Source organism: Streptomyces aurantiaciflavus (assembly GCF_049808595.1).
GTDB lineage: Bacteria > Actinomycetota > Actinomycetes > Streptomycetales > Streptomycetaceae > Streptomyces.
Genome location: NZ_JBNCAQ010000024.1, coordinates 52,323 through 109,993 on the forward strand (window position 1 = coordinate 52,323; position 57,671 = coordinate 109,993).

Here is a 57,671-nt window from a genome sequence, read left to right on the forward strand (position 1 = left end):
CCCCGGCGGCCGGCCCCGCCCGGGCCCCCCCCCCCCCGCCCGGCGCCCCCCCCCCCCCCCCCCCCCCCCCCCCCCCCCCCCCCCCCCCCCGCCGTGGTGATCGGGCTGCGTCAGCCGTCGGACTCCGACGCCGGGATGTAGGCGCCCGGCACGTCGTCGGGTGCGTAGATCTTGCTGTCACCGGGGTACGGCTTGGCCCAGTTGTGCGTCTCGTACCAGGTGAGCCGGTTCATCTGCTCGGGGTTGGCGAAGTCGGGCACCGCCTTGGTACCGGTCAGCCGCTGGTGCGACTGCCAGGCCTTCCACTGCGCCGCGACCTTCTGCTCGGCCGTCGGCACCGTCACGGACGTCTGCGCGGGCGCCGCGCCCGGGTCCTGCGGTGCCGGGGTGTCCGAGCCGCAGGAGGGCTGGCTGCTCAGGCCGAGGGTCAGCGAGGTCCGGTTGGGCTGCGCCTTGAACGGCGTGTAGTTGGGCTTCCGGGTGAACGCGCCGAACATCGGGGTGGCCGCGCTGTCCATCTGGTTCATCGGGTGGATCCCGAGGATCTGCTCGATGGTGCGGATCATGGTGATCTGCGAGTAGTAGTGGCTGTCGACGGTGCCGTGCTGGGCGTAGGGGCTGATGACCTGGACCGGGGCGCGGTGGCCGTCGACGTGGTCAAGGCCGGCCTGGGAGTCGTCCTCGACGACGAAGATCGCCGAGTCCTTCCAGTACTTGCTGTGCGTGATCTCGTCGACCATCCTGCCGACCGCGAGGTCGTTGTCCGCGACCTCGGCGGCCGGGCTCGGCGGACCGCCGGTGTGGTCGTTGGAGAACCAGAACATGTTCAGGTTCGCCGGACCGTTCTTCTCGAAGTCCTGCTTCCAGATCTGTTCCTTGTAGACGTCCGGAACGCTGAGGTCGAACAGCGGGAAGCCGGGCACCGACACCTTGTTGAGGGACGGGATCGCCGAGCCCGTTCGAATGGGGTAGGCGGTCTGCTGCCCGGTCGACTCCATGTTCTTGGCGTCGCAGTACAGGTTCTGCCAGGTCGCGTCGGACGGTTTGGTCTCGATCGACTGGAACTCGCCGTAGTCCTTGACGGACTTGCCGGCCGCCTGCGCGCCGGTCCAGATGAAGCCGGTCTTCTGGTGGCCGAGAACGTCGTCCTCGGTGTCGTAACTGCGGGTGTACTCACCGGCCGAGGACTCGGTGTACTCCGGGTTGTCGGCCTGCATCAGCCAGTTGTGGCCCTCGGCGGAGTTGGTGCCGACGTCGTAGAAGTTGTCGTACAGCCCGAACTGCTGAGCCAGCGCGTGCTGGTTCGGCGTCACGTTCTCGCCGAACTGGGTGAGCGACGGGTCGCCGTTGCCCTTCGGTATGTCGCCGTAGACCTGGTCGTAGGTCCGGTTCTCCTTGACGAGCAGGAAGACGTGCTTGATCGTCGAGGGGTCGCCGAGCCGCGTCGGGACCGGTACCGGCTTCGTGTGGCTCTTGCCCTGGGCCAGCTTGACCGAGCCCGGGGTCCAGCCGTTCTGCTGGAAGACCTTGGCCGTCTCGGACCTGATGACGGTGTCGTCCGGCAGCGTGAACTGCGTCAGGCTGGACGTCGTGTCGTGGGTGCCGCGACCGGCGTTGGTGGTGGGGCGGCGGGCGTCGACGCCACGGGTGTTGGAGACGACGACGGTCTTGCCGACGGTGGTGATCTCCGAGGGGAAGTAGTCCGTCGGGAGCAGGCCGACGTAGGCGGCCGGCTGCTGCGGGGAGGTGTAGCGGTAGACGGCGACCGCGTTGGCGCGGCCGAGCGTCACCAGCAGGTGGCCGTCGTCGGTGAGCGTCACCGCGTTGGGCTCGTAGCCGACCGACGCCTCCGGCCACGGCTGGGTGGCTATGGTCTGGACGACCTTGTCGTTCGCGGTGTTGATGACCGACACGTTGTCGTCGGCGGTGTTGGTGACGAACACCGCGCCCTTCTTGGCGTACACGGCGGTCGGGTGCACACCGACGTCGATGCTGCCGACGGCGGCGGACGGGTTCGCCACGTTGATGACGCTGACGGTGCCGGTGGTGGCGGCGCCGGTGTCCGGGTTGGCCGGCACCTGGGTGCCGTAGGAGTTCATCGTGGTGTCGCCGGCCTTGGCCGGACGGCCGCCCTCGTTGCTGACGTAGAGCTTGTCGCCGACCAGGGCGATGCCACGGGGGGCGTTGCCCACGGCCCAGGTCTGCTTGACGGTGCCGGTCGCCGCGTCGATGGCGACCACCTTGTTCTGGCCGTTGACCGCGGAGTACACGGTGGAGCCGTCGGCCGAGAACACCGCCGCGCCCACGAGCGCGTGCTTCGAGCCGTCGGCCGGGATCGAGACCGCCGTCGGGTTGGCGAGGGTGCCGTCGGCGTTGACGGTGAACTTGGTGTAGCCGTCGCTCTGGCCCAGCCACAGCTGCTTGCCGTCGGGCGAGTACGTCGGGCCCTCCTGGCCGACGGAGCCGCTGCCGATGCGCAGGTCGTCCGCCGCGTTGGTGCCGACCTTCTGCTTCACCTTCCCGGTCTTGAGGTCCATGACGACCAGCGCCGCGTCACCGTCGGTGACCGCAGCGGCGAGATGGGTGCCGTCCGGGCTGACCGAGGACGACATGATCTTGCCGTCGTTGATGACGGTCCGGCTGCCGTACGGGGCGATGTACTGGTCGGCGGAGACGACCTGGCCGTCAGTCGTGTCCTGGCCGACCTGCTGGGTGCCGAACTGGTACGTCTGGGCAGCGGCGGTGCCCGTGACGGCGAGGGCGACAGCGATGCCCGCCGTTACCAGCAGAGTCCGGCGACCGACGCGTCTGCCGAACAGGCTGACCTGCTCCTTCTCGTTCACCCGACGCCGGCGTGTTACCTGCATGGTGCTATCCCTTCGGGGTGGTGTCGAGCAGTTCGACGTTGCCGTCGAACTGCCAAAGGGGGTTCGGGGCGTCCCCGGTGGGGGTGCGGACCAGGAAGTAGCCGTTCACTTCCTTCGGTCCGTCGCCGTCGGCCACGAACCGACCGTCTGAGGCGACGTCAAGTTGGTAGACGGCCGTCCCCGCGGCCGCGGCGCCGGGAAGATGCCAGGTGACGACGCAACGCCAGTCGTTGCCCGCCCCTTGGGGGGCGACCTGGCCGTCGCCCTTGTTGCACGCCGCCGTGGCCTTCAGTTGCGTCTCGGTGACGGCCGGGCGGTGGAGTTGCTCGGTCTGCATGCGGTAGAGGTGGGCGAACGCCGTGGCGACCGACCGCTGGACCTTGTCCTGTGCGATTCCGGAGCCCGTCGACGGGGTCGCCACGGCGACCACCGCGACGGTGAGGGCGGTCAGTCCGACCAGCGGCAGGAGCCCGGTGGTGACGGCCCGGCGCCCGGAACCGTCGTAGGCCGGGTTGGTGAAATCGCGCCGGAGGAAGAGCAGGTGGGCCAGCGCTGTCGCGAGGACGGCCCACACCAGGCTGACAACGATGCCGATGAGCAGCGGGGCCAGCTGTGCCGGGCTGGTGAACAGACCGTTCCAGGAGATGAAGGCGTAGCCGGGCAGGGCGAGGCGCACCGCGACGGGCAGTGGCAGCATCTGGGCGACCGACATCGCGAGCGCGACGAGCGGGGGCAGCAGCAGCCCCATCGGGGACCGCCCCAGCGCGACCGACCCGAGCAGTCCGATCGCGGCGAGGGCCAGCGTCGGGGCGAGGGCGCAGACCCAGGCGAGCAGGATCTTCTCCGCGGCGTCCCCCGGCGTCAGCAGGTGGCCGTCGAGGCCGACCAGCGGCTGGTCGCCGACCGCCGCGATCCCGCCGACCGTGCTGGAGCAGGCCAGCCCGGCCACCAGCAGCAGGATGACGGTGAGGCTGGCCAGTGCCTTGGCCGCGAAGATCCGGCGCGGCGACCGGACCGCCACGAGCAGATGGCGCCAGGTGCCGAGCCGGTCCTCGGAGGCGAACACGTCGCCGGCGACCACCGAGGTCAGCAGCGGGAGCGCCCAGGTGCCCGCGAAGCCGAGCATCACCAGCGGCCCGGCCCACCCCGTGGCGTGCATCCAGCGGCCGAAGAGGGTGTCGGAGGGGAGTGTGCTCTGCCCGCCCACCGCGGCGACGAAGAGCGCCGGCGCGATCCAGCAGGCGAGGACGAGCAGGCGGATCCGCCATTGCGAGACCAGTTTGACCAGCTCGAAGCGGTATCCGCGCGGCACCGAGACGCGAGGAGCGGGTGCGGCGGGCTCGGCTGCGACGGTCGCGGTCATCGGCCGTCCTCCTCCTGCTCGGTGAGGGCGAGGAACGCGGCTTCGAGCGGCGACACCACGGGGGTGAGCTCGCGCACCGCGATGCCCGCGTGGACGAGCCTCTTCACCAGTTCGTCGAGCGCGGGCTCCAGTGCGCGTACGACGAGCCCCTCGCGGGCGCCGGGCCGGGCCCCGGCGCCGTCGACGACGTGGACCCCGGCCGTGTCGACAGCCTCCCGGCGGGCGGCCTGCGCGTCGGAGGTGAGCAGCCGGTAGTCGAGTTCACGGTTCTCGGCGGCCAGCTTGCTCAACGGTCCGGAGAAGACGACCCGTCCGGTCGCGAGGATGGTGACCTCGGAGCACAGTGCCTCGAGGTCGTCCATGCGGTGACTCGAGAGCACCACGCTGGTGCCGTCCTCCGCGAGCCGGTCGAGGACACCGTGTACGTGCCTTTTGCCTGCCGGGTCCAGTCCGTTGGAGGGTTCGTCGAGCACGAGCAGGCGGGGCTTCGTGAGCAGGGCGGCGGCGAGCCCGAGCCGCTGACGCATGCCGAGGGAGAACCCGCGGGTCCGGTCGTCGGCGACATCGGTGAGCCCGACCTGGTCGAGGACGTCGTCGATTCCCGTTGCCCGCGCGTCGCTGCCCCGCAGTTCGGCCAGTGCGGCGAGGTTCTGCCGGGCGGTGAGCGAGGGGTAGAGGCCGGGTCCGTCCACGAAGCCGGCGACACCGTCGGGAGCGTCGAGCGCCCGTCCGACCGGCGTACCCAGGATCTCCAGTCGGCCGCTGTCGGCGACGGCCAGGCCCAGCAGGAGGCCGAGCAACGTCGTCTTGCCGGCGCCGTTCGGACCGACCAGGCCGTGTATCTGGCCCTGCGTCACATCCAGATCGATGCCGTTGAGCGCGACGACATCGCCGAAACACTTGGTGATCCCGCGAGCCCGGATGGAAAGGAGTCTGTCCATGGGTCCCTTCTTTCGAAGCCTTCAGGGACCTTAGGGACTGGACAAAGCGCAAGCAGGAACAGCGAATTGAACGTTGATGGAACGGAAGAAGACACGGCACTCGCCGCGCCGATGCCCGCCGATATGACGCGCTCCTTTTCACATCGTGATGACGGCAAGCGTCGGCAAATCCAAGGGCAGTAATTGGTCAGCAGAGAGCCTGAATTGGGTAAAGCAGCCTGGACGCACCGGGTTCCTGCGAAGTAGCGTTCCGCGCGGCGGGTGCGCTGCCGGCACGAAGGGATGCTGCCTGGTCAGTCGGGCGGATGGGGCCGAGTCCGATCGGTGAACCGCGGGGCATGAACCGCAACGCGGCCCGCGCGAAAGGCACGGGCGGGACGGCGGACGCCGGGGACTCCGGCCCGATATCGGCCGAGGAGGTATCCCCGTACTCGAACGACCCTGATTCCTCGGTGTAGTTCTCGAATCCGAGCCTGGTCGTACGATTTTTTCTCAGCAAGTTGCGCTGTATGGCGGGCGAATGGACGGCTGCCCCGCCGGCCGGCCGGGCCGCCCCGTTGCGGTGTCGGCGTGTTCGGGGGTGGGCGCTATCGCGCGAGGAGCCAGGTTCGGCTGGTGGCGATGGCCTTGAGCTCTTCTGCCGTGATCAGGTGCTGGGTGCCGCTCCTTCGGGACGCCGGGCTCGGCGCGTTGTAGGCGGAGACGGAGATCCACAGCCCGTTCACCCGGAGCGCGTCGACGCGGAGCTGCACGACTCCGGGCTGCTTGCCGGGAATCCGCCGGGTGCCCACCTTGGTGCCGTCGGCCAGGGTCTCGGTCCAGAACTCCTTGTCGCCGGCGATCCTCTGGGCCTCGATGTAGGTCCGCTCCCCGGTCTTCGGGTTGCCCACGACGACATATCCTTGCGCTCCGTTGCCTCCCTCCGAGTGGATGTCAAGTCGCTTGGGCAGCAGGGACTTCAGGACGGGCAGGATGTCGCCCGGCTGCGCCGCGGAGCCCGGGTCGACCGTCCCGAAGGAGTTGGGCTCCCCGTCGCGGGTGAACGAGCCGTCGACGAACATCGCCAAGTAGCGCAACTTACCCGGGGTCATACGGGGATTGCGGCTCAGGGGTGCAGACGCGGCCTTCTTCGCCGTCGGCACGTTGTAGGTGGCGACCTCGATGAGGTATCCGTTGGGCGAGACCATCGTGACCGCCCATTTCTTGACGCCGCCCGCCTTGCCCGCCTCGGTGTACCCCTTCACGGCCCGGTTGTCGGGCTGTGTCGTGCACTCCTCGTACGGCGAGCCCTTTTGCGGCGGGCAGGTGATCAGTTTCTTCAGGTCCTGCTCGGCAGGGTCGACGCGGCGCACCGAGAGCGTGACTCTCGCCGCGCCCCAGCCGTCCTCGAAGTCGAACGTGGCCGTCGCGGGCCGGGCCCGGTCGGAGCTGCCCGTTCCGCGCACCTTTTCGTGCAGATGGACGATCCCGGACTGGCCCATGCCGTTCTCCAGGATGTTCTTCATGTCGTCGGCGGTGACCGCGAAGTGCCCGTAGTCACCGGCCAGGGACGGCGTGGAAGCGTGGTCGCCGCGAGCCTTGTCGTCGCCGTGCTGCCCACCCAGTTGGGCACCGGCCGTGGCCAGGAGGGCGACGGCCAGCGCACTCCCGCCGACGACGGAGGCACGGCGGCGGGCCACCCTGCGGCGGCCGCGGGCCAGGCTGCCTTCCGCCAGGGAACGCCGGTCGGCGGTGAAGGCGCCCGCCGTGTCGCGGAGTGCCTTCCCGAGCTCGTCTTCGAAGCGCATGCGGAACCACCAGTTCCAAGTGTTGGTGCGGATGGGAAGCGGAGGGGCGGACGAGACGGGCTCGCGTCGGCCCGGCTGTTCGCCGTGGAGGGGAGTCGAACGGCAGGAGGTCAGACCTGAGTGGTCAGCTCGGCGAGGCTGCCGCCCAGCCGTTCGCGGAGCTTGGCGAGCGCCCGGCTCGACCGGCTGCGCACGGCGGCGGAGCTCACGTTCATCGCCTGGGCGGTCTCCTCCACGCTGCGGTCCTCCCAGTACCTCAGCACCACCACGGCCCGGTCCTTGGGCGGCAGCTCACGAAGGGCCTGGAGCAGAGCGAGCCGCAGAGCCGGGTCGTCCCCGTCGCGGAGGGCGGGACTGTCCGGCAGTTCCGCCAGGGGACGTTCGGCGGCGGAGTACCTCCGCCGCTGGGTGAGGAACGTACGGACGAGAACCGTCTGGGCGTACGCCGCAGGGTTGTCGATCCGGGACATACGACCCCACAGGGCATACATCCGACTGAGCGTCTCCTGCACCAGGTCCTCGGCGAGGTGGGTGTCTCCGCTGGTGAGCAGGCACGCGGCGCGATGCAGATGCCCCGCGCGCCCTGCGGCGAACTCCATGAACTCATCCGTCCGGGACCACGTCCGGGACTTTCTCATTCCCACCCCTCGGCGCCTTTCCGTCGGCCTACACCTCACAGACGCGGTGGACCGCCGCAAATGTTGCAGACGGATTCACCGAGAGTCCGACGGAGTGTCAGCAGCCCCTCGCGGTCGTGCAGTCGGGCGTGTGCGCGGCGACGCGACTCATCAGGAGCTGTGAGAACTGGTAGTGACACATTCCGCTCCGCTCACCGCGTCTGTGGAGAGTGAGGCACATGTTCCCTCGTGTGCCCCGAACGCCTCTTCGAGGGGGACAGTTGCGCAAGAGACACAACCGACCCGGCAGGGTCGTCATGGCAGCGGTGCTCGCACTGGCCGCGGGAGCGGTCAGCGTTCTGCCCGCCACCGCCGCCCCGTCGTCGGCCACATCGCCGCCCGGTCGGACTGCTGCGGCGTCAGCCGGCACCGGATCGCCCACCGTCACGGGGACGGGCACCGCCCCTGTGGCCCGCTGGATCACCTTGGTCACGGGTGACAGAGTGGGCGTGAGCGCGGCGGGGGAGCCCGTCCGGATCGTGCCCGGGAAGGGGCGCGAGAACATCCCCGTCAGGGTCATGAGAACCAAGGCCCACACCCTGGTCGTCCCGCTCGACGCCCGGCCGCTCATCGACAACGGCCAGGTCGACGAGCGGCTGTTCGACATCAAGGAACTCGACGGCGCCGCGTACCGGAAGCGCCACGCGTCGGGTACCCGGCTGATCGTCAGCTACCAGGACACGGCGGCGAGCGGCGCCGCCCGGCAAGCGGCCCGGAGTCTGAGGTCCGAGGTGCGTGCGGACGGCGGAGCGAAGGTCCGCCGCTCCTTCCCCCGGATCGGCGCCGAGGCCGTCACCGTGCCCGACGCCTTGGCGGGAAACCTCTGGGAGACCCTCACCCGGCCCTCCAGTCCGGCCCGCTCCGGACAGCTCACCGCTGACCCCGGGCTGCGGCGGATCTCCCTCGACGGTCTGCGCAAGGCGAGCCTCGACAAGAGCACGGCGCAGATCGGCGTACCCGCCGCACGGCAGGCCGGCTACGACGGCCGTGGGGTGCGTATCGCGGTCCTCGACACCGGAGTCGACGAGTCGCACCCCGACCTGCAGGGCCGGCAGGACGCCGAGCAGAACTTCTCCGACTCCCCCGACACCAAGGACCGCTTCGGCCACGGCACCCATGTGGCATCCATCGCGGCCGGTACGGGAGCGAAGTCCGGGGGCACGTTCGAGGGGGTCGCCCCGGGTGCCCGCATCCTCGACGCGAAGGTGACAGGCGACGACGGGTACGCCCGTGACTCCGACGTCATCGCCGGCATGGAATGGGCGGCTGCCCAGAACGCCGACATCGTCAACCTCAGCCTGGGAGGCGAGGACCAGCCGGGCGTCGACCTGCTGGAAGAGACCGTCAACCGGCTCTCGGTCGAGCGCGGCGTCCTGTTCGTCGCCGCCGCGGGCAACAGGGGCCCGGACGCGGGCACCGTCGATTCGCCCGGGAGTGCCGAAAAGGCGCTGACGGTGGGAGCGGTCGACGGGAACGACGCCGCCGCCCCGCTCTCCGGCCGCGGTCCGACCGCCGACGGCCTCGTGATCAAGCCGGACGTCACGGCGCCCGGAGTGGACATCACCGCCGCCGTGGCGCCCGACAGCCTGATCGCCCGGCAAGCCGGGGAACAGCCGCCCGGGTACTCCACGATCTCGGGCACGTCGATGGCCACCCCGCATGTGGCAGGCGCGGCGGCGCTGCTGAAGCAACAGCACCCCGACTGGAGGAGCGCCGAGCTCAAGGCCGCGCTCGTCGCCAGTGTCCGCCCGGCCGGCACGGGTGTGTTCACGGAAGGCAGCGGTCGCGTCGACGTCGGCGCGGCTCTCGGACAGACGGTCGTCGCCGAACCCTCATCGGTGACGTTCGCCCGGCAGCCCTACCCCCACACGGACGACGAATCCGCCACCGAGCGGATCACCTACCGCAACCTGGGCAGTGAGCCGGTCACCTTCGACCTGTCGGTGGCCGCCGTGGGGCCCGACGGAAAGCCCGCGCCGGCAGGCATGTTCACGGTCGACGCGCAGCGGCTGACCGTTCCTGCGAACGGCAGCGCCACGGTCGGTCTGACGGCCGACACCCGGCCCGGCGGCGACGTCAACGGCGTGTACACCGCGGTCGTGACGGCCCGGGGCACGGACCAGACCGTCAGGACGACGGCGGCCGTCGAGCGTGAGGTCGAGGCGTACGACGTGACGGTGCGGCACCTCGGCGCCGACGGCGAACCGGCCACCACCTACTGGCCCTCGCTGTACCGGCTCACCGGTGCCGGCGTCGCGGGCCAGGACTACGCGACGGAGGACCGCCGGACAGGCGTCTACACGGTGCGTCTGCCAAGGGGGATCTACTACCTCGATGCGACGATCAACGGCTCGGACGCGGTCCAGAGCCGGATAACGGCACCGCACTTCGAGGTAGCGAAGGACACGACGGTCACGCTGGACGCGCGTACCGCGAAGCCGATCGACATCATCGGTCCCGATCCGGCCGCGGAGCGGGTGTTCGCGGAGATGTTCACCGAGCTCACCACCCCGGACTTCAACACCTCGACCGGTATGGCCGGCACCTCTTTCGCGACCATGCGCAGCGCACGACTCGGTCCGGACTTCGCGACCGAGGGCACCCTGTACCAGCAGTTCGGCGCGCTCGACGTCAACGGCACGAAGGCGTACCGGTTCGCCTACGGCAACGACGGCAACCGCCTGGCCACCGGCTTCTCGCATCGGGCGAAGCCCGAGGAGATGGCGGAGATCCACTCACGACTGGGGGCCACGGTCGCCGGAAAGCAGGGGCTGCTCGTCGCTCAACCGTTCGCCCCGGGCATCTTCGGTTCCCTCTTCACCCCGGGCGTGACGCGTGCGCTGCCCGTGGCGGCGACGACGTACGTGACGGCGGCGGGTACCGACTGGTCCGTCTGGCTGGACCAGGCCGACGACGCGGGGAACGGGGGCGAGCTGACGCACGGCACGGGGATCCAGCGGTACGAAGCCGGAAAGCCGTACCGCCGTGATCTGGGCGTCGGAGTCTTCGGCCCCGCGTTGGAAACCCGCGAGGACGAGGGCGTCTCGCGCAACGGTGACCAGATCACGGGATGCCTCAGCCTCCTCCGGGACGGCACGGGCAACTGGAGCTACGGGGTCGAGGACACCGTCTCGGCCGCGTTGTACCGGAACGGGGTCGAGGTCGCTTCCTCACCGGGCCTGCTGAGCTGCGGGGGCGGTGTCACCGTCCCGGCGGAGGCCGGTGCCTTCCGGCTCACGGCGACGGCCTCCCGCGGCGGCTCCTACGCCGCGCCCACCGAGGTCTCTGCGACGTGGACCTTCACCTCCGGCCACACCACCGCCAAGGAGGCACTGCCCGTCTCCGTGGTCCGCTTCGCGCCGCGTCTCGACGGTGACTCGACGGCCAAGGCCGGAGCGCTCCTGCGGGTACCGGTGACCGTTCGCGGCGCCGCCGCCGGCAAGAACCTCAAGTCGCTCACCGTCGACGTCAGTTATGACGGTAAGACCTGGAAGAAGGCGAAGGTGGGCAAGGGCGGGTTCCTCGTCCGCAACCCCGCGGCCGGCCAGGGCGTCTCGTTGCGCGCCGTCGTGGTCGACCAGCAGGGCAACACCCTGACCCAGACGATCCGCAACGCCTACCGAGGCAAGTGATCCCGCACGGCACCGCGACGGCCCTGCCCGACACACCCGTCGGCCGGGCCGTCGCACCGTGTCGTCCGCGGCTCCTGCCTCGAACCGATGCCCGCGCACGGGGCGGCTTCGCCGGCTACGGCGCCTCCGCGGCGAGGTCCACCCACGCCGTGGCCACGTCACCGTCACGGACGAGGTCCACACCGATGCCGGCCATCAGTGCTCGGACAGCCGTGTTGTCCGGTGTCGTGCTCACGAACAGCACGTCGAACCCGTCGGCCCGGGCCCGGTCCACAAGGCACCCCAGCACAGCCCTGCCCACGCCGACGCCGCGGTAGGAGCGTCCGATCCATACGCCGGCCTCGACGGCCCCGGCCGGTCCCTCCAACGGACACAGCCGCGCGGCTCCGGCCACCCGCTCCCCCACGACGACGGCGAAGGTGGCTTCCACAGGGTCGGCGGCCAGCGACCGCGACGCGTGGAACCGTACGAATGCGGCCTGACGCTCGGGTGTCCATCCATCAGGGCCGGGAACCGGTGGCATCACCTCCGCGGGGTCCGCGTCCTCGACCGCGGCATGCAGCAGCTCCCTGAGCAGCCCCTCGTCAAGAGGGTGAAGTGAGACGTCGGAGCGCATGCCCGCATCTTGTCACGCGGCCATGGCCGACTTCAGCGAGTTGTGGGCCCGGGAGCGCGCGGGAGGCACAGGTGTTGTTCCTCCTCCGACACCGAAGCCGGTGAAGGCCATCAAGCAGGGCTCATCCGGCTGCCGGCTGTGCGGCGGGCTTGATGTTCTGGTTGGCGTGGAAGACGTTGTCCGGGTCGTACGTCCTCTTGATCTGCGCGAGACGGTCGTACTGGTCGCGGTAGGTGGCCCGGACGCGCCCCGGGTCCTCGCCTTCGCCGAGGAAGTTCACATAGCCGCCGCCCATGGAATGGGGATGCATCTCCTCCCAGTAGTCGACGCACCACCGCCTGATGGTCTCGGCCTTGGCCGGATCGGGATCGACTCCGGCGAAGACCCCGGACCAGACGGCGTCCCGGTAGCCCCATGCGGTGTCTTCGGGGGCCACTCGGTGGGCGGCGGCGTCGACCGGATACAGGTGCATCAGCGACAGCGGGGTGGGGAGGTTCTCGCCGTACTTGAGATGCACGTCGACGGCGGAGTCCGGAATGCTGTCGAAGAAGTCCCCCCGCCAGTACCACTGGTACCCGGTGGGGATCAGTTCGTCGAAACTGCCTTGCAGCATGGGATACGGCAACGGTGACGTGAAGTGGAAGGCAGGCGGTCCGGGCTCCTGCGCCGGCGCGAGCGCCTCTTCGAAGCGGCTGAGGTCACCGGTGTGGCACCACACGACGCCGCACACCTTCCGGCCGTGGATCTCCTCCGGGAACGGCGGGGCCGGCGGGATGGTGAAGAGGTTGAAGAAGCCGTAGACGTCGTCCGGCGCCTGCGGAAGGAAGTCGCGGTACCACGTCAGCACCTCGCGGGTGCGGTCGACCGGCCACACGGTGACCCCGAACCCGATCGTGTCCACCGGGTGGAGGCGGTACGTGAACGAGGTCACGACCCCGAAGTTGCCGCCGCCCCCGCGCAGGGCCCAGAACAGGTCCGGGTGTTCGTCCGCGTTCGCGGTGACGAAGCTGCCGTCGGCCAGCACGACGTCGGCGGACAGCAGGTTGTCCGCGGTCAGGCCGTACTTGCGGGTGAGGTAGCCGTGGCCGCCGCCCAGCGTCAGCCCGCCGACGCCCGTCATGGAGATGATGCCCGAGGGCGTCGCCAGCCCGAAGGCGTGGGTGGCGTGGTCGAGGTCGCCGAGCTGGCTTCCGCCGCCGACCTGGGCGGTCCTCGCGGCGGGGTCGACGCGCACCCCCCGCATCGGGGACAGGTCGAGGGTGACACCGTCGTTCACGAGGCAGAGACCGGGGCCGCTGTGCCCGCCTCCGCGGACGGCGAGTTCCAGTCCCTGGTCGCGGACGAACCTGATGGCAGCCATGACGTCCCCGGCATCGACGCAGCGGGCGATGGCAGCGGGACGCTTGTCGATCATGGCGTTGTAGATCTTGCGGGCCTGGTGGTAGTCGGCGTCCTGAGGGCCGGTGACGGGCCCGCGCAGTACGGTCCTCATCGCTTCCAAGGTTGAGGTGTCCATGAAAATCTCCCGGGGAGGGTCGACTCGTCCCCTGCGGCGTCTTCACCAGGACGTCCGGCATCGGAGAGCCCGCTCCGAGAGCGCCGCCGCTCGGCCCCGGACGGACAGAAGGGCCGCGGCCGTTCCCGTTCCTGTTTCTGTCGTAAGGCCTGGGCTGCCGGTGTGGGGTTGGAGGCCGACGCCGGTGCATCCGCTCACAGCCGAACCGTGGCGCCGACATGACCAGCGTCTCGCCAGGGCGGAAGCCCTGCAATCCGACACCGCCGCCCCGCACGGCCGTGACGCCGCAGTGCCGCCGCAGTCCTCGGCCACACCACCGCACACCGAGGCGGACCCGTCAGCCGGCCAGGCGTTCCACGAGGAGGAAGCCACCGATGACGATCATCAGGGCGCCGGAGACGCGGGTGACCGCCCGGGCCGCCGACGGCCGGGTCCTGAGCACGGTACGGGCGAGCAGACCGACGGCGAGATAGACCACGGCGCACGCAGCCATGTGAAGCGTGCCGAGCAGCCCGGTCTGTGCCGCGACGGGCCAGCTTGCGGCGGAGTCGATGAACTGCGGGAAAAGGGAGAAATACAGGAGCAGCGCCTTGGGGTTCAGACCGCTGATACCGGCACCCCTGAGCATCACCCGCAGGCGGGAGGAGGACATGGTCTGCGCGGACGCGCTCACAACCGCCGGTCGCGCCACGACACCCCAGCCGAGCCACATCAAGTAGGCGGCCCCCGCGACGGTGAGCGCCGTCAGCAGGCCCGGCGAGCTCGCCACGAGCACCACCAGGCCGGCCACGGCGAGCAGGGTGTAACCGGCGTATCCGGCCAGCAGCCCGGCGACCGCGGGGACGACCGACCGCTCCCGCAGCCCCGCGGCGATCGCATAGGCCCAGTCCGCTCCCGGAGCGAACACCAGCAGCAGATCGACCGCCAGAAAGGCCGCCAGCGTCGTCGTGTCCATGGACCCGTCCTTCTCGTGTTCCTTGCTCCGGGAGGGAAGGTTAGGCGGGAAATGCCCGAAAGTGTTTCCGTCTTTTCCTCGGCATCGCGATTCTTGAGGGAGGATCTTTCTGCACAGCGCCCTGATCCGCAAAAAACTACCCCTCACAGCTGGATAGCGGCCCGACCGTCACCGAGCAGGGCAGATGGCGCTGACGCGTTGGGGGGGACATGGCGCGTTGTCGCCAGGGGAGGAGATCGCCCCGTCCACAGCGGGTGACGGGGCCGAAGGGCAAGGGGGAACACCCGCTCCTTGCCACTCTCAACCTATAGCGCACCGGGGGGCTTGCGGCAAGACCCGGGTCGTACCGGAGAATCGCCGACCGAGAGCAGAACCTATGGGAATGAGGGATTCGCGAAGTGCGTGTGTTATTGGCGGTATACGGGGCTGGAGTTCACGGCGATCTCGGAGCGGAGCTGATGGCGTGAATCCTCTGACCACCAGCGCGTTCGACCTGCCGGACCGCCTCTCCCCCAAGGCCGACCCGGCTCTGATCGCCGACGACGAGCGGCACTTCGCGGCCATTGCCGAGTGCCTCGAGCAGGCGATCGCCGAGCTGTCCGACCGCCTCGACGCCGAGCGCCGGGCGCCCGGCGGCATCGGCCGGCAGGCGATGGACCGGGACGCGGAGATCCACCGCCTGACCGGTCGTCTGCGCACCTTGCGTCGCTTCGGTCTGGACCTGTGCCTCGGACGCATCGTCAGCGCGGACACCCCGGAGCCCGTGTACATCGGACGACTCGGCCTCACCGACAACGCGGGGCGTCGACTGCTGCTGGACTGGCGCTCCCCCGCGGCCGAGCCGTTCTTCGCGGCGACCCACGCCAACCCGATGGGTCTGGCGAGCCGCCGCAGGTACCGCTGGACCCGCGGCCGGATCAGCGACTACTGGGACGAAGTGTTCACCGCGGACGGGCTCGAAGGGCACGCCGCGCTCGACGACCAGTCAGCCTTCATCGCCGGCCTGGGCGGCAGCCGGTCGCCGCGGATGCGCGACGTGCTCGCCACCATCCAGGCCGACCAGGACGCCATCATCCGGGCGGGCTCCCGCGGCGCTCTCGTCGTCGACGGCGGCCCGGGCACGGGGAAGACCGTCGTCGCTCTGCACCGCTCGGCCTACCTTCTCCACTCCGACCCCCGTCTCGGTCACCGTCGGGGCGGAGTGTTGTTCGTCGGTCCGCACCGGCCGTACCTGGCCTACGTCGCCGACGTCCTGCCCAGCCTCGGAGAGGAGGGCGTGCAGACCTGCACCCTGCGGGACCTCGTCGCCGAGGGAGCCGCAGCCGGGGTCGAGGCCGACCCGGACGTGGCCCGTCTGAAGTCGTCCGCGGACATGGTGAGGGCGATCGAGCCGGCCGTCGGGTTCTACGAGGAGCCGCCCACCGAGGGGATGACGGTCACGACGCCCTGGTCCGACCTGTGGCTCAGCGCCGACGACTGGGCCGTGGCGTTCGACGCGGCGGAGCCCGGTGTCCCGCACAACGAGGCGCGCGACCAGATCTGGGAGGAGCTGCTCACGATCCTGGCGGACAAGCACGACGGTGACGACGTCCCGCCGGGGCTGCTCCGCAAGTCGCTGCTGCAGAACCGGGAGCTGGTCACGGCCTTCGACCGGGCGTGGCCGCTGCTCGAAGCGGCTGATCTCGTCGGGGACCTGTGGTCGGTACCCGCCTACCTGCGGATGTGCGCTCCCTGGCTCAGCCGTGACGACGTCCGCAAGCTGCAGCGCGCCGATGCCCAGGCATGGACGGTGTGCGACCTGCCCCTCCTGGACGCGGCACGGCAGCGGCTCGGCGACCCGGAGGCGTCACGGCGCAAGCGCCGGCATGACGCCGCTGTCGCCGCCGAACGGGAGCGCATGGCCAGGGTCATCGACGACCTGCTCGAGGCCCAGACCTATGACGACGGCGAGGGCGTGCTGGTCATGCTGCACGGACAGGACATGCGCAACTCGCTGGTCGACGAGAGCGCCCTGCCCAGCGCCGACCCGGACCGGCTCGCCGGCCCGTTCGCACACATCGTCGTGGACGAGGCTCAGGAACTGACTGACGCGGAATGGCAGATGCTGCTGCTGCGGTGCCCGTCCCGCAGCTTCACCATCGTCGGGGACCGCGCCCAGGCCAGGCACGGGTTCACCGAGTCGTGGCGGGAACGGCTCGAGCGGATCGGACTCGACCGGATCGCCCTGGCCTCCCTGAGCATCAACTACCGGACGCCGGCCGAGATCATGGCGGAGGCCGAGCCGGTCATCCGGGCCGTGCTCCCCGACGCCAACGTGCCGACCTCCATCCGCAGCGGCGACGTCCCCGTCGTCCGCGGATCCGTCGCGGACCTGGACTCGATCCTCGACGCCTGGCTCGCCGCACATGCGGACGGGATCGCCTGCGTCATCGGCGATCCCGCGTTCCCGGCGACGTCGCGTGTCCGGTCGCTGACCCCGGAGCTGTCCAAGGGGCTCGAGTTCGACCTGGTCGTCCTCCTCGACCCGGAGACATTCGGCAAGGGTGTCGAGGGAGCGGTCGACCGCTATGTCGCGATGACCCGAGCGACCCAGCAGCTCGTCGTCCTCACGAGCTCCTGACGCCGTCTTACCGGCGGGGAGGCGTACGGCGCCGGCATCGAAAGGCCGGGTTTCAACCGAGCTCAAGGAGAACGACCACCGCTGAGGCCGCTGCCGGCGACGGGGTCAGCCGGCGGCAGCGGCCTGTGTCCGATCAGCGGAACCAGAACCTGACGGACCGCTATCGGTCGCAGTGGAGGTCGCGGGCCGGTCGCTCCCCCGTCGCCAGGAAGTGGGACACCGTCCGGTCACCGCAGGCGTTGCCGTTGGCGAGGTAGGCGTCGTGGCCGGTGGAGTCGACGGTCACCATGACGGCGCGCCTGCCGAGGGCGGCGCGGAGCTTCAGGGCGCCGCTGAGAGGAGTGGCGACGTCGCGCTCGTTCTGGACGAGCAGGATGGTGGACGGGCCACGGTCGGTGATCCGTACCGGGGGCTCCTTGGGCTGGTAGGGCCAGGCGGCGCACACCGTCGCGTTCCTCGGCATGCCGGCGGTCAGCGGGTGCTCGGCCCGGCTCCGGGCGGCTCCCTTCTCGTACACGGCCTTCGACGTCGGCCAGGCGACGTCGTTGCAGAGGGTGGCGATGGAGATCGCGGTCGCGTTCTGCAGAGCGGACTCGGGCGGCGCCGAGGGCGCGGGGGGCGCCGTGCCCTTCTGAGCGTTCAGGATCAGCCGGGCCAGGCGGGGGTAGTTGTCGGGGTCGTAGAGGCTGTCCAGCATGGCCTGGCGGAGCACGTTGCCGTTGAGCTCGTCCGGGTTGGCGCCGGGCCAGGGAACGGGTTCGCGGTCGAGGCGTGCGGCGAGACGGAGGAAGAGCGGGCGCACCTCGGCCGGGGCGTCGGCCACGCGGTCGGGATTGCCGGGTGCCGCCGCCCACTTGGCGAACTCGGGGAAGTTGTCCTCGACGCCGGCCTCGAACGCGGCGAGCCAGCCTCGGCCCACCCGGGTGGGGTCGGGATCGTCGTTGCTGTCCAGCACGAAGCGGTCGGTGCGGTGCGGGAACAGCCGGCTGTACACGGCGCCGACGTACGTCCCGTACGAGACGCCCCAGGCGGAGATCTTCCGCTCCCCGAGCGCCGCCCGGATGCGGTCGAGGTCGCGGGCCTCGTTGGCGGAGCTGATGTGCCGCAACAACTCGCCGCCGTTGCGGGCGCAGGCCGCCGACATCCGCCGCGCGGTGGTCATGCTCTCCGTGACGGAGCCGTCGGGAGCGGGCCAGGGAAGGAGCTTCGTCCGGGCGAGGTCGCCTTGTTCCAGGTCGCAGCTGACCGGCGTGGAGCGGCCGTATCCACGGGGGTCGAACCCGATCAGGTCGTAGGCGTCCCGTACCTCCTGCGGCAGCTTCTGTCCCTTGCGTGACGGGTCGTTGAGGCTGCCGCCGCCGGGTCCGCCGGGGATCATCAGCAGGGCGCCACGGCGCGCCTCGGGGTCCTCGGCGGGGATGCGGGAGAACGCGATGCTGATCTTCTTGCCGTTCGGGGCGGCGTAGTCCATCGGCACCTCGACAGTGGCGCACTCCTGCCGGGCGTCGAGCCCTGTTCCCTCGCACGTGGTCCAGTCGAGGGGCGGCGGCTGGGGACCGTCGGTCGTCGAAGCGGTCGCGGTGGTGAGCGGTAGCACGAGGCTCAGCACGGCGGCTGAGGCGGCGAGCAGGGCGGCGTTGCGCTTGATCTTTGTCATGGGTACGAGCTTCGCGGCCCAGGGCACCTCTCTGACATCCTGCCAACTGGCGTGTGCCGACGGGGGCTTGCCCCCGTGCGGTCCTACGGTCAGTGCCGTGGCGTGAGGGACTGCGCACGTATGTCGAGTGGGGAACCGCCCATCGAGGCGTGCGCGTCAGATGAGTGTGACGGCTTCTCGGACCATGCTGCGCACCGCGCACCTTCACGACCTGGACCAGATCACCGACCTGCATACTCAGGCGCGCACCGCGTACTACCAGGCGGGGGGACTGCCGGAGGCGGAGCTCACCGATCCTGCGGCACGCGTGCGTCGACGGGAGATGTGGCTGCGTGCCCTGCAGGACGACACCCGGACGGTGCTGTGCGCCGTGCGAGAGGACGAGACGGTGGGCGTCCTGGCGATGGGCCCTCCGCTGGACGCCGACCTGGATGCCGCGGCCGTCGGCCAGCTCTACCAGATCCACGTCCGACCCGGGCGGTGGGGGCAGGGCATCGGCAGCCGGATGCACGCGGCATTCGTACAGTTCCTTCGTGATGCCTCCCTCACGGCCGGCGTGCTCGAAGCGTGGGAGCGCAACAGCCGGGCCCAGGCTTTCTACGCCCGGCATGGCTGGAAGACCGATGGGCACCGTCGGCCCGGTCCGGGCGACGGGCACTACCTCCGGCTGCGCCTCGACCTGGCTCCTCTTCGGCAGGCCTGATCGAGGCGGCGACGTCCCGCTCGGCGCGCGACTCCCGGTCGCCTCGCCGTGGCGGCTTTCTTCCCCCCCGGGTCCATCTCCCCCCGGCCCCAGGGTCCATGGCGCATGAGCACACAAGGCTCATGTGTCGGGGTGCCGTCAAGGCTCCGCGTCAGGACGGGGCGAGGACGCAGAACTCGTGGCCCTCCGGGTCGGCCAGGCACGTCCACGGGACGTCGCCCTGGCCCACGTCGAGGTCGGTGGCGCCGAGGGCCCGCAGCCGGGCCACCTCGGCTTCCTTGTCGTCACCGGGGTACGGCAGCAGGTCGAGATGGACGCGGTCCGGCACGGTCTTCACGTCGGGCGTGCGGAGGAACTCGAGATACGGGCCGACACCCTTGGCGGAGCGCAACACCGCGTGATCGTCGGTCACTTCGTGCAGGGTCCAGTCCATCGCCTCACCCCAGAACCGGGCCATGGCCCGCGGATCCACGCAGTCGACCACCACCACGGCGATCGGCCCGGTGTCCCGGTGGATCTCCCGGGGCTCCAGCACGCAGAACTCGTTGCCCTCGGGATCGGCGAGGACCGTCCACGGCACGTCGCCCTGGCCCACGTGGGCGGGCGTCGCACCGAGAGCCTTCAGGCGCTCGACCAACTCCGCCTGATGGGCCGCGGAGGTGGTGGCGAGATCGAGGTGCACACGGTTCTTCGTCGTCGTCTTGGGTTCCGGGACGGGAACGACGTCGATGCCGACGGCGACCGGGTCCGGCCACACGAGGCCGCCGGAGGGTCCGACGTAGGTGGTCACGCCGGGGTTGTAAGCAGTCCAGCCGAGCGCCTCCGCCCAGAACCGGCCGACCGCCGAGGCGTCAAGAGCCTTTATGTTCACCATCACGGGTCGCAGTGCCATGCCGGCGATCCTATGCGCCCGCTCCGCAACGACATCCGCACCGTCGCCGAACAGGGATCGACCGGCCGGCTGCCCTACTCTCCGTCGTCCCGTGCGGTGACCTCGCCGGACTTGATGTACCGGGCCAGGTTGAGGTCCGGGCCGTGCTCCTCGCGGATGCCTTCGGCCCACAGGGTGGTCTGGGTGCCCTCGTGCTTGACCATCCCCGGCAGGACGCCGAGCCGGAAGCTGCCGGGCACGGTCTTTCCGTCGGCGGTGTAGGGCAGGACGTGCAGCGGGCCGGGGCCGTCGGCGGCGTACACCGCGCAGTCGGACAGGACCGCCGTCGGGTAGCGGCCCGTCGCCGCCGCGAGCGTGACCATCTTGCGGTGCATGTTGACCCTGGCCCGTGAGATCACCGCGGCGCGGATGTCCGGCCGCCACGTCGGGCGGGCGAGAGCCGGCCACGGCCGGCCGGGACGCCACCCGCCACCGCGCGGCCGCTCCCTCAGCTTGCCGATGCCGCCCTTGACGGTCGCCTTGATCGCGGACAGGACGATCGCCATGTGCTCGTCGCGCTGCCGGTGGCCGTCCATCGCCGCCAAAAACTCCTCGGGCGGCATGTCGCCGGTGACGCCCAGGTCGGCCATGGTGGTGACGTACGCGTCCCGCAGCCGCTTGTACCAGCCGTCCAGATAGCGGCCGTTGTCCGGTCGCACCCACGCCTCGAGGGGTGCGACGTCGTAGCCGAGTTCCACCGCGTACGCCACGGTCGGTGTCGCGTACCAGGCCGGGCCCTCGGGGCGGTCGCCTCTCGGTGTGAACGGGCTGGGCAGCAGCTCTGCGTCGAGCCGCCGCCACTCCTTGCCGACCAGGACACGCGACAGGTCCACGTGGGAGAGGTCCACCAGCCAGCTCCCGGGGAGCTTCGGGTCGAACGGGGGGTTCTTCACGTGGACCGGGGCGCCCAGACCGACGACCGCGCCGTTGGCGGCGGCGCCGAACGCGAGGTTGACGTCGATGCCGACGACGTACGGCTTGAGGCACTCGGCGTCGGTCAGCGGCCGCGCCCAGTCGTACGCCTCCTCCAGCAGCATCTCCTCCGGACCCCGCTGGTGGAAGCGGGGCAGGCCGGCGAGCAGCGGGTGCCCGTCGGGGGCCTCGCACGGGGCGCAGTCGACCGGCTGGGTGCCCAGGGAGCCGGGATTGTGCTCGCTGTGCCGCTTGCCGTGCTCGTCCGGCCGGCTCGCGCGGGTGGGCGGGTGCAGGGCGGTCATCAGTTCCAGGCCGGTCACCGCGGTGGAACCGCGCGGGATCATCACCCGCTGCGCGTAGGTGCCCAGGAGCCGGGCCAGTTCCGGTGGCGGCAGCTCGGCGGCCCCGTCCCAGATCCGGGCGTCGAGCGCGTCCCAGGACGGGATGCACAACTGGACGCAGTGGCGTCTGCCGCCCTGCGCCGGGCGGTAGATCCGCGCCCACGGGCCGAGCCCGCGCCGGGTGAGCTGCCAGTCGGCGCGCCGCAACTGCTTGACTGCCTTGTGGTCGTCGGGGATCCGTCCGGCGAGGCGCTCCTCCTTGGTCAGGCGGACCGGCAGCCCGTACCGCTCCGACGCGGCCTCGGTGAGCACCAGCAGTGGATCGGCGTCCTTGCCGTGGGGGCTCAGCCGGGGCGCGCCGAGTCCGGCCTCGTTCAGGGCCCAGTCGACCAGGGCCGGGAGGGACGCGGCGGGCACGTCCAGGACGAGGCCGCCGACGCAGTACGCGACGACCTGGCCGTCCTGGTCTGCGTCGACGACGGCGAGCGGCCCGTTCTCGAACCGCGCGTCGGCGGCGGCTGACGCGGTCACGGTCGTCTTCCGCGCGGTGGTCTTCGCCGCGCCCGGGCGCCGCGACGGCTGTGCCCCGGTGCGCCCTGCCCGGCGAGGCGGCGCTGCGGACTCGGCAGGGGGAGCCGGCGGCACGGCAGAGGGCGCCGGCGGCACGGCAGGGGCAGCCGCACCCGTGTCCGGGTCGGTGTGTGGGTCCGGCTCCGGCTCCGGCTCCGGCTCCGGCAGGGAACCGGGCCTGTCGGCGGGCGCGGGGTAACGCCGGGCCAGGCCTTCGAGAAGTCGCCGGTAGGCCTCGAGGCGCTCCCCCTTCGGCTCGGCCCGGCCCGCCTCCCACGCCTGGATGCTCGGCACGCGCACCCCGAGCACCTGGGCGACGGCGGCCTGGGTCAGCCCGGCGGCCTCGCGCAGCCTGGCCCGTTCGGCGGGGGGAGGCAGCACACTGCCGTCGTCGACGGCGGCGAGCAGCGCGTCGACGGCGGCGAACAACTCCGGCTGGTCGGTCATCGGTGTTCCCCCTCCCCTACCGGACGCCTTGACGGATCTCTTCGAGGCGGGTCATCAGCCGTTGATAGCGCTGGGAGGCGGCCTGGGAGGAGTTCAGGCCCTGGTGCTGAGCGATCCGCCGCCAGTCCATGCCACGGCGCCGGGCCTCGAGGACCACCTGGGCCTCCAGTCGGTCCAGACGTACGCGCATCTCCCCGAACAAGCTCAACGCCGCACCCACGTCATCCGCGCTCACCCCGTCGGCAGCCACGGTGTCCGGCCGTCGTCCGTCGCCCTGCTGACGAGGGGCGGCAGCCGCGAGCAGCCCACCCAGCAGCACGGCATCCTGCTCCAGACGCCGAGCCTCAGCCCAGTCGGGGGAGGGATCCTCCGCGAACGCGGACAATCGCTCCCGGGCGGCATCCCACACCTCACCAGCCATGGCGCCACCTTACCTCTGCGACGCAACGGGACAACAAACCGTTGTTCCGTTGCGTCGTGTCGGCTGGTCCCACCGCGCGGCAGCGGAGCGCCGCAACCCCGACGCCGTCAGCGCCGGCGCCTCCGCGGCACGTCGTTCACTCCGTCCAGGGGGCGGTGGAGTGGTTCGGCCACTCCACGGCGACCGGGACTTCCTCGGACCTCGTCGACTGTGTGCGGAGGGCGCCGTGAGCGGCTGCGAAGCTATGCGCCGTGGTACGGCAGTGTCGTGCCGGGCAGCGTGTACTCGTCTCTGCGGCCGCACATGCCGAAGCCGCCGAGCCGGGTGGGGGCGGCCTCGTGCGCCGTGGCCTCGGAGAGGTACGACGGCTCGCCGTCGGCCAGCGCGTCGAGCTGGGCGCCGGTGCGTTCGGCGGTGGCCAGGGCGCCGGCCCGCCACAACTCGCGCCAGGTGGGCACCTTGTCGCGTACGAGGCGGGCGGCCGCGCGTTGGAACTCCAGGTAGGGGCCGTTGTCGCCGGCGACCAGCGCCTCGCGCAGGGTCAGGTAGCCCTCGACGGCGAGGTCGCGGCGCCGACGGGCGGCGGCCGCCGTCTCGGGGCCGGTGCCGGGCGGGAGCGTTGCCGCGGCCGCGTACGCCTCGGGGTCGGCGAGCACCTCGGGCGGGAAGGTGAAGACGGCGTCCCCGGCTTCGGGCAGGCCGCTGTTCTGCATCAGGACGGTGATGCGCAGATCGCCGCCCTGCACCATGCGGTGCACGGTGCCCGGGGTGAACCAGGCGACGGCGCCGGGTTCGAGGGGGATGTCCCGGTAGCCGTCGGGACTCAGCGTCTGCACCGCCCCGCGGCCGCCGGTGACGACGTACGCCTCCGTGCACACCAGGTGCAGGTGGGGGCTGCCGCCGCACACACCGTCGGCGGCCTCCCAGTCGTAGGCGCTGAGGTGGGACAGGCCGACGGCGCCGGGCAGCGGGTGGGGAAGGGTGGGCTTGGGCTCGTTCACCACGGCAGGCCCTCCAGGTGGGTGGCTACGCGGTCGCGGTCCCAGGCGCCGTCGGCGAAGACGACCCGGTAGCGGTAGGCGAAGGACTCGCCCGGGGGTAGTTCGAACTCCTCGAAGAACGCCCAGGAGAACGCGACCGTGGGGAACGGTGCGGAGCGCACGAACCAGTGCGACTCGTGGACGGCCGCCGTGCCGTCGAGGTTCTCGGGCGCGTGCGCGAAGACGAGCGTCGAGTGGCCGTCGACGCCGTCGTGCTCGGTGGTGAAGGCCAGCCACGGCCCCTGGGCGCCCATGAGTTTCCCGGCGTCGGCGTCGCTGTCGGGGGCGAAGACGGTGCCGCCGGCGAAGTCGCGCGGGCCGCGCCACTGCAGGCCGGTGTAGCCGGCCAGCTCGCGGCCCGCGGTGGTCGGGGAGCCGAAGGCGAGAGGCCGGTCGCGGATGTTGGTGAGGCGGATCGACCAGTCCAGGGCCCAGGCGCCGGCCTCCTCGTCGACCGAGTGGACGGTGAGCCCCCGCGCCTCGCGGGCCCACTCCTCGCCGCCGTTCTCCACCCAGGTGAGCTCCTCGGTGAAGGCGAGCCGGTCGTCCTCGACGGTGAAGTCGGCGAAGCCGTCGTGCCGCATGGAGCCGACCCGCTCGGGCAGGGCCAGATAGCCCTGGCCGTGGACGTAGCTGTTGCCGCCCCAGAAGTTCTGCCCGGACAGGTGGCTCGCCGTCATCTGCAGGCCCTTGTGCCAGCGGTGGTCGTTCGGCCGGTAGCCGGTCACCGTGCGCCCGGCGAGGGTGCGGACCGGGTGGGCGTACGGCTTACGGGACTCGAAGGCGTCGGGGTCGGGGCGGTAGACGTAGCGGAGGATCTCCGTGCCGTTCGGCGCCTGGACCGCGATGTGGTCGCCGTGGGTGTGACGGACGCGGATGCTCATGCGCGCTCCTCGGGGGCCAGTGGGGGTGATGGCCATGCTTGGCCGAGCGCGGGGCAGCACGCCCAGAAAGCGCTTGCGCACCACCGACCCTAGGCGCGGGTCTCATGTCAGGACAACCCCGTGCGGCGAGATTGATCAAAGAGATGGTGGCAGGTCGGAAGAGGGGCGGGGGCGCGCGGTCGGGGGCGCGCGGTCGCTTCCGAGGTGGGGCGCCCGTACGGGCGGACGACGTGCGGGACACGTCGGGAGCGTCACTGGGCGTGGGAGGTGTGGCGGAGCCATGCGGGATCACTCGGCCGGTGTCAGACATCCGGTGGCCGTCGGCCGACAGGGCCCGGCCGCCGCTCCGGCCCACGAGAGGACAGCCCGATGCACACCTTGGAAACGCAGGGCATCCGTGCCGACCTGCTCGCCATCTACCTCAACGACCACCTCGCCGGCGCCACCACGGGCGTCGAGCGCGCCCGCTTCCTGGCCGAGTCGGAGCAGGACTCGGCGCTCGGGACGGCCGTACGCCTGTTGGCCGGTCAGATCGCCCAGGACCGGGCGAGCCTCCTGGAGATCATGCGACGGCTCGACATCCCCGTACGCCGGTACAAGGTCGTCGCGGGCCACCTCGCCGAGAAGGCGGGCCGGCTCAAGAGCAACGGCCGTCTGGTCCGCCGCTCCCCGCTCACCCCGCTGGTGGAGCTGGAGCTGCTGCGCACCGGCGTGACGGGCAAGGCCGGCGTCTGGGAGGCGCTGCGCCGCCTGGCCCCCGAGGACGGGCGGCTGGACGCCGGCGAGCTCGACGGCCTGCTGGAACGCGCCCACGATCAGCTGCGCACCCTGGAGCGCCTGCACACGGAGCAGACCGGGAAGGCCTTCGGGGCGACCGCCGACCGTCCGGATCGGCAGGAGGAGTCCGGATGAGCGACGACACGCCGTCCGAGGCGGCTGAAGGCGAGCCGCGGCGCGAAAGGAACCGCGCCCCCGTCCGCCGGACGCCGAGGTCTCGGTGCCGTGCGTGACGGCTCGTCAGTCCTTTCTTGCGGGACATCGCGGTGTCGGCGTGGCGCGGCCGGCTCCGCGGCGACCACGAGGGGTGGCCGGCCGGGCCGGGAGCGTGGAGAGCCGTGCCCGCACGCACCTCGCCGGCCGCGGTCGTGGGCCCGCCCTGCCCGCCTCCGCTTCCACCGCGCCGCCCGTGTCTGTCGAGGTGTCACTTTCCACTTCCCGTGGGCTCGTTAGCCCATTCGCTGTCCTTCGGCGATTCCCTCCGCCGCGTCCGTCTCCGCTCCCGCGACCTGCGTGAATGTTCGTGCGGAAGCGGTCATTGCGGCTGCCCGGGTGACGCATGTGCCGGTGCGTCATGTTGCGGAGGTGACGGGGTGTCGGTTGCCTCGTCAGTGGAGCACCACAGAGGCGCCGCGCAGACAGGCCGGACACTGCTCCGTTGGAGGATTCTCTTGCGAAACACATGTATGGGCGTGGGTATGGGCCTGATCATCGGCGTCCTGGCTCTGCAGGGCCCGGCCGCTGTCGCCGCCGGTGACTCGGGTGTCGACATCTATCCGGGGAAGGCCTCCCCGGGCTCCACGGTCACCGTCCGCACCACCGCCTGTGGCGCGGACGTGACCTACGGCAAGGGCGAGTCGGAGGCCGGAGGGAAGTTCCACCTCTTCGAGGGCGACCACAAGGGCGAGCTCAAGGGCCGGTTCACGGTCCCGGAAGGGATCGAGGACCGCACCGACACGATCACCGTCAAGTGCCCACCACGGATCAAGATCACGGATACGTACGAGATCAGCGACCACCGGCCGAACGGCGCCGTCGAGGCCGGCTTCGGAGACGCCTCGGACTCGAATACGCAGCTTGTTCTGGGCAGTGTGCTGATCGCCGCGGCCGGCGCCGGGTGGCTGGTGCGGATGCGCCACCGCTCGAACGGCCATCGGACCTGACCGCCCGGCTCCCGCCGCACCGGCCCCCGGCACCGCAGGCACCCCGGGGGCCGCGAGGACGCTTCTCACTCCGCTCACACCGGAGGCTCAACCTCCGCTCACACCGGAGGCTCAACCTCCGCTCACACCGGAGGCTCAACCGCGATGGAACCCGGGCACAGGACGAGCGCTCCCCCACCACCCCCCTTGTTCACCCCATCGGTCAAGCAGCTGACCTTGGCACTCGTCACAGGCGCGCTGCTGGTCATCGGCGCGATGCACGACGGCCGGCCACCGCAGCCGTCGACCGGCCAGTCCTTCTCCGCCCCGGCAGGCCCCACGCCCAGCCACACCGCCTCGACCCCACGCCTCGGCGTCCAGCCACTGCCTCCCGCGGAGCCGGTCTCGCTGCGGATCCCCGCCATCCGCGTGAACGCCCCCCTCACCAGGCTGGGCCTCGACGCGACGGGGGCGCTGCGGCCCCCGCCCGCCGACAACCCCAGCCTCGCCGGCTGGTACAGCGAGGGCACGACACCGGGCTCGGCGGGGACAGCCCTCGTCACGGGGCATGTGGACATGCCCACCGGCAGCCCCGGCGTCTTCTACGACCTCGGCGCCGTGACCAAGGGCAACAGGATCGAGATCCGCCGGGCGGACGGGCGCACGGCCGTGTTCACCGTCTACGCCGTGGAGGTCTACCCCAAGCAGAGATTCCCCGACGAGAAGGTCTACGGCAGCTCCGGCCTGCCCGAGCTGCGGGTCATCACCTGCGGCGGCGGTTACGTCAAGAACGACGGTTACCAGGGCAACGTCGTCGTCTTCGCGACGCTCACGGCGGTGAGACAGCCGGCCGGCCGCTCCCTGGCGGAGTAGGGCGGCTCGGGTGGCGTTCTGGCGACGGGTGCTGGTCCGGCGCTCCGGCGCCCGTGGTCAGGGACCTGCTGACCGGCGAAGGCCGGGTGGTCTCGCCGGTCAGCGGACTCGGGCGGTCAGGAGACGGCGCAGGCCGTTCCGTTGAGGGTGAACGCGGCGGGCGCGGTGTTCGTGGCGCCCTTGGCGGCGATGAAGCCCAGCGTGACCGAGCCGCCCGCCGGGATCGTCGACGTGTAGGAGGCCGGGGTGACGGAGACCGCGCCGCCGTTCTGGCTGGGAGTCCCGCCCCACATGTTGCTGATCGTCTGGCCGTCGGCGAAGGAGAAGGCGAGCGTCCAGCCGTTGACCGGTGCGGTACCGGTGTTGCGCAGGGCGATCTCGCCCTGGAAGCCGCCCGGCCACTCGCCCACGACCCGGTAGCCGACGGAGCAGGACGCGCCCGGTGTGCCGCCGCCCTTGTCGGTGGTGACGCCGACCGTGGCCGAGCGGGGTGAGCGGTTCCCGGCGGCGTCACGGGCGTAGACGGCGAAGGTGTACGCGGTGTCGGCGGTGAGGCCGGTCAGGGCCACGGTGTTCGTGGTGGAGGCGGCGACCTTGGTCTCGGTGCCGCCGCTGACGCGGACGATGTCGTAGCCGGCCACGCCGACGTTGTCGGTGGCCGCGGTCCAGGTCAGGGTGGCGGAGGTGGACGTCACGGCGGAGGCGGTCGGGGCGCCGGGCGCCGTCGGGGCCTGGGTGTCGCCGGGGCTGCCGCCGCCGTAGACGGTGGCCTCCTTGGCGGTCTGGGCGATGCCGTTGGCGCCGTTGAAGATGCGCTGGCCCCACGAGCTGAGGCGTGTGGGGTCGAAGCCGATCGACAGGTCGAGGACGGGGTCGGTGTTGCCGCTCCAGGACCAGGCCAGGTAGCCGAGGCGCAGTTGCTGGGCGGCGGCCATCATGGTGTCCTCGTCCGGGTCGCCCCACTGGTCGGCGGGCCCGCCGAACTCGCCGATGACGAGGGGCAGTTTCGCGGTGACGAAGGCGTTCAGGTAGTCGGTGATCTCCTGGGCCGTGTCGAAGACGCTGTACATGTGGATGGAGAAGATCAGGTTGCCGGTGGGGTCGGCGCTGTGGACGGACTGCGCGTTGGCGCGCATGACGCCCTGCCAGTCCTGGCCCCAGTTCGGGGCGTCCACCATGATCGTGTGCTGGAGGCCGGCGTTGCGCAGCTTCTTGACCGCGGCGATCGTCGGGGCGGTCCAGCCCTGTGGATCGGTGTTGCCCCAGGGCTCGTTGCCGATGTTGACGATGACGTAGTTCTCCTCGCCGGCCAGGACGTCCTTCAGGCCGATCCAGTAGTCGGCGGCATGGTCGAGGGTGCCCGCGGCCGCCTCCTCGCCGTAGCCGGTGGTGTCGTGGACCTCCAGCACGCAGATGAGGCGGTTGGCCTTGCACTGGGCGATGACGTCGGCGACGTCCTGGGGGCTGTTCTTCGCCCAGCGGTGGCCGTCGGAGAGGACGACGCGGACGGTGTTGGCGCCGAGCGCCTTGACGTCGGCCAGCGACTGGGTCTCGCCCGGGTACCAGGTGTGGGCGTGGTTGACGCCCCGCATGACGAAATCGTTGCCGTTGCCCTCGAGGAGGCGGCCGTCGCCGATGTGGAGGCCGGTGGCGAGGGCGCGCGGTGACGGGGCGGCCTGGGCGGCGGCCGGGGCGAAGAGACCGGCGACCAGGGCGAGTCCGAACAGGGTGGCCAGGGCGGGCAGGAACCTTTGTCGTGTCGTGCTTCGTGCTCTTCTCACTGCGACTCCAGGGAGTGAGCGCCAGAGACTCGGCATCGGAAAGGGAGGGTGGGAGCGCTCCCATGAAGCCACCATGCCAAGTACACGTCAAGTCGTCGCGCACGACCGAGGTGGTGTCCGTGGCGTCGGCGGGTCAGGGGCTCCTCTGGTTGCCCTGCGGGGGAGGGCCGTCGGTGTCCTTCACGGGCCGTCCGGGCGGAGACTCCCCCGCGGCGAGGTGTTCGAGGACCTCGGCCAGTTCCTGGCAGGCGAGTTCCACCGAGCGTCTGGTGTTGCGCTGTTCGGTGATGACGGCCGAGAGGAGCAGGGCGGTCAGGGCCATCGTCCCGTTGAAGGCCTGGAGCTTGATCATGATTTCGACGCGGGTCAGCTCGGCGAAGGGGCCGACCTCGTCCGTGGCCGCGAGGGTGGCCAGGACGGAGGTGAACAGGGCGCACAGCATGCTGCCCGCGAGCCGGAAGCGCAGGGCCGCCCAGACCAGCAGGGGGTAGACGAGGAAGAGCAGGCTGACGGAGCTGTGGGTGGCCAGGGGGACGATGCCGAGGGTGCTGAGCGCCAGGCCGGTGGCCTCCTTCCAGCGGGCCAGGGGCAGGGGGCGGCGCAGGGTGCGCAGGAGCAGCAGGACGGGGGTGACGAGCAGGACGCCCATCGCGTCACCGACCCACCAGGCCAGCCATACGGGCCAGAAACTGTCCGCGGCCAGCTTGCCGATGCCGACGAGGAGGCCGACGCCGATGGTGGAGCTGAGCAGCATGGCGGTCAGGGCGCCCAGGAAGACGAGGGCGAGACCGTCCCGCAATCGGGAGAGGTCGTTGCGGAAACCCACCCTACGCAGCATGAGGTACGCGCAGACGGGGGCGGCCGTGTTGCCCGCCAGGCTGCCGAGCACGCTCGGCCGGAACGTGGTGAGCGACAGGATGACGAGGAGCGCCCCGAGGGCGATGCCCGCCGCGGACCGCAGCCCGAAGATCAGCAGACAGGCGACGGCTACGCCCGAGGGCGGCCAGATGGGGGTGAAGATCGCGCCTTCGACGACGAGTTCGCGCATGAGGCCCAGCCGCCCGGCCCCGTAGTAGCAGAGGGCGACAGCCACCGTCTCGGCGGCGAGGACGGCCGGACGGCGCAGATGTCTGGTACCCACCACAGCAGCCATGAGACACCCGGACGGCGCCGGCGGCGAGGTGAGAGGCGTGGCACCCGGCCCTATGGCTGAAGCTGGCGCCCGTACTCCGCCGGGAACCCGTCACTCCAGGGGATCCCGTCGTGTCCCACGACGAGGACGGCCGCGTCGTCCTCGTGTCCGACGCGTTCGGCACCCTTGATCACGGCGGCGGCGAGCGAGCCGGCCTCCATCCCCGCGACGGCGGCGCCGCCCGCGAGCCGTGCGACCCTCTCGAGGCCCTCCTCGACGCTCATGGAGGGTCCTTCCACGACGCCGTCGGTGAGCAGGACGATCACCCCGCCCTTGGTGAGCCGGTAGCGGGTGACGGGGTACCGCGTCCCCTCCTGGACCCCGAGGGGCGGTCCGCCCTCGTCCTCGGCGACGCCGCACTTGCCGTCCGCGGTGGCCCAGACACAGGGGATGTGGCCGGCCCGGGCGCTCTCCAGGACGCCGGTGACCGGGTCGAGGCGCATGAAGGTGCACGTGGCGAAGAGGTCACTGCCCAGGGACAGCAGCAGATCGTTGGTCCGGGCGAGGAGTTCGCCCGGTTCGCCGGTGACGGAGGCGAGGGCGCGCAGGCCGACGCGGACCTGGCCCATGAAGGCGGTGGCCTCGATGTTGTGCCCCTGGACGTCACCGACGGACAGGCCGATGCGGCCGTCGGGCATCGTGAAGGCGTCGTACCAGTCGCCGCCCACGTTGAGGCCGTGGCAGGCGGGCGCGTACTGGACGGCCAGGTGGTATCCGCGGGCCGTGGGGAGGTCCCTGGGGAGCATGCCGCGCTGCAGGGCGATGGCCAGCTCGACCCGGGAGCGTTGCAGTTCCGCGCGTTCGCGCGCCTGGGCGGTGAGCGAGCCGAGTCTGGCCAGCAGCTCGTCGCCGTCGTCCGTGGGGCGCTTGCGGGACATGGATCACTCCGGGGAGGACGGTAACCCCTTCGGGGCGAACGTCACATTTTACGTTTAGAGGATGATAGCGACCCAGTCGTGAGGTCGGACGGTGCGGGCGGAGAGACGGGGCACCTGGCGGTGCAGCCGTGCGTCCACGGATCAGGGGTCGTGCACGCAGGGGCAACCCGCGTCCTTGTGGCCTGCCTAGTGCCGCGGCAGGCAACGTTTGCCCGTTGAGGAGCGGGGTCGTGGGGGTACCTCCCGCCCGAGCCGTGCGAAGCCGGTTCGAGGGTGGGGGAGCGTGCTCTCGGTGTGCCGGCCGGAAGCCCTCGTACTGGATGTACTCGGGCTTTCGGCCGGTGCGGCGAGAGGGCGTGCCGGGCGTCGCGACGGGGCGAACGTTGCCTGTCGCGGCACTAGCCTCGCGGACGAGCCGGGGCCCGGGTGGTGAAGGGGCCTTCGCCGCCCCACACTGAACTACCGAACCGCGACGCCTCCCGGCGGACGTGCTCAGGAGATGACACCGTGAACTCCCTCTCCCCCGGCTTCCAGGGCCGCCCCCGGCGGACGGCCGACAAACTGCCGCCCGGCCAGTACCCGACCGAGTCCTTCCCCGTGCTGTCCGCGGGCCCCACGCCGAAGATCCTCGTCGACTACTGGCGGTTCACCGTGACCACGGAGGTCGGCGAGAGTCACTCGTGGACCTGGGAGCAGATGATGGCCCTGCCGCAGCGGGAGACGGTGCAGGACATCCACTGCGTCACCCGCTGGTCGAAGTTCGACACCCGGTGGCGGGGCGTGCCCCTCGACGCGTTCTTCGAGGACGTGGAGACGGCCGCGGACCACGCCGTCGTCAGCAGCTACGGCGGCTACACCACCAACCTGCCGCTGGAGGACCTCCTCGACGGACAGGCCTGGATCGTCCACACGTACGACGGCGAACCGCTGTCGCCGGAGCACGGCGGCCCGGCCCGGCTGCTCGTGCCCCACCTCTACTTCTGGAAGTCGGCCAAATGGGTGCGCGGGATCCAGCTCGTGCACGAGGACGAGCCCGGTTTCTGGGAGAGCGTCGGCTACCACAACTACGGCGACCCGTGGCGCGAGCAGCGCAACTGGGGCGACTGAGCGTGGCCGTCGTCTGGCGCCGGGCACGGCTCCTGGAGCGCCACCCGCAGAACGCCACCGCCCGCTCCCTGGTCTTCACCGTCCCCGGCTGGCCCGGCCATCTGCCCGGCCAGCACGTCGACGTGCGCCTGACCGCCGACGACGGCTATCAGGCCGTCCGCAGCTACTCCCTGGCCGCGCCCGCCGACGGACACCGGATCGAGCTGGGCGTGCAGGCCGTGCCCGACGGGGAGGTCTCGCCGTATCTCGCCGACGGGCTGCCGGTCGGGGCGGAGGTGGAGGTGCGGGGGCCGCTCGGGAACTGGTTCGTGTGGCGGCCCGGGCGGACCGAGCCGGTGCTGCTGGTCGCGGGCGGTTCCGGGGTCGTCCCGCTGGCGGCGATGGTGCGGGCCCACCGGCAGTCCCGCGCGCGCGGCGCCTTCCACCTGCTGTACTCGGTGCGCAGCGCCGACGACGTCTGGTACCGCGAGGAACTCACCGACGGGCTGCCCGATCTCGACGTCCGGGTCGTGTACACCCGCGCCTCCCCGCCGGGCACCGCCCGTGCCCCGGGCCGCGTCACGGCCACCGACCTCGCGGACGCTGCGGCCCGGCTGCTGCCGTCGAGCCCCGTCTACGTCTGTGGCCCCACCGCCTTCGTCGAGACGGTCGGCGATCTGCTGACCGGCCTCGGACGGGATCCGGCGACCATCCGCACCGAACGCTTCGGCTGACCCCTACCTTGGAGGACCCCGTGGCAGACACGGCCCCCCATCTCGACGGCAACTGCCTTGCCGGACCGCTCTCGGAGATCCTCTCCGTGGAACCGACCGCCGCCTGGTGGCGCTGCCCGGAGTGCGCCCGCTCGGGGCCGCTCGCCGACCTGCACGTCTACGGCCCCGAGCCCGGCCTCACCGCCCGCTGCCCCGGCTGTGCGCATGTGGCGCTGCGGCTGGTGCGCGAGGAGCGGTACGTATGGCTGACGATGGGCGGGGGCGACGGCGCGTTCCGGTTCGCCGTCGCCTGAGCGTCCTTGCGAAGTCCCGCCCGGGTCAGCCGCCGAGTGCCGCCATGACCACGTCCTTGGCCTCCTCCTGCACCTGTCGGAGGTGGTCGGGGCCCTGGAACGACTCCGCGTAGATCTTGTAGACGTCCTCGGTGCCCGAGGGGCGGGCGGCGAACCAGGCGTTGGCGGTGGTCACCTTGATGCCGCCGATGGCCGCCGCGTTGCCGGGGGCCTCCGTGAGCACGCCGGTGACCGCCTCCCCGGCGAGGGTGTCCGCGGTGACCTGGGCGGGCGAGAGCTTGGCGAGCAGCGCCTTCTCCTCGCGGGTCGCGGGGGCGTCGATGCGGGCGTAGGCGGGTGCGCCGAAGCGGGCGGTCAGGGCGGCGTAGTGCTCCGACGGCGTCCTGCCGGTGACGGCGGTGATCTCGGAGGCGAGCAGCGCCAGGATGATGCCGTCCTTGTCGGTGGTCCACACCGAGCCGTCGCGGCGCAGGAAGGACGCGCCGGCCGACTCCTCGCCGCCGAAGCCGAGCGAGCCGTCGACCAGGCCGTCCACGAACCACTTGAAGCCGACGGGCACCTCCACGAGCCGGCGGCCCAGGTCGGCGGCGACACGGTCGATCATGGACGACGACACCAGGGTCTTGCCGATGCCGGTGGTGTCCGGCCACTGCTCGCGATGGGCGTACAGGTAGGCGATGGCGGCCGCCAGGTAGTGGTTGGGGTTCATCAGGCCCGCGTCCGGGGTGACGATGCCGTGCCGGTCGGCGTCGGCGTCGTTGCCCGTGGCGATCCGGAAGCGGTCCCGCTGGTCGATGAGGGAGGCCATCGCGTAGGGCGAGGAGCAGTCCATGCGGATCTTGCCGTCCCAGTCCAGCGTCATGAACCGCCAGGTGGGGTCGGTGAGCGGGTTGACCACGGTCAGGTCGAGCCGGTGCTCCTCGGCGATCCGGCCCCAGTAGGCGACGGACGCCCCGCCGAGCGGGTCGGCGCCGATGCGGACGCCGGCGGCCCGGATCGCGTCCAGGTCCAGCACGCTCGGCAGGTCGGCGACATACGTGCCGAGGAAGTCGTAGCGGCCGGTGCCGGGCGCGGCGAGCGCCTGGGCGTAGGGGATGCGGCGTACGTCCTTCAGGCCCGCGGCGATGATGTCGTTGGCGCGGTCCTGGATCCAGGAGGTGGCGTCGGAGCCGGCGGGGCCGCCGCTGGGCGGGTTGTACTTGAAGCCGCCGTCGGCGGGCGGGTTGTGGGAGGGGGTGACGACGACGCCGTCCGCGAGGCCCGTGGTGCGGCCGCGGTTGTGGGTGAGGATGGCGTGCGAGACGGCCGGGGTGGGCGTGTAGCCGTCGGCGTTGTCGATGAGGACGGTGACGTCGTTGGCGGCGAACACCTCCAGGGCGGTGACCCGGGCGGGCTCGGACAGGGCGTGGGTGTCGGCGCCGAGGAAGAGGGGGCCGTCGGTGCCCTGGGCTGTGCGGTACTCGCAGATGGCCTGGCTGGTGGCGGCGATGTGGTCCTCGTTGAACGCCGTGTTCAGGGACGAACCGCGATGTCCTGACGTGCCGAAGGCCACCCGCTGCGCCGGGTCGGCCGGGTCGGGGTGCAGCGCGTAGTACGCGGTGACCAGCCGGGCGACGTCGACGAGGTCCTCGGGGCCGGCCGGCCCACCCGCTCGCTCGTGCTGCATGTGCCCGCTCCTCCACATCGGTTGGCCAAAGGCTTGCGGCCCCCATCTTTCCCTGTGGGGAGGGTGGTTCGCGAGTATGAGCCGGGGGTGTCCGACACGACTCGGCCGCACCGTCCGGAGGCCGGGGCGGGCGGTGGCCGCGGGGCGGACTCCCCCGGTCGTGGTCAGCGTCTGCGGCCGCGGACCCCCCAGCCACTGCCGATGCCCGCGACGTGGAGGGCGAGCAGGGTCAGGCCGAGGAGCATGACGTTGGTGGAGGTGAAGGTGTCGTTGGTCGAGATCTCCGCCGCGTTGATCAGGAAGGCGAAGAAGAACGCCACTGCCGCGATGATGGCCAGCACGGTGTCCGTCCCTTCGGGTGTCGGGTCGTTCGGGGTGGTTGTTCTCCGGATGCCCCCGAGCGGGCCGGGAACACTGCTCCGCGGCGCACCGAACTGAGTAGCCGTACTCAGGCGCCGCCGTCCCGTCGCGACGGAGACTGAGGGCCCGATCGCCGCCCCCAGAGAGGCCTCGCCGTGATCAGCCGTGCCGCCACCGCCCTGACGCCGCTCTTCGGGCGGCTCACCGTCACCAGCGAGATCAGGCTCCGCCTGCCCGCCGGGACGATCTTCGTGGCCAACCACGACTCCATGGCCGACCCGGCGGTCGTCATGGCCGCCCTGCGGCGGTTCGACCTGGAGCCGGTGGTCCTGGCGACCGCGGGGCTGTGGCGCGTCCCGCTGCTCGGGCGGGCGCTGACCCGCGCCGGGTACATCCCCGTCCACCGCCGTACGGCACGCGCCGCGCAGGCCCTCGACGCCGCCGCCGAGGCGCTCGCGGGCGGCCGGCACGTCCTGCTCTACGGCGAGGGCGGGCTGCCGCACCGCAAGGACGCGGCCTGCGCTCCGCCCGAGCCGTTCCGCACCGGGCTGGCCCGTCTCGCACAGGCGTCCGGGGCGTTGGTGGTGCCGGTGGGCCACGCGGGCGCCCGGCGGATCGCCTCGGGTTCCACCGCGAAGCAACTGGCAGGCACCCTCACGGCGCCCGTCCGCCGCCCCCGCTGCCACGTCCACCTCGGCGCGCCGCTGCGTCTTCCCGCGGAGATCCACAGCGGCACGACAGCCGCCCATCTCGCCGTCACGGCGGCCTGGCGCACCGCGGTGAGAGCGGTGGGCGAACGGGGTGCGGACCGGCAGCGCGTGGAGTAGCACTCCCTGCCGTCACCGCGGCGCGCTCAGCGTGCCCCTCGCGGCGGCGCCGTGCTCTGGCGGAGCACCAGGCGGGTCGGCACCAGCGTCGTCCCGTGTTCCGGGTCGTGGCCGCGCATCTTGCGCAGCACGGCCTGGACGCAGAGGCGGCCGACCTCGGCGAAGTCCTGATGGAGGGTGGTCAGCGGGGGCAGGAAGGAGCCCGCCTCGGGGATGTCGTCGAAGCCGATGACGCTGACGTCCTCGGGTACGCGGCGGCCGCGTTCGTGGAGGGCGCGCAGCAGGCCCAGGGCCATCTGGTCGTTGGCGGCGAAGACGGCGGTGCAGTCCTCGCGGGCCGCGAGCTCGAGGCCCGCGTGGTAGCCGGACTCCGCCGACCAGTCGCCCCGGACGAGGGGTGGTGGGGTGCGGCCGGCCTCGACGAGGGCGGCGCGCCAGGCGTCCGCGCGGCGCTGGGCCGCGAACGAGTCCTCGGGGCCGCCGAGGTGCCAGACGGTGGGATGGCCGAGGTCGAGCAGGTGCTGGACGGCGGTGCGGGTGCCGCCCGCCTGGTCGGTGTCGACGACCGTGTAGTGGCTTCCGGCGTCGGAGTCGACCACCACCACCTGGACGTGCGGCGGGAGTCTGACGATCGCCGCGTCCAGCAGATGCACCTCCATGATGACGATCACCGCGTCGACCGCGAGCTCCTCCAGCCGGGAGAAGGCGCCGCGCACCTCGTCCTGGGTGGGGACGGCCACCGGCAGCAGGGTCACCGCGTAGCCCTCGGCGGCGGCGGAGGTGGCGATCGCCTCCAGGGTGCGCACGTTGCCGGTCGTGGACAGGGTGAAGGTGATGACGCCGATGGTGCGGAACTCCCCGCGCTTGAGGGCACGGGCGGCGCTGTTGGGCCGGTAGCCCAGCTCCTTCATGGCGGCCAGCACCTGCCGGCGGGTCTCCTCGTTCACGCCGGCGTACCCGTTGGACACACGGGAGACCGTCTGCGACGAGACTCCCGCCAGGCGGGCCACGTCCGCCATCGAGGCGGTGGCCCGGCCACGGGTCCGGGGGCGTTGTGCGGCGCCGCCGGGCCGGGTTGTTCCTTCGGCCGGTTCCACGGCCGCCCCGGCTCCGCTCACCGGGGCTCTTTCAGCCATCTCCACGTGTCAGCCCCACCTTTCGTTCACCACGGGTTCCACGGTCTCCCCAGAGGCCCTTGACCATGGTTATCGGGGCAGTGTAGACATGCCGCCATCAGATGTTTACGTAAACATAACAGCTCGACGGGCTGATGCGACGGCTGATGTTTGCGCAAACATCGTGGCGGTACGGCACCCCGGTGCGGCACCGCCGGTTCCGGGACAGGACGAGCAAGGAACGACATGACGACGCTGCAACCGCCCGCGGCCGCCGAACCGCGGCCGGCACCCCCTCCGGCAAGACGGGACCGCCGCTCCTGGACGGGGTGGGGGTTCATCGGTCCCTTCGTGGCCGTGTTCGCCCTGGTCTTCCTGGCCCCGATCGCGTATTCGATCTATCTCAGCCTCTTCCGTGACCAGCTCATCGGCGGCACCACCTTCGTCGGCCTCGACAACTACACGCAGGCGCTGAAGGACGACCAGTTCTGGGCCTCCCTCGGCCGGGTGTCGCTCTTCCTGGCCGTCCAGGTCCCGATCATGCTCGGCATCGCCCTGCTGGTGGCGCTGGCCCTGGACAGCGGGCGCCTCTACGGCAAGGGCTTCTTCCGCATCACGATCTTCCTGCCGTACGCGGTGCCCGCTGTGGTCGCCACCCTGATGTGGGGCTTCATGTACGGCACGAAGTACGGGCTGGTGGGCGACATCAACGAGGCGTTCGGCGTCTCGATGCCCGACCCGCTCTCGCCCGACCTCGTCCTGGCGTCGATCGGCAACATCGTCACCTGGGAGTTCGTCGGCTACAACATGCTGATCTTCTACTCGGCGCTGCGCGTCATCCCGCACTCGCTGTACGAGGCGGCGGAGATCGACGGCGCCGGACAGTTCCGCGTGATCACCGCGATCAAGCTGCCCGCGATCCGCGGCGCCCTCGTCATCGCGACGATCTTCTCGATCATCGGCAGCTTCCAGCTCTTCAACGAGCCGAACATCCTGCGGCCGCTGGCGCGCAACGCCATCACGACCGACTACACCCCGAACTTCTACACGTACTCGCTGTCCTTCAACGGCCAGCAGCACAACTACTCCGCGACGGTGGCCATCATCATGGGCCTGATCACGATGGTGATCGCCTACGTCGTGCAGCTGCGCGGCATGCGCAAGGGAGCGTGACCCGATGAGCAGCCCTCTCACCACCGACTCCCCCGCCCTGCCCGCCAAGGCCTCCGGTCCCGCCGGGAACGCGCCGCGACTGCGGAGCCCGCGCCGGCACACTCCGGGCAAGCCCCGGCGCAGCGTGCTGCTGACCGTGCTGACCTCCCTGGTCGTCCTGTACACCGTGGTGCCGCTGATCTGGCTGGCCATCAACGCCACCAAGACCCAGGCGGGACTGGCCGATTCGAACGGCATGTGGTTCAGCGACGACTTCGCCCTGTGGGACAACATCCGTGACACGTTCACGTACGACGACGGTGTGTTCTCGCGCTGGCTGCTGAACACCCTGCTGTACGTGGTGCTCGGCGCCGGCGGTGCCACCTTCCTGGCGATCCTGGGCGGTTACGCGCTCGCGAAGTTCAACTTCCCCGGCAAGCGCGGCATCTTCGCGGTCGTCATCGGCGCCGTCGCCGTCCCGGGTACGGCCCTGGCGGTGCCCACCTTCCTGATGTTCAGCAAGATGGGCCTGACCGACACCCCGTGGGCAGTGATCATCCCCTCGCTGGTCTCGCCGTTCGGCCTCTACCTGATGTGGGTCTTCGCCACCGAGGCGATTCCGACCGAACTCCTCGAGGCCGCCCGCATCGACGGGGCCGGCGAGGCGCGCACCTTCTTCACGGTCGCCCTGCCCCTGCTCGCCCCCGGCATCGTGACCGTGCTGCTGTTCACCACGGTCGCCACCTGGAACAACTACTTCCTGCCGCTGATCATGCTCAAGGACTCGGACTGGTACCCCCTGACCCTGGGCCTGAGCGTCTGGAACTCCCAGGCCGAGACCATCGGCGGCGACGTGATCTTCAACCTGGTGATCACCGGTTCGCTGCTCACCATCCTGCCGCTGATCGCCGCGTTCCTGCTGCTGCAGAAGTACTGGCAGTCGGGTCTCGCCGCCGGAAGCGTCAAGGAGTGAGCCCGCGGCCCTCCGGTCGCCCCGTCAGCCGCACGTCGCGCACCAACACCCTCACCCTGTCCCACCCACGAAGAAGTGGAAGCACCTCCATGCGCAGAACGACCAGCCGCCTGCTGCGCGGCATCGCCCTCCTGTCGACCCTCGCCCTGGGCGCCACCGCCTGCGGCGACTCGGACGACGGCTCCGACCAGAAGGCGGTCTCCGCCTCGGACATCCAGGCGGCCCTGAAGAAGGGCGGCACGGTGACGGTCTGGGCCTGGGAGCCCACGCTGAAGACGGTCGCCGCCGACTTCGAGAAGAAGTACCCCAAGGTCAAGATCAACCTCGTCAGCGAGCGGTCCGGCGACAAGCACTACACCGCCCTGTCGAACGCGATATCGGCCGAGAAGGGCGTGCCCGACGTCGCCCAGGTCGAGTACTTCGCGGTGAGCCAGTACTCGCTCACCAAGGGCCTCACCGACCTGGCTCCCTTCGGCGCCGACAAGCTGGCGTCCAAGTACACCCCGGGCCCGTGGAACGCCGTGAGCGAGGGCAAGGCCGTCTACGGCCTGCCGATGGACTCCGGCCCGATGGCGATGTTCTACAACAAGACGGTCTTCGACAAGTACAAGATCGCCGTCCCGACCACCTGGGACGAGTACGTCGAAGCGGCCCGCAAGCTCCACAAGGCCGACCCCAAGGTCTACATCGCCAACGACGCCGGCGACGCCGGCTTCACCACCAGCATGCTGTGGCAGGCCGGTTCGCGTCCCTACAAGGTCGACGGCACCAAGGTGAAGATCGACTTCTCCGACGCGGGCGCCAAGAAGTACACCGACACCTGGCAGAAGCTCATTGACGAGAAGCTCCTCGCCCCCATCAACGGCTGGACCGACGACTGGTACAAGGGCCTGGGCGACGGCACCATCGCCACCCTGACCACCGGCGCCTGGATGCCCGCCAACTTCGTCACCGGTGTCCCGAACGCCAAGGGTGACTGGCGCGCGGCCCCGATGCCGGCCTGGACCAAGGGCGACAAGGCGAGCGCGGAGAACGGCGGCAGCTCCCTGACCCTGCCCGCGCTGGGCAAGAACAAGGAACTCGCCTACGCCTTCGTCGAGTACGCGAACGCCGGTGACGGTGTACAGACCCGCGTGAAGCAGGGTGCTTTCCCGGCGACCACCGCGGAGCTCAAGTCCACCGAGTTCCAGAGCACCAAGTTCGACTACTTCGGCGGGCAGGAGGCGAACAAGATCTTCGCCGACTCCGCCGCCAACGTCGCCGACGACTGGTCGTACCTGCCCTTCCAGCAGTACGCCAACTCGATCTTCAACGACACCGTCGGCAAGGCCTACGTCTCCGGCACGAAGCTGGCGGACGGCCTGAAGGCCTGGCAGGACGCCTCGGTCAAGTACGGCGAGGAGCAGGGCTTCACGATCGAGAAGTAGCCGGGAAGCAAGAACGCCGGGCGGCGCGGCGACCCGCGCCGCCCCCGTGCACCACATTCGGAAGGACCGCCATGATCTCCACCCTCCAGTCCCGCCGCCGCGGGGCGGACGGTGACCCCGCCCCGCGTCTGGCCTACGGTGCCGACTACAACCCCGAGCAGTGGCCCCGGGACGTGTGGGAGGAGGACGTCCGGCTGATGCGCGAGGCCGGCGTCACCGTCGTGTCCGTGGGGATCTTCTCCTGGGCCCGTATCCAACCGGGCCCGGACACATGGGACTTCGGCTGGCTCGACGAGATCATGGATCTGCTGCACGCGGGCGGCATCGGGGTCGACCTGGCCACCGCGACCGCCTCCCCGCCGCCCTGGCTCACCACCGCCCACCCGGAGATCCTCCCGGTGACGGCGAACGGCGAGACGGTGTGGCCGGGGGCGCGGCAGCACTGGCGGCCCACCTCCCCCGTCTTCCGCGAGCACGCGCTGCGTCTGGTCCGGGAGCTGGCGAACCGCTACCAGGACCACCCGGCGCTGGTGGCCTGGCACGTCTCCAACGAGCTGGGCTGCCACAACATCTACGACTACTCCGACGACGCGGCCCGCGCCTTCCGCGCCTGGCTGCGCGCCCGCTACGGCACACTCGACGCCCTCAACCACGCCTGGGGCACGGCCTTCTGGTCGCAGCGCTACAGCGACTGGGAGCAGATCCTGCCGCCGCGGCTCGCCGCCTCGCACCCCAACCCGACCCAGCAGCTGGACTTCAAGCGGTTCTCCTCGGACGCGCTGAAGGAACACCTGCGCGCGGAGCGGGAGATCCTCCGGGAGCTCACGCCCGACGTGCCGGTCACCACCAACTTCATGGTGATGGGCGGCACCAAGGGCATGAACTACCCGGACTGGGCCGACGAGATCGACTTCGTCTCCAACGACCACTACGTCCACCCCGGCCCGCAGGACCGTGACGAGCTGTCCTTCTCGGCGAACCTCGTCAGCGGCATCGCGGGCGGCCGGCCCTGGTTCCTGATGGAGCACTCGACGAGCGCGGTCAACTGGCAGCCCGTCAACGTGGCGAAGCGGCCCGGCGACCTGGCCCGCGACTCGCTGCTGCACGTGGCGCACGGCGCGGACGCGGTGTGCTTCTTCCAGTGGCGGCAGTCGGCGGCCGGCGCCGAGAAGTACCACTCGGCGATGGTCCCGCACGCCGGCGCGGACAGCGACGTCTTCCGCGCGGTGACCGAGCTGGGCGCCACCCTGAAGACGCTCGCGCCGGTCGCCGGCACCGAGCGGGAACCCGCCCGGGTCGGCATCCTCTACGACTGGGAGTCGTGGTGGGCCAGTGAGCAGGACTCCCACCCCACCTCCCTGCTCGACTACCGGCAGGAGGCGCTCGACTGGTACTCGGCGCTCCTCGCCCTCGGCATCCGCGCCGATCTCGTCACCACCCGCGCCGACCTCGCCCGCTACGGGATGCTGATCGCCCCCGTGCTGCACGTGGTCCCCGCCGAGCTCGCCAAGGAGCTGACGCGCTACGCGGAGCAGGGCGGCCACCTCGTCACCACGTACTTCTCCGGGGTCGTCGACGAGAACGACCACGTCTGGCTCGGCGGCTACCCGGGCGCCCTGCGCGAACTGCTCGGCATCCGGGTCGAGGAGTTCGGGCCGCTCCTGGCCGGGGAGAGCGTGGAGCTGGACGACGCCACCACGGGCACCCTGTGGACCGACCAGGTCACCGTCACCGACGCCGACACACAGGTCCTGGCCCGCTACCGCACGGGTGCGCACGCCGGCCGCCCGGCCGTCACCCGGCGTTCCACGGGCGGCGGTTCGGCCTCCTACGTCTCCACGCGCCTCGGCGTCGACGGGCTCGCCTCGCTGCTGCCGCGGCTGCTGGAGCCGGCCGGTGTGCAGAGCGAACTCCCGGCCCACCTGCGCGGACGCGTCGAGCTGACCGTCCGGCGCGGTGCGACGGGCCGCTTCCTGTTCGTGGTCAACCGGACCGACGACACCGTGCCGGTGACCGGCCTGGACGGCGAGGTCCTGGTCGGCGGCGCGGACGCCGACGGCGCCCTCGTCCTCGGGCCGAGGCAGGTCGCCGTCCTGCGCCGGCCGGCCGACTGACCCCCGCCCTCACCCCCACCCCCTCGACTCCTCGGCACGGCACGCGACTGTGCCGAGGGCCATCCCCTCCCGCTCTGGCGGCGGGAGGGGCCCACGCAGCGACCGCACCGCAGTTGGGAGCACAGATGGCACGCCGTACCCGCAGCAGACGGTCCCTCGGGGCCGCCACCCTGACCGCCCTGGCCACCGGGGCCGCTCTGCTCAGCGTCCCCACCCAGGCCGAGGCCGCCGCCTCCGTCACCGTCCAGCCGGACCCGTCCTACCAGCAGGAGAAGTTCGAGGGCTGGGGCACCAGCCTGGTCTGGTTCGCCAACGCGACCGGCGACTACCCGCCGGCGGTACGCGAGAAGCTGGCGAAGCTCCTCTTCGACGACGACGGGCTGGCGCTCAACATCGCCCGCTACAACATCGGCGGCGGCAACGCCCCGGACGTCAAGGACTACCTGCGCGCCGGTGGCGCGGTCGAGGGCTGGTGGAAGGCCCCGGCGGGGACCACCCGCGAGGACACCGACTGGTGGAGCGCCGACGACCCGGCCGACTGGAACAAGGACGCCGACGCCACCCAGCGCTGGTGGGTCAACCGCATCAAGGACGACATCACCCACTGGGAGACGTTCAGCAACTCCCCGCCCTGGTTCATGACCGTCAGCGGCTACGTCTCCGGCGGATTCAACGCCAACGCCGACCAGCTGAAGACCGAGTCGGTCGACGACTTCGCCGCCTACATGGCGGGCGCGACGAAACGGCTGGAGAAGGCGGAGGGCATCAAGGTCGACACCGTCGACCCGTTCAACGAGCCCAACACCGGCTACTGGAGCACCCGCCTCGGCGCGGACGGCAAGCCGGTCGGCGGCCGTCAGGAGGGCGCCCACATGGGTCCCGAGCTCCAGCAGAAGGTCCTCGCCGCCCTGGCGCCCGCGCTGAAGAAGGCGAAGGTCAAGGCGGAGATCTCGGCGATGGACGAGACCAACCCCGGTCTCTTCTCGACGAACTGGAACGCCTACTCGCAGGCCTCGCGCGACCTCGTCGGCCAGATGAACGTCCACACCTACGGCACCGGGCAGCGCACCACCGTGCGGGACCTCGCCAAGGCCGCCGACAAGCCGCTGTGGATGAGCGAGGTCGAGGGCGACTGGGGCGACGGGCAGAGCTTCACCGACATGCGTCCCGGCCTCGGCCTGGCCCAGCAGATGGTGAACGACCTGCGCGAACTCGAGCCCAAGGCCTGGGTGTTCTGGCAGCCGGTCGAGGACTACGACAACATGAAGCCGGGCGGCGAGTCCGCCAAGGGCGGCAACTGGGGCGAGATCCAGATCCCGTTCAGCTGCACCTCGAAGGACACGCTCCAGACCTGCCCGATCTACACGAACACGAAGTTCGACACCGCGCGCAACTTCACCCACTTCATCAAGCCCGGCGACAAGCTGATCAAGGTGAACGACACCTCCAGCGCGGCCGCGGTGACGAAGAACGGCAAGGGCGCCTCGCTGGTCCACGTCAACAGCACCACCGAGGCCCGCACGGTCACCATCGACCTGTCGAAGTTCGGCAGGATCAGCCGCGACGCGACCGTCACCCCGGTCGTCACCAGCGCCGACGGCAAGCTCGAGAAGCAGGCGCCGATCAAGGTCGCCGACCGCCAGGCCACCTTCACCGTGCCCGCCCAGTCGGTGACCTCCTTCGCCATCAAGGGCGTGTCCGGCGTCGCGAAGGACGCCCCGCTGATCCGCAAGGGCCACACCTACACCCTGACCGGCGTCCAGAGCGGCAAGGCGGTCACCGTCGCCGCGAACGGCACCAACCTGGTCATCGGCACCGGCAACGGCACCACCGCGCAGCAGTGGCAGCTGGACGCCCGCTACGGCAAGACCGGTGCCCGCCAGCGGTACGTGTTCGCCAACCCGGCTGAGGGCAAGCGCCTGGCCGTCCGCGACAACGTGCCCGTGGTGGAGCCCGACACGGGCGAGCGGGACCCGGCCACCGAGTGGATCATGTCGACCACCGGTGACGGCACCTGGACCCTGGTGAACGCCGCCACCGGCCGCGTCCTCGAGGTAGGGGGCCAGGCCACGAACGAGGGGGCCGCCGTCACGACGTGGCAGCCCAACTCCGGTTCCAACCAGCGCTGGAGGGTCACGGACGTGACCCCCGAGGACTGACCCTCTCCGGCAGCGCCACGCAGTCCTCCGCCCGCACCGTGTCCGTCACGGTGCGGGCGGAGGTGTGTCGGTGCCCGTTTCGGTGTCGCTCTTCCGGTGTCGGTCTTTCGGTGCCGGTGCCGGTGCCGGTCAGGAGCGCAGCGCCTTGCGCAGCCGGGGCTCGGAGGCCCGCTCCCACCGCTCGGTGAGCTGCCGCTCCCGCTCGGCGGCGGTGGCCTGTTCCTGGCCGTACAGCAGGCCCCAGGTGAAGCCGGGCTCACCGGCGGCGTGGGCGGCAACCGCCTGGCGGCGCAGGGTGTCGCGGGCGACGACGCTGTCGTGGTGGTCGCCGAGCGCCTTCTGCACGGCCTTGGCACGCTTGGCCAGGCGTCGCGCGGGCCTGCCGAGGGCGGGGACGGCCGCCTCACCGGCGTAGCGGAGACGTTTGGCTGCCTTCCGGGCCTCGTGGAGGGCGGCGTCGCGCTCCGCGCCGGGGGGCTTGCGCCGGGCACGTTCGACCCGGCCGGCCAGCCGGTCGTACTCCTTCAGGATCGCCTGGGGCAGGGCCTTCGCCGGCTTCCGGGAGGCCTTCGGGCGCAGGGGCGGATGGGTGGTCAGCCGGTTCAGCGACTCCAGGAGGGCCATGTAGCGGGGTGAGGAGAGCGCGGCGAGGGAGCGTTCGCGGGCCTGTGCCGACCGGGTGGCGTTCCAGGCCTGCAGGCGGGCGGCGGCGGGGCCGAGGACCAGTTCGCGGGGCAGCGCCTCCATCCCCTCGTGCAGACGCTCCATGAGCACTTCCTGGTCGCGCTCGGCGCCCAGTTCGCCGCCGAGCCACTTCAGGTCCGCCCGGACCGGGTCGGTGACCTCGCGGTCGAGGAGTGAGCGGTAGGAACGCAGGCAGCTGCGCAGGCGCCGGCAGGCGACTCTCATCCTGTGCACCGAGTCGGGCAGGTCGCGGCGTACGGCCGGGTCGAGGTCCACGATGGCGCGGGCCTGTTCCGAGACGTAGGCGAGTACGTGCTCGCCCGCGGAGCCGGGGGTCACGTCGGCGGGGCCGTCCGGTGCGGACTCGGCGTCGGGGGTCGTCTCCTTCAGGGCGCGGGTCAGCTTGGACGGGGCCGTCGCCGGGACGAAGCCCTCCTTGCCGAGCGCCTTGTCGACGCGCTTGAGCAGGGCGGGGTCCGCGTCGCCGGCGAGTTCGACCTCCAGTTCCGTCCAGGCCGTGTGGCCGCCCTCGGGGCGCAGGGAGTCGGCGCGGACCTGGTCGAGGACGACCTCGGCGAGGAGGGCCCCGTCGGCGTCGACGAGGTCGCGGACGGCCCGGCTGGAGCGGATGCGGACGACCGGCTCGAGGCGGGCGCCCCGGGTTCGCGAGAGCGCCAGATCACCCAGGCTGTCGGGGATCTCCTCCTGCAGGGGCGCGCGGATCTCCTCGCGGGTGTCGTCGGCCAGCGGCAGCTTGAGGTGCCATCCCGCGTCGGAGCCGCCCGTGCGGCGGCGCAGGGTCGCGGAGGTGCGGGTCAGCCGCAGGTCGGCGGTGTCGTAGTAGACCGCGTCCAGGTCGTGGGCGCCCGCGTCGACGAGTGTGGCTCCCTTGCCCTTGTTCCTGCCGGTCAGGCCGGAGAGGCTCGGGAAGCCGCCCGAGGCCGGCACTTGGTACTTGCGTTCCGTCTCCCGTGTCGACTGGGTCATGTATGTCCGGTTGACGGGCTGCGCGGAATCAAACCTGCGCGACGCCGGTCCGCACCGGATACGGCAGGTCAACGGCCATCGTCGCGGCACCGGCGGCCGGGATGCGCTCCAGCACGCCGCCCGCGAAGACGTCGTACAGGGGCAGCGTCTCGAGGTGGACGTAGCCGATGTGGGGGTGAGGCCCCGCCCGCGGGCGTGGGGTGTCAGCCGTCGGAGAGGCGGTCGAGGACCTCGGTGACCTGGTGGCGGACGGCGTCCCGGGCCTCCGGGTGGAGCGCGCCGAGGTCGGTCCGCTCCAGGGCGTCGAGGACCTGGTCGGTTCCGGCGTCGCAGGAGGTGCTCTCGCTGAGTACCTCGTAGCCGTCGCGGACGGCCACGCGCAGCAGCTTGCGTCCCTCGCCGTCGGCGTGGACGGCGACGGCGACCACGAAGGGCGGCGGGCCGCCCGCTTCGGCGGGCAGCTTGCGGTAGCCGCTGACCAGGGGCTCCTGCCAGGTGAGGCCGAGCAGCAGGGGGCGCTTCGCGATGAGCTCGGCGAGATCGGTCTCGTGGACGCGGTCGGGTTCGAGCACCGTGGCCCGGGCGTCGAGGACGAGAGCGGCGGGCAGCAGGCAGCGCAGGGTGCTGCCGACGATGTTGCCGCCGACCGTGGCCGTCCGGCGCACAGCGCCCGTGCCCACACTGGCGGCGGCCCGGCGCAGCACCTCAGGCGCCTGCTCGTCGATCCGGTGCAGCACCACGGCCGCGCCGAGCGTCCCGGGCCCGATCACGTTGGCCTCGGGCACCTCCCGCAGGGACACGGCCAGTTCGGGGAATCCGTCCCGTTGCCAGGCCGCCCACACCAGGCTGGCCCCGCCGATCGGTACGGCACCCTCGGCCAGACACTCCTGCACGGCGGATATCGAGGTGGGCAGACGCAACAACACGGCAACCGACCTGCCTTCCCTGGCTGTTGGCGTGAGGAACGCGGCCCCCCGCCAGATGATCACTGGACAGACCGAATTCTGCCCATGCTTGCGGGGGCGCAACCAGGGCTCACGTCTGCCGTCCGTGCGCCCCTCCTGCCGGGGCGCGGCCATGGCCGTCTCCGGAAATTCCGTTGCGGCAGGCGTGGTTGCCCCGGACCCTGACCCTCATGTCCTACGTCCTGCGTCCCGCCACGCTCGCCGACGCGCCCGCCGTCACCGACCTGCTCAACGCGATCGACCTCATCGAGATCGGCCGGCCCGAGACCGACCTGCACACCGTCGAGGCGGATCTGAAGCACCCGGAGACCGACCTCGGGCGGGACTCCTGGCTCGCCTTCGACGGGGACCGGCTGGTGGCCTACGGGCTGCTGTGGGACGAGTCGGGCGGTGAGCGGATCGACGTCGACCACTACGTCCTGACCGACCACCAGGAGGCCGGGCGAACCCTCCTGGAGGCGATGGAGGCCAGGGCATTGGACAAGGCGCGGGAGAACGGCGCCGAGCAGGCCGTGGTGCACCTGCACCTGAACGTCCGGCCCACGCTCGACACGGACCTGATCCGCGCCCGGGGCTGGTCCGTCGTCCGGCGCTACCACGTGCTGCACCGTCCCCTCGACCGTGCGACGGACGTGGCGCCGTCCCTGCCCGAGGGGGTACGGGTGCGGGCCTGTGCGACTGAGGCGGACCGGGCCCGCGTGCACGCGCTGTACCAGGCGAGTTTCGCCGACCACTTCGACTTCCAGCCGCGCGGCTACGAGCAGTGGCTGCACGACGTCGACGCCGCGGGGCTCGACTGGTCGCTGGTGTGGATCATCGGCACCGACGATCTCCCGGACGCCGGATTCCTGCTGGCCCGGGACGACCGTGAGGCCATGGGGTGGATCCGCAGCATCGGCGTGCTGCGCGAGGCCCGGGGGCGTGGCCTGGCCGGGCTGCTGCTGCGGCACGCCTTCGCGGCCTTCGCCGCGCGGGGGCGGGACACGGTGGGGCTGGGCGTCGACACCTCGAACGCCACCGGGGCGCCCGAGTTGTACGCGCGCAACGGGATGACCGTCCACTACGCCGTCGACACCTGGGAGGCGGTGCTGCGCTGAGCGTGGTGTGCTGAGCGTGGCGCGGTCGCCCGACGACGCCGCGGACGGCGGCGGCCTGCCGCGGCCCGGGCGCGTACGTCGTCGCTCAGGTCACCGGCGGTTGCGGGGAGTCGCTCGGTCCGACGGGCGGACACGGGCCCGGAGCGCTGTCGGCAGCGACGGGCGCAGGGGCGGAGGGAGCCGTCCCCTGGGGCGGGACTGACGCGTCGGCATGGACGCCGTACGGGACCGGGAAGCCGGGGGCCGGGGTGTACGGGAGCGGGGCCTGGGGGTGTCCGCCCGGGAAGGGCGGGAACGGCGGGAGCGGTGTCGGCGCGGGGGCGGTCCGGGCCGGCCGGCGGCGGCGGGCCAGCCACAGGACGGCCGCCGTGTACAGGGCGATGCCGGCCAGGTCGAGTGGCACGAGTTGCCAGGGCGCGTCGGCGGCGGTGTCCTGGCTCTTGAGACCGTCGACGACGGCGGCCGAGACGCCGAAGGCGAGGAGGTTGTTCACGGCGTGCAGACCGATGGCCGCCTCCAGGCCGCCGGTGCGCACGGTCAGCCAGCCCGCGACCGCCCCGAACACGACCAGGTCGGCGAAGCCCCACGGGGTGCCCCAGCCGTGGGCGGCGGCGAACAGGACCGCCTGGGGCGCGATCGCCCACCAGGGCGAGCGGAGGAAGGCGCCGACCGCCTGCGTGAACCAGCCGCGGAAGACGTACTCCTCGGCCGCCGCCTGCAGGGGCACCAGGACGACCAGCATCGCCAGGGCCGGGACGAAGAACTCCCAGCCCGCCCACCGCGCCGGCGGTTCGTCGCCCGCGGGCAGCAGGAGCATCGCCCCGGTGGTGAGGGCGAGGATCGGCAGGGCCGTCACGCAGCAGAGGCCCAGCCATCGCCACCGCACTCCGCCCGTCACCGACGAGACCGTGCCGGCCGGGCGGCGGCCGATCCAGCGCACCGCGAGCAGCACGAAGGGGAGGGCGACGGCGAGCATCAGCAGGTCGACGGCGGTGCTCAGCCGGGGGTCGAACTCCACGGTTCCGTCGGGCGCTTCGGGATAGCCCCGCGCGGCTCCCACGGTGGAGGCGAGGCCGTAGAGGACAACGGTCACGACCGTGTACGTCACCGCGAGGAACAGGGTGCCCAGCACGGGCCGCCACCATCGGTGACGTGCCGATGTCCGGGCCAGACGGTGGTAGCCGAGCGGTTCGGCGAGGTGCCCGGGCGGCACGGCGGCCGGCGGGCCGGGGAGGTGACCGGGCAGCGGGGCGGCGAGCGGACCGGGCAGGTGCGCGGGAGCCGCGGCGGGGTGCGGGTTCGTCATGGTGGCAAGCCTCCCCGGCGGCCCGTGGCCCGGCATCGACCCCGGGCAGGAACGGTGTCTCCATCGGAGGGTAGAGAGCGGCCTCGTACCGGGGGCGGGTGCCGGGCGGCCGTGCCCCGTCCTACGCTCGTGCCGACATGGAGACGATACGCAACTGGCTGCTCCCCGCCCTGCTCGCGGCCGGACAGATCGCCTGGCTGTGGCCCGGAGCGAGCCTGGTAGGCGACACGGTGCCCGGTCCGGCGGGAGTCGTCGCCGTCCTGGTCGCCCAGGGCGTCGAGACGGCCGCGCTGGGCCGTCGCCGACAGGCACCGGTTCACGCCCTGGCCTGCACGACGGGCACACTCCTGCTGGGCCAACTCGCCTGGGAATACGGTTACTTCGGGTTGGGGGTGCCGGTCGCGCTGTACTCGGTCGCGGTCCGCCGCCCCGTGCGCGTGACCGTCCGCGCGGTCGCCGCGGCCGTCGGCGTCGAGTGGCTGCTGTCCCTCGTCCACACCGGGCTGCGGCCCGCGCTGGCCTCGGAGTGGGCGCTCGGCGCCCTGCTGTACGCGGTCTGCGCGGGGCTCGGTGAGGCCCGCCACCAGTGGCTCAAGGGGCGGTCGGCCGCGGCCCGTCGGCTGGCCGGCGCGGAGGAGGCCCGACGGCAGGCGGGCGACACCGAACGGCGGCGTCTGGCACGCGAACTGCACGACGTGAGCGCCCACCATCTGACGTCCGTCGTCATCACGGCCGACGCCGCGCTCCGACTCGGCGGCAGCAGACCGGAGTTGACCGCCGAGGCGCTGTCGTTCGCCGAGCGCACCGGCACCGAGACCCTCACCTCGCTCCAACGGCTCGTCGGCCTGATGCGGGATACCGACGGCGGCGCGGATGGGCGCCCGATGACGGCCCGCATCGAGGAACTGATCGCCGGATTCGGGCGGTTGGGGCGCCCGATCGAGGCCGAGCTTCCCGACGACCTGGCCGGTCCGGCGGCCGAGGCCGTCCACGGGATCGTCCGTGAGGCCCTGACGAACGCCCTGCGGCACGCCCCGGGCTGCGCCGCGCGTGTGCGCGTCCGGCGCGGGGACGGCGTCCTGGAGCTGACGGTGGACAACGCTCCGCCGCGTGGCTCCGCACCGCACGGTGTCGGCGGCCTCGGCTCGGGGCGCGGCGTCGCCGGGATGAAGGAGCGGGCGGCGGCCGTGGGCGGGGAGCTCACGGCCGGTCCCGAGCCGGGCGGCGGCTGGCGGGTGCGGGCCGCACTCCCCGATGTCACAGGGCCGCGGAGCCCGTCCGCGGACCGGCGCGACGTACTGCGGGAGCAGCGGCTGGCCGACCCCGCCCTGGTGTTCGCCGCGACGATGCTGCCCCTGTCGTTCGCCATGGTCACCGCGGAGGAGTGGACGGGCGCGAGCCTGCGCGCCGCGGCGCCCGCACTGCTGGTCCTGGCCGCGCTGGTGACCGTCCACGCCCTGCCGTTGCTGTGGCGCCGGAGTGCTCCGTGGGCGGCTCTGCTCGGCGTGCTGGCCACGTCGTGGCTGTGGCCGGTGGCGGTCGCCGTGGCCGACATGCCGGCGCGGGTGTCCCAGTTCTTCGCCGCCGCGGCACTCGCGGAGCTGCTGGCCGTGTACGCGGTCGCGGTGTACGGCCGGGGGGCCGCCGGCACCTGGCCGGCGTGGTGCGCGGCCGCCGTCTCGCTCGCCGGGGTCCTGGTGGCGACGGCGGCCGCCGACGGGGAGCTGACCGGCGCGGGCTCGATGCGGGTCACCGCCGTGGTGATGTTCGTGCCGCTGGTCGTCGTGCTGGCCGCCCTGTTCGTCGCCCTGTGGGGTGCCGGGCTGGCCGTGCGGCGCCGACGGCTGCGGGTGCTGGCCCTGGACGACTTCGCGCTCGCCACCTCGCTGTGGCACGCGGAACGCGCCGCGGACGCCGAACGGCACCGGCTGGCGGAGCGGTTGCGCGACGCCGTGCTGCACCACACGGCCGCACTGGTCGGCCGGGCCCGGCAGGGGCGGCTGGAGGAGGTGGCCGCCGAGGCCCGCTCCGCGCTCGCCGCCATGCGTGAACTCCTGCACGGCCTGGGCGGGTCGGAGGATCCCGGTCGGCGGCTCGCTCCGGCGCCCACCGCCGCGGACCTCGACGCACTGTGCCGGACCCTGGCCGCGTCCGGCCGGAACGTGACCCTGCGGGGCCTGCCCGAGGCCGCGCGGGACCTGCCGGCCTCGGTGGCCCTGTCGGCGTACCGGATCGTCGAGGCGGCGCTCGGCGCGGGCGACCAGGGGCCGGCGCGGGTCACGCTGCGGCGGCGGCGCGACACCCTGCGGGTCACGGTGTCGGGCGTGCCGCTGGCGGTGACCGGGCCGGTGGCCGAGCGCCTGAAGGTGCAGGTGGACGCGGGGGCGGGCCGGATCACGCTCGAACAGGCCGGTATCGTACGGGTGTTGTTGTCGGCCCGGCCGAGTCCGGCGCCCGTCCAGGAGGTGTCCCCGTCGTCACACGCGTGATGGTCGTCGACGATCAGGCGGTGGTCCGCGCAGGATTCGCCGCCATCGTGGACGCCGAACCCGATCTGACCGTGGTCGCCGAGGCCGGTGACGGCGCCTCGGCGGTGTCGCTCGCCGCCGCCGAGGCGCCCGACGTCGTGCTGATGGACATCCGGATGCCCGGCATGGACGGCCTCACCGCGACCCGTCTCGTCACCGAGTCGGAGAAGCGGCCGCGGGTGCTCGTCCTGACCACCTTCGACCTGGACGCGTACGTGTACGAGGCGTTGCGCGCCGGGGCGTCGGGGTTCCTGCTCAAGGACGCCCGGCCCGAGGACCTGCTGTCCGCGATCCGGGTCGTCGCCGCCGGGGAGGGCATCCTGGCCCCGACCGTGACCCGTCGGCTCATCGACACCTTCGCGCAGGGCGCCCCGCAGCCGCCCTCCGTCACCGGTGCGCTGTCCTCCCTCACACCGCGCGAGAAGGAAGTGCTCCTGCACATCGCGTCGGGGCTGGCCAACGCCGAGATCGGCGCCGCGCTCGGGGTGACCACGGGCACGGTGAAGACCCATGTGAACGCTCTGTTGTCCAAGCTGGGGCTGCGGGACCGGGTGCAGGCCACGATCCTGGCGTACGAGAGCGGGCTGGTCCGGCCGCGCGGAACCACACAGGCGTGAGGAGCGGCGGCGGTAGCCGTCGGTGGGGCTCGGCGGCAAGGCCGCTCACGGGCCGACGCCGGGGTGTCCGGATCGTCCAGAACGGCGCGCCCAGTTCCTCGCCGCCTGTCCCTGGCCGGCCGCTCACCCGTCTCGAGGAGCTGGACCCGCCCCACCCCTACCGGTCGGAGCCGATGATGACCCGCCAGCGCGGTGCGCTGGAGCCCTTGGGCGTGCGGGTCAACCTCGGCGAACGGGAAATCGGCGACGAGTACGGGCGGTACGTGGCCGCGGGCGAGTAGGACCGGCTACCCGACCTCGACCAGCAGGTCACCGCCCTCCACCTGCTGGATCCTGTTGATGGCGAGCCTGCTGACCCGGCCGGCCTTCGGAGCGGTGATGGTGGCCTCCATCTTCATGGCCTCGATGGTGGCCACCGTGGCGCCGGCCTCCACCTCGTCGCCCTCGGCTACCGCCAGCGTCACCACGCCCGCGAACGGCGCGGCGACATGGCCGGGGTTGGACCGGTCGGCCTTCTCGGTCACCGGGACGTCCGAGGCCGCGGCCTTGTCGCGGACCTGGATGGGCCGCAGCTGGCCGTTGAGGGTGGACATCACGGTGCGCATGCCCCGTTCGTCGGCCTCGCCGATCGCCTGGAGCTCGATCAGCAGCCGCACACCGGGCTCGAGGTCGACGGCGTACTCCTTGCCCGGCCGCAGACCGTAGAAGAAGTCCTTGCTGTCCAGGACGCTGGTGTCGCCGTAGGCCTGGCGGTGGGTGTCGAACTCGCGGGTCGGGCCGGGGAAGAGCAGCCGGTTGAGGGTGGCGCGCCGGGTCTTGTCCAGGCCCTCGCGGTCCTCGGCGGTCAGTTCCGTCACGGGCTTGGGCTCCGCGCGGCCCTGGAGCGCCTTGGTGCGGAACGGCTCGGGCCAGCCGCCGGGCGGGGTGCCGAGTTCGCCGCGCAGGAAGCCGATGACGGAGTCGGGGATGTCGTACCTGTCCGGCGTCGTCTCGAAGTCCTCGGGGCTGACGCCTGCGCCGACCAGGTGCAGGGCGAGGTCGCCGACCACCTTGGAGGACGGGGTGACCTTCACCAGCCGGCCGAGGATGCGGTCGGCGGCGGCGTACATGGCCTCGATGTCCTCGAAGCGGTCGCCGAGGCCGAGCGCGACGGCCTGGGTGCGCAGGTTGGAGAGCTGCCCGCCGGGGATCTCGTGGTGGTAGACGCGGCCGGTCGGCGAGGCGAGGCCCGCCTCGAAGGGGGCGTAGATCCGGCGGACGCCCTCCCAGTACGGTTCCAGGTCCCCGACGGCCTGGAGGTCGAGGCCGGTGGGGCGGGCGGAGTGGTCGGTGGCGGCGACGATCGCCGACAGCGACGGCTGCGAGGTCGTCCCGGCCATCGAGGCCACGGCCCCGTCGACGGCGTCCGCGCCGGCCTGGATCGCGGCGAGGTAGGTGGCGAGCTGGCCGCCGGCGGTGTCGTGGGTGTGCAGGTGCACCGGCAGGTCGAACTCGCGGCGCAGCGCGGAGACGAGGGTGGCGGCGGCCGGGGCGCGCAGCAGGCCCGCCATGTCCTTGACGGCGAGGACGTGGGCGCCGGCCTCCACGATCTGCTCGGCGAGCCGCAGGTAGTAGTCGAGGGTGTAGAGGCGCTCGTCGGGGTCGGACAGGTCGGAGGTGTAGCAGAGGGCGACTTCGGCGACGGCCGTGCCCGTCTCGCGGACGGCGTCGATGGCGGGGCGCATCTGGCCGACGTCGTTGAGCGCGTCGAAGATGCGGAAGATGTCGATGCCGGTGGCGGCGGCCTCCTGCACGAAGGCGTCCGTCACCTCGGTCGGGTAGGGGGTGTAGCCGACGGTGTTGCGGCCGCGCAACAGCATCTGGAGGCAGATGTTCGGGACGGCCTCGCGCAGGGCGGCCAGGCGCTCCCACGGGTCCTCGGCGAGGAAGCGCAGCGCGACGTCGTAGGTGGCGCCGCCCCAGCACTCCAGGGAGAGCAGTTCGGGAAGGGTGCGGGCGACCACCGGGGCGGCGGCGAGGAGGTCCTTGGTGCGGACGCGGGTGGCGAGCAGCGACTGGTGGGCGTCACGGAAGGTGGTGTCGGTGACGCCGATGGTCGGGGACTCGCGCAGCCAGCGGGCGAAGCCCTGGGGGCCGAGGTCGACCAGGCGCTGCCGGGAACCGGCGGGCGGCTCGCCCTCGGGCGGGGACGGCAGCTTGGTGGCCGGGTCGATCAGCTCGGGCCGCTCGCCGTGCGGCTTGTTCACGGTGACGTCGGCGAGGTAGGTGAGCAGCTTGGTGCCGCGGTCGGCGGAGTGGCGGGCGGTCAGCAGGTGCGGGCGCTGCTCGATGAACGACGTGGTGACGCGTCCGGCCTGGAAGTCGGGGTCGTCGAGCACGGCCTGGAGGAACGGGATGTTGGTGGCCACGCCGCGGATGCGGAACTCCGCCACGGCACGCCGGGCGCGGCCGATCGCGGCCTGGAAGTCCCGGCCCCGGCAGGTGAGCTTGACCAGCATGGAGTCGAAGTGCGCGCTGATCTCCGTACCGGCGTGGGTGGTGCCGCCGTCCAGGCGGATGCCGGAGCCGCCCGGCGAGCGGTAGGCGCTGATGCGGCCGGTGTCGGGGCGGAAGCCGTTGGCGGGGTCCTCGGTGGTGATACGGCACTGGAGGGCGGCGCCGCGCAGGGTGACCGTGTCCTGCGACAGTCCGAGGCCGGCCAGCGTCTCGCCGGAGGCGATGCGCAGCTGGGCCTGGACGAGGTCGACGTCGGTGACCTCCTCGGTGACCGTGTGCTCGACCTGGATGCGCGGGTTCATCTCGATGAAGACGTGGTTGCCGTCGCGGTCGAGGAGGAACTCGACGGTGCCCGCGTTGCGGTAGCCGATCTGGCGGGCGAAGCGGACGGCGTCGGCGCAGATGCGCTCGCGCAGCTCCGGGGCCAGGTTGGGCGCGGGTGCCAGCTCGATCACCTTCTGGTGGCGGCGCTGGAGCGAACAGTCCCGTTCGAAGAGGTGGATGACGTTGCCCTCGCCGTCGGCGAGGATCTGCACCTCGATGTGGCGGGGGTCGACGACGGCCTTCTCCAGGAAGACGGTGGGGTCGCCGAACGCGGACGCCGCCTCGCGGGACGCGGCCTCGATGGACTCGCGCAACTGCGCGGGGTCCTCCACGCGCCGCATGCCGCGACCGCCGCCGCCCGCGACCGCCTTCACGAACACGGGGAAGCCGATGTCCTCGGCGGCCCGGACCAGCTCGTCGACGTCGGTGGACGGCTCCGAGGAGCCGAGCACCGGTACGCCCGCCTCGCGGGCCGCGGCGACCGCGCGGGCCTTGTTGCCGGTCAGCTCGAGGGTGCGGGCGTCGGGCCCGACGAAGGTGATGCCCGCCTCCTCGCAGGCACGGGCCAGTTCGGGGTTCTCGGACAGGAACCCGTAGCCCGGGTACACCGCGTCCGCGCCCGCCCGGCGGGCCGCGCCGACGATCTCCTCGACGGAGAGGTACGCGCGCACCGGATGTCCCGGCTCCCCGATCTCGTAGGCCTCGTCGGCCTTGAGCCGGTGCAGCGAGTTGCGGTCCTCGTACGGAAAGACGGCGACGGTGCGCGCTCCCAGCTCGTAGCCGGCGCGGAATGCCCGGATCGCGATCTCACCACGGTTGGCGACCAGCACCTTGCGGAACATTCTGGATCCCTTCAGCCTGCCCGGTGACGGGACCATCGTGTCCGTGCCGGGCACGGAGTGCCATGTGAGTCGGGCCACTCACCGGTCCTTCTTTCCCGGAAGGAGCCCGGAAGAGGCCTCAGAAAGCGCGTACCCAGCGGGGAAAGCGCTCACCACGGCCGCCCGCGACTGCCTGTCGGTGCGAGCAACTAAGCTCCGGCGCATGAGTGAGGCGGACAGCGACAGACGGGTCGTCGACGGGCGGTTCGAGCTTCGGGCACGGCTCGGTGGCGGCGGTATGGGCACGGTGTGGCGTGCCACGGACCTGGTGCTCCATCGGAGCGTGGCCGTCAAGGAAGTCCGCCCGCCCGACCCGGCACTCGCCGAGTACGACCCCGAAGCCGCGCGGATGCT

43 protein-coding genes and 1 pseudogene (1 of these 44 only partly in view) are annotated in these 57,671 nt (G+C 71.8%); 19 read left to right on the forward strand and 25 right to left on the reverse strand.

Features of this window, described 5'->3' with window-relative positions; translation table 11 throughout:
• Window positions 1-110: 110 nt before the first annotated feature.
• The 5 genes from ACPT94_RS26940 to ACPT94_RS26960 all read right to left on the reverse strand — a co-directional run bounded on the left by ACPT94_RS26940 (window position 111) and on the right by ACPT94_RS26960 (window position 7,596).
• The gene (locus tag ACPT94_RS26940; protein WP_425247022.1) at window positions 111-2,867 is read right to left on the reverse strand and encodes an alkaline phosphatase family protein; all 2,757 of its coding nucleotides are present in this window, start codon (window positions 2,865-2,867) and stop codon (window positions 111-113) included.
• Window positions 2,868-2,871: 4 nt separating this feature from the next.
• Window positions 2,872-4,230, reverse strand: coding sequence for an ABC transporter permease (locus tag ACPT94_RS26945; RefSeq protein WP_425247023.1), 1,359 nt, complete (start codon window positions 4,228-4,230; stop codon window positions 2,872-2,874).
• The gene (locus ACPT94_RS26950; protein ID WP_425247024.1) at window positions 4,227-5,171 is read right to left on the reverse strand and encodes an ABC transporter ATP-binding protein; all 945 of its coding nucleotides are present in this window, start codon (window positions 5,169-5,171) and stop codon (window positions 4,227-4,229) included. The genes ACPT94_RS26945 and ACPT94_RS26950 overlap by 4 nt, the downstream gene beginning before the upstream one ends.
• A gap of 587 nt (window positions 5,172-5,758) precedes the next feature.
• Complete coding sequence (locus ACPT94_RS26955) at window positions 5,759-6,958, reverse strand: hypothetical protein (RefSeq protein ID WP_425247025.1); 1,200 nt, start codon at window positions 6,956-6,958, stop codon at window positions 5,759-5,761.
• 110 nt (window positions 6,959-7,068) lie between these two features.
• Window positions 7,069-7,596, reverse strand: coding sequence for a SigE family RNA polymerase sigma factor (locus ACPT94_RS26960; protein ID WP_360332776.1), 528 nt, complete (start codon window positions 7,594-7,596; stop codon window positions 7,069-7,071).
• A gap of 557 nt (window positions 7,597-8,153) precedes the next feature.
• Here ACPT94_RS26960 and ACPT94_RS26965 point away from each other — a divergent pair.
• Window positions 8,154-11,267 carry a S8 family peptidase gene (locus tag ACPT94_RS26965; protein ID WP_425247026.1) on the forward strand — a complete coding sequence of 1,038 codons (3,114 nt, stop codon included), beginning with the start codon at window positions 8,154-8,156 and terminating at the stop codon, window positions 11,265-11,267.
• 115 nt (window positions 11,268-11,382) lie between these two features.
• Here ACPT94_RS26965 and ACPT94_RS26970 read toward each other — a convergent pair whose 3' ends face one another.
• The 3 genes from ACPT94_RS26970 to ACPT94_RS26980 all read right to left on the reverse strand — a co-directional run bounded on the left by ACPT94_RS26970 (window position 11,383) and on the right by ACPT94_RS26980 (window position 14,354).
• On the reverse strand, window positions 11,383-11,883 hold the full coding sequence (locus ACPT94_RS26970) for a GNAT family N-acetyltransferase (RefSeq protein WP_360332771.1): 501 nt from the start codon (window positions 11,881-11,883) through the stop codon (window positions 11,383-11,385).
• 121 nt (window positions 11,884-12,004) lie between these two features.
• Window positions 12,005-13,399, reverse strand: coding sequence for an FAD-binding oxidoreductase (locus ACPT94_RS26975; protein ID WP_360332768.1), 1,395 nt, complete (start codon window positions 13,397-13,399; stop codon window positions 12,005-12,007).
• 337 nt (window positions 13,400-13,736) lie between these two features.
• Window positions 13,737-14,354 carry a LysE family translocator gene (locus ACPT94_RS26980; RefSeq protein ID WP_425247027.1) on the reverse strand — a complete coding sequence of 206 codons (618 nt, stop codon included), beginning with the start codon at window positions 14,352-14,354 and terminating at the stop codon, window positions 13,737-13,739.
• Between the two features lie 463 nt (window positions 14,355-14,817).
• On the opposite strand from ACPT94_RS26980, the gene helR reads away from it, so the two are divergent.
• Window positions 14,818-16,974, forward strand: coding sequence for an RNA polymerase recycling motor ATPase HelR (gene helR, locus ACPT94_RS26985; RefSeq protein ID WP_360332762.1), 2,157 nt, complete (start codon window positions 14,818-14,820; stop codon window positions 16,972-16,974).
• A 160-nt stretch (window positions 16,975-17,134) separates the two neighbouring features.
• Here the strand turns inward: helR and ACPT94_RS26990 are convergent, their stop codons facing one another.
• Complete coding sequence (locus ACPT94_RS26990; protein WP_360332759.1) at window positions 17,135-18,631, reverse strand: alpha/beta hydrolase; 1,497 nt, start codon at window positions 18,629-18,631, stop codon at window positions 17,135-17,137.
• 160 nt (window positions 18,632-18,791) lie between these two features.
• Between ACPT94_RS26990 and ACPT94_RS26995 the strand changes: the two genes are divergently transcribed.
• Entirely contained in the window at window positions 18,792-19,334 is a 543-nt protein-coding gene (locus ACPT94_RS26995) for a GNAT family N-acetyltransferase (RefSeq protein ID WP_425247028.1), read from the forward strand.
• Window positions 19,335-19,485: 151 nt separating this feature from the next.
• Here the strand turns inward: ACPT94_RS26995 and ACPT94_RS27000 are convergent, their stop codons facing one another.
• The 5 genes from ACPT94_RS27000 to ACPT94_RS27020 all read right to left on the reverse strand — a co-directional run bounded on the left by ACPT94_RS27000 (window position 19,486) and on the right by ACPT94_RS27020 (window position 24,883).
• On the reverse strand, window positions 19,486-20,226 hold the full coding sequence (locus ACPT94_RS27000; protein ID WP_360332753.1) for a VOC family protein: 741 nt from the start codon (window positions 20,224-20,226) through the stop codon (window positions 19,486-19,488).
• 74 nt (window positions 20,227-20,300) lie between these two features.
• Window positions 20,301-22,538, reverse strand: coding sequence for a telomere-associated protein Tap (tap, locus tag ACPT94_RS27005; protein WP_425247029.1), 2,238 nt, complete (start codon window positions 22,536-22,538; stop codon window positions 20,301-20,303).
• A gap of 16 nt (window positions 22,539-22,554) precedes the next feature.
• Window positions 22,555-22,959, reverse strand: coding sequence for a hypothetical protein (locus tag ACPT94_RS27010; RefSeq protein WP_360332747.1), 405 nt, complete (start codon window positions 22,957-22,959; stop codon window positions 22,555-22,557).
• A 242-nt stretch (window positions 22,960-23,201) separates the two neighbouring features.
• Window positions 23,202-23,963, reverse strand: coding sequence for a cupin domain-containing protein (locus ACPT94_RS27015; RefSeq protein ID WP_360332744.1), 762 nt, complete (start codon window positions 23,961-23,963; stop codon window positions 23,202-23,204).
• Window positions 23,957-24,883: a DUF6807 domain-containing protein gene (locus ACPT94_RS27020; RefSeq protein ID WP_360332741.1), complete on the reverse strand. Its 927-nt coding sequence runs from the start codon at window positions 24,881-24,883 to the stop codon at window positions 23,957-23,959. The genes ACPT94_RS27015 and ACPT94_RS27020 overlap by 7 nt, the downstream gene beginning before the upstream one ends.
• 369 nt (window positions 24,884-25,252) lie before the next feature.
• Between ACPT94_RS27020 and ACPT94_RS27025 the strand changes: the two genes are divergently transcribed.
• The 3 genes from ACPT94_RS27025 (at window position 25,253) to ACPT94_RS27035 (ending at window position 27,675) form a co-directional block, all read left to right on the forward strand.
• Window positions 25,253-25,795 carry a hypothetical protein gene (locus ACPT94_RS27025; protein WP_360332738.1) on the forward strand — a complete coding sequence of 181 codons (543 nt, stop codon included), beginning with the start codon at window positions 25,253-25,255 and terminating at the stop codon, window positions 25,793-25,795.
• Between the two features lie 536 nt (window positions 25,796-26,331).
• A complete protein-coding gene (locus ACPT94_RS27030) occupies window positions 26,332-26,823 on the forward strand; it encodes a sortase (RefSeq protein WP_360332735.1) in 492 nt (163 codons plus the stop codon).
• Window positions 26,824-27,078: 255 nt separating this feature from the next.
• Complete coding sequence (locus tag ACPT94_RS27035; protein WP_425247057.1) at window positions 27,079-27,675, forward strand: class F sortase; 597 nt, start codon at window positions 27,079-27,081, stop codon at window positions 27,673-27,675.
• 116 nt (window positions 27,676-27,791) lie between these two features.
• Here ACPT94_RS27035 and ACPT94_RS27040 read toward each other — a convergent pair whose 3' ends face one another.
• The 3 genes from ACPT94_RS27040 to ACPT94_RS27050 all read right to left on the reverse strand — a co-directional run bounded on the left by ACPT94_RS27040 (window position 27,792) and on the right by ACPT94_RS27050 (window position 31,526).
• Complete coding sequence (locus ACPT94_RS27040; protein WP_425247030.1) at window positions 27,792-29,456, reverse strand: cellulase family glycosylhydrolase; 1,665 nt, start codon at window positions 29,454-29,456, stop codon at window positions 27,792-27,794.
• Window positions 29,457-29,589: 133 nt separating this feature from the next.
• Complete coding sequence (locus ACPT94_RS27045; protein WP_425247031.1) at window positions 29,590-30,609, reverse strand: MASE1 domain-containing protein; 1,020 nt, start codon at window positions 30,607-30,609, stop codon at window positions 29,590-29,592.
• A gap of 50 nt (window positions 30,610-30,659) precedes the next feature.
• Window positions 30,660-31,526 carry a PP2C family protein-serine/threonine phosphatase gene (locus ACPT94_RS27050; RefSeq protein WP_425247032.1) on the reverse strand — a complete coding sequence of 289 codons (867 nt, stop codon included), beginning with the start codon at window positions 31,524-31,526 and terminating at the stop codon, window positions 30,660-30,662.
• A gap of 507 nt (window positions 31,527-32,033) precedes the next feature.
• On the opposite strand from ACPT94_RS27050, the gene ACPT94_RS27055 reads away from it, so the two are divergent.
• Genes ACPT94_RS27055 through ACPT94_RS27065 form a run of 3 tightly spaced genes read left to right on the forward strand, consistent with a single transcriptional unit; the run spans window position 32,034 to window position 33,639 of the window.
• Entirely contained in the window at window positions 32,034-32,633 is a 600-nt protein-coding gene (locus ACPT94_RS27055) for a sulfite oxidase-like oxidoreductase (RefSeq protein ID WP_360341366.1), read from the forward strand.
• Window positions 32,603-33,346 (forward strand): FAD-binding oxidoreductase, encoded by a 744-nt coding sequence (locus ACPT94_RS27060; protein ID WP_425247033.1) that lies wholly within the window; start codon window positions 32,603-32,605, stop codon window positions 33,344-33,346. Before ACPT94_RS27055 ends, ACPT94_RS27060 begins: the two co-directional genes overlap by 31 nt.
• Window positions 33,347-33,366: 20 nt before the next feature.
• Window positions 33,367-33,639: a DUF6510 family protein gene (locus ACPT94_RS27065; RefSeq protein WP_425247034.1), complete on the forward strand. Its 273-nt coding sequence runs from the start codon at window positions 33,367-33,369 to the stop codon at window positions 33,637-33,639.
• 25 nt (window positions 33,640-33,664) lie between these two features.
• On the opposite strand, the gene pgm is transcribed toward ACPT94_RS27065, so the two are convergent.
• A complete protein-coding gene (pgm, locus tag ACPT94_RS27070) occupies window positions 33,665-35,305 on the reverse strand; it encodes a phosphoglucomutase (alpha-D-glucose-1,6-bisphosphate-dependent) (RefSeq protein ID WP_425247035.1) in 1,641 nt (546 codons plus the stop codon).
• A 164-nt stretch (window positions 35,306-35,469) separates the two neighbouring features.
• The gene (locus ACPT94_RS27075) at window positions 35,470-35,646 is read right to left on the reverse strand and encodes a hypothetical protein (protein ID WP_189935927.1); all 177 of its coding nucleotides are present in this window, start codon (window positions 35,644-35,646) and stop codon (window positions 35,470-35,472) included.
• A 174-nt stretch (window positions 35,647-35,820) separates the two neighbouring features.
• On the opposite strand from ACPT94_RS27075, the gene ACPT94_RS27080 reads away from it, so the two are divergent.
• On the forward strand, window positions 35,821-36,492 hold the full coding sequence (locus ACPT94_RS27080) for a lysophospholipid acyltransferase family protein (protein ID WP_360341379.1): 672 nt from the start codon (window positions 35,821-35,823) through the stop codon (window positions 36,490-36,492).
• Window positions 36,493-36,518: 26 nt separating this feature from the next.
• On the opposite strand, the gene ACPT94_RS27085 is transcribed toward ACPT94_RS27080, so the two are convergent.
• Entirely contained in the window at window positions 36,519-37,511 is a 993-nt protein-coding gene (locus ACPT94_RS27085) for a LacI family DNA-binding transcriptional regulator (protein ID WP_360341676.1), read from the reverse strand.
• A gap of 342 nt (window positions 37,512-37,853) precedes the next feature.
• On the opposite strand from ACPT94_RS27085, the gene ACPT94_RS27090 reads away from it, so the two are divergent.
• From ACPT94_RS27090 to ACPT94_RS27110, 5 genes are all read left to right on the forward strand, one after another.
• Entirely contained in the window at window positions 37,854-38,780 is a 927-nt protein-coding gene (locus tag ACPT94_RS27090; protein WP_360341382.1) for a carbohydrate ABC transporter permease, read from the forward strand.
• A gap of 4 nt (window positions 38,781-38,784) precedes the next feature.
• Entirely contained in the window at window positions 38,785-39,732 is a 948-nt protein-coding gene (locus tag ACPT94_RS27095) for a carbohydrate ABC transporter permease (RefSeq protein ID WP_425247036.1), read from the forward strand.
• An 89-nt stretch (window positions 39,733-39,821) separates the two neighbouring features.
• Window positions 39,822-41,159, forward strand: coding sequence for an ABC transporter substrate-binding protein (locus ACPT94_RS27100; RefSeq protein WP_360341388.1), 1,338 nt, complete (start codon window positions 39,822-39,824; stop codon window positions 41,157-41,159).
• Between the two features lie 71 nt (window positions 41,160-41,230).
• Window positions 41,231-43,273 carry a beta-galactosidase gene (locus ACPT94_RS27105; RefSeq protein WP_360341391.1) on the forward strand — a complete coding sequence of 681 codons (2,043 nt, stop codon included), beginning with the start codon at window positions 41,231-41,233 and terminating at the stop codon, window positions 43,271-43,273.
• Window positions 43,274-43,398: 125 nt separating this feature from the next.
• Entirely contained in the window at window positions 43,399-45,432 is a 2,034-nt protein-coding gene (locus tag ACPT94_RS27110) for an RICIN domain-containing protein (RefSeq protein WP_425247037.1), read from the forward strand.
• Between the two features lie 129 nt (window positions 45,433-45,561).
• Here the strand turns inward: ACPT94_RS27110 and ACPT94_RS27115 are convergent, their stop codons facing one another.
• The 3 genes and pseudogenes from ACPT94_RS27115 to ACPT94_RS27125 all read right to left on the reverse strand — a co-directional run bounded on the left by ACPT94_RS27115 (window position 45,562) and on the right by ACPT94_RS27125 (window position 48,029).
• Entirely contained in the window at window positions 45,562-47,103 is a 1,542-nt protein-coding gene (locus ACPT94_RS27115) for a CYTH and CHAD domain-containing protein (RefSeq protein ID WP_360341397.1), read from the reverse strand.
• A gap of 28 nt (window positions 47,104-47,131) precedes the next feature.
• Window positions 47,132-47,296: pseudogene (locus ACPT94_RS27120) on the reverse strand (STM4011 family radical SAM protein); the annotation flags it as partial.
• A gap of 10 nt (window positions 47,297-47,306) precedes the next feature.
• Window positions 47,307-48,029 carry an FAD binding domain-containing protein gene (locus ACPT94_RS27125; RefSeq protein ID WP_360341400.1) on the reverse strand — a complete coding sequence of 241 codons (723 nt, stop codon included), beginning with the start codon at window positions 48,027-48,029 and terminating at the stop codon, window positions 47,307-47,309.
• A gap of 209 nt (window positions 48,030-48,238) precedes the next feature.
• Here ACPT94_RS27125 and ACPT94_RS27130 point away from each other — a divergent pair, with 209 nt between their 5' ends.
• The gene (locus ACPT94_RS27130) at window positions 48,239-49,165 is read left to right on the forward strand and encodes a GNAT family N-acetyltransferase (RefSeq protein ID WP_425247038.1); all 927 of its coding nucleotides are present in this window, start codon (window positions 48,239-48,241) and stop codon (window positions 49,163-49,165) included.
• An 85-nt stretch (window positions 49,166-49,250) separates the two neighbouring features.
• Here the strand turns inward: ACPT94_RS27130 and ACPT94_RS27135 are convergent, their stop codons facing one another.
• Window positions 49,251-50,471 (reverse strand): CPBP family intramembrane glutamic endopeptidase, encoded by a 1,221-nt coding sequence (locus ACPT94_RS27135; RefSeq protein ID WP_425247039.1) that lies wholly within the window; start codon window positions 50,469-50,471, stop codon window positions 49,251-49,253.
• 137 nt (window positions 50,472-50,608) lie between these two features.
• Here ACPT94_RS27135 and ACPT94_RS27140 point away from each other — a divergent pair, with 137 nt between their 5' ends.
• Window positions 50,609-52,960, forward strand: a complete 2,352-nt coding sequence (locus tag ACPT94_RS27140; RefSeq protein ID WP_360341409.1) for a histidine kinase — start codon at window positions 50,609-50,611, stop codon at window positions 52,958-52,960.
• Window positions 52,960-53,616: a response regulator gene (locus ACPT94_RS27145; RefSeq protein WP_360341412.1), complete on the forward strand. Its 657-nt coding sequence runs from the start codon at window positions 52,960-52,962 to the stop codon at window positions 53,614-53,616. Before ACPT94_RS27140 ends, ACPT94_RS27145 begins: the two co-directional genes overlap by 1 nt.
• Before the next feature lie 287 nt (window positions 53,617-53,903).
• On the opposite strand, the gene ACPT94_RS27150 is transcribed toward ACPT94_RS27145, so the two are convergent.
• On the reverse strand, window positions 53,904-57,278 hold the full coding sequence (locus ACPT94_RS27150; RefSeq protein ID WP_425247040.1) for a pyruvate carboxylase: 3,375 nt from the start codon (window positions 57,276-57,278) through the stop codon (window positions 53,904-53,906).
• A 202-nt stretch (window positions 57,279-57,480) separates the two neighbouring features.
• Here ACPT94_RS27150 and ACPT94_RS27155 point away from each other — a divergent pair, with 202 nt between their 5' ends.
• Window positions 57,481-57,671: the start of a serine/threonine-protein kinase gene (locus ACPT94_RS27155; protein ID WP_360341415.1), read on the forward strand. The gene runs 1,570 nt beyond the window's last position; only the first 191 of its 1,761 coding nucleotides appear in the window; the start codon lies at window positions 57,481-57,483; the stop codon falls past the right edge of the window.

Bases quoted from the DNA above. Each gene is read 5' to 3' on its own strand.
- ACPT94_RS26940 (WP_425247022.1), bottom strand. From the start codon at position 2,867: ATGCAGGTAACACGCCGGCGTCGGGTGAACGAGAAGGAGCAGGTCAGC.
- ACPT94_RS26945 (WP_425247023.1), bottom strand. From the start codon at position 4,230: ATGACCGCGACCGTCGCAGCCGAGCCCGCCGCACCCGCTCCTCGCGTC.
- ACPT94_RS26950 (WP_425247024.1), bottom strand. From the start codon at position 5,171: ATGGACAGACTCCTTTCCATCCGGGCTCGCGGGATCACCAAGTGTTTC.
- ACPT94_RS26955 (WP_425247025.1), bottom strand. From the start codon at position 6,958: ATGCGCTTCGAAGACGAGCTCGGGAAGGCACTCCGCGACACGGCGGGC.
- ACPT94_RS26960 (WP_360332776.1), bottom strand. From the start codon at position 7,596: ATGAGAAAGTCCCGGACGTGGTCCCGGACGGATGAGTTCATGGAGTTC.
- ACPT94_RS26965 (WP_425247026.1), top strand. From the start codon at position 8,154: ATGAGAACCAAGGCCCACACCCTGGTCGTCCCGCTCGACGCCCGGCCG.
- ACPT94_RS26970 (WP_360332771.1), bottom strand. From the start codon at position 11,883: ATGCGCTCCGACGTCTCACTTCACCCTCTTGACGAGGGGCTGCTCAGG.
- ACPT94_RS26975 (WP_360332768.1), bottom strand. From the start codon at position 13,399: ATGGACACCTCAACCTTGGAAGCGATGAGGACCGTACTGCGCGGGCCC.
- ACPT94_RS26980 (WP_425247027.1), bottom strand. From the start codon at position 14,354: ATGGACACGACGACGCTGGCGGCCTTTCTGGCGGTCGATCTGCTGCTG.
- ACPT94_RS26990 (WP_360332759.1), bottom strand. From the start codon at position 18,631: ATGACAAAGATCAAGCGCAACGCCGCCCTGCTCGCCGCCTCAGCCGCC.
- ACPT94_RS26995 (WP_425247028.1), top strand. From the start codon at position 18,792: ATGAGTGTGACGGCTTCTCGGACCATGCTGCGCACCGCGCACCTTCAC.
- ACPT94_RS27000 (WP_360332753.1), bottom strand. From the start codon at position 20,226: ATGGCACTGCGACCCGTGATGGTGAACATAAAGGCTCTTGACGCCTCG.
- tap (WP_425247029.1), bottom strand. From the start codon at position 22,538: ATGACCGACCAGCCGGAGTTGTTCGCCGCCGTCGACGCGCTGCTCGCC.
- ACPT94_RS27010 (WP_360332747.1), bottom strand. From the start codon at position 22,959: ATGGCTGGTGAGGTGTGGGATGCCGCCCGGGAGCGATTGTCCGCGTTC.
- ACPT94_RS27020 (WP_360332741.1), bottom strand. From the start codon at position 24,883: ATGAGCATCCGCGTCCGTCACACCCACGGCGACCACATCGCGGTCCAG.
- ACPT94_RS27025 (WP_360332738.1), top strand. From the start codon at position 25,253: ATGCACACCTTGGAAACGCAGGGCATCCGTGCCGACCTGCTCGCCATC.
- ACPT94_RS27035 (WP_425247057.1), top strand. From the start codon at position 27,079: ATGCACGACGGCCGGCCACCGCAGCCGTCGACCGGCCAGTCCTTCTCC.
- ACPT94_RS27045 (WP_425247031.1), bottom strand. From the start codon at position 30,609: ATGGCTGCTGTGGTGGGTACCAGACATCTGCGCCGTCCGGCCGTCCTC.
- ACPT94_RS27050 (WP_425247032.1), bottom strand. From the start codon at position 31,526: ATGTCCCGCAAGCGCCCCACGGACGACGGCGACGAGCTGCTGGCCAGA.
- pgm (WP_425247035.1), bottom strand. From the start codon at position 35,305: ATGCAGCACGAGCGAGCGGGTGGGCCGGCCGGCCCCGAGGACCTCGTC.
- ACPT94_RS27085 (WP_360341676.1), bottom strand. From the start codon at position 37,511: ATGGCGGACGTGGCCCGCCTGGCGGGAGTCTCGTCGCAGACGGTCTCC.
- ACPT94_RS27090 (WP_360341382.1), top strand. From the start codon at position 37,854: ATGACGACGCTGCAACCGCCCGCGGCCGCCGAACCGCGGCCGGCACCC.
- ACPT94_RS27095 (WP_425247036.1), top strand. From the start codon at position 38,785: ATGAGCAGCCCTCTCACCACCGACTCCCCCGCCCTGCCCGCCAAGGCC.
- ACPT94_RS27100 (WP_360341388.1), top strand. From the start codon at position 39,822: ATGCGCAGAACGACCAGCCGCCTGCTGCGCGGCATCGCCCTCCTGTCG.
- ACPT94_RS27105 (WP_360341391.1), top strand. From the start codon at position 41,231: ATGATCTCCACCCTCCAGTCCCGCCGCCGCGGGGCGGACGGTGACCCC.
- ACPT94_RS27110 (WP_425247037.1), top strand. From the start codon at position 43,399: ATGGCACGCCGTACCCGCAGCAGACGGTCCCTCGGGGCCGCCACCCTG.
- ACPT94_RS27115 (WP_360341397.1), bottom strand. From the start codon at position 47,103: ATGACCCAGTCGACACGGGAGACGGAACGCAAGTACCAAGTGCCGGCC.
- ACPT94_RS27130 (WP_425247038.1), top strand. From the start codon at position 48,239: ATGTCCTACGTCCTGCGTCCCGCCACGCTCGCCGACGCGCCCGCCGTC.
- ACPT94_RS27135 (WP_425247039.1), bottom strand. From the start codon at position 50,471: ATGACGAACCCGCACCCCGCCGCGGCTCCCGCGCACCTGCCCGGTCCG.
- ACPT94_RS27140 (WP_360341409.1), top strand. From the start codon at position 50,609: ATGGAGACGATACGCAACTGGCTGCTCCCCGCCCTGCTCGCGGCCGGA.
- ACPT94_RS27145 (WP_360341412.1), top strand. From the start codon at position 52,960: ATGGTCGTCGACGATCAGGCGGTGGTCCGCGCAGGATTCGCCGCCATC.
- ACPT94_RS27150 (WP_425247040.1), bottom strand. From the start codon at position 57,278: ATGTTCCGCAAGGTGCTGGTCGCCAACCGTGGTGAGATCGCGATCCGG.